The 57,671-nt window shown below is 44.9% G+C and carries 52 protein-coding genes (1 of these 52 running past the window's edge); 36 read left to right on the forward strand and 16 right to left on the reverse strand.

Annotated elements, in window-relative coordinates; all coding sequences use genetic code 11:
* The first annotated feature begins 209 nt into the window (after positions 1 to 209).
* From RH86_RS08500 to RH86_RS08515, 4 genes are all read left to right on the forward strand, one after another.
* Positions 210 to 428, forward strand: coding sequence for a hypothetical protein (locus RH86_RS08500; protein WP_009385938.1), 219 nt, complete (start codon positions 210 to 212; stop codon positions 426 to 428).
* Positions 429 to 765: 337 nt separating this feature from the next.
* Positions 766 to 975 carry a hypothetical protein gene (locus tag RH86_RS08505; RefSeq protein ID WP_009385939.1) on the forward strand — a complete coding sequence of 70 codons (210 nt, stop codon included), beginning with the start codon at positions 766 to 768 and terminating at the stop codon, positions 973 to 975.
* Between the two features lie 70 nt (positions 976 to 1,045).
* A complete protein-coding gene (locus RH86_RS08510) occupies positions 1,046 to 1,264 on the forward strand; it encodes a hypothetical protein (RefSeq protein WP_009385940.1) in 219 nt (72 codons plus the stop codon).
* Between the two features lie 220 nt (positions 1,265 to 1,484).
* Complete coding sequence (locus tag RH86_RS08515; protein WP_009385941.1) at positions 1,485 to 3,095, forward strand: BCCT family transporter; 1,611 nt, start codon at positions 1,485 to 1,487, stop codon at positions 3,093 to 3,095.
* A 268-nt stretch (positions 3,096 to 3,363) separates the two neighbouring features.
* Here the strand turns inward: RH86_RS08515 and RH86_RS08520 are convergent, their stop codons facing one another.
* From RH86_RS08520 to RH86_RS08540, 5 genes are all read right to left on the reverse strand, one after another.
* Positions 3,364 to 3,984 (reverse strand): YitT family protein, encoded by a 621-nt coding sequence (locus RH86_RS08520; protein ID WP_009385942.1) that lies wholly within the window; start codon positions 3,982 to 3,984, stop codon positions 3,364 to 3,366.
* Positions 3,985 to 4,118: 134 nt separating this feature from the next.
* Positions 4,119 to 5,033: a L,D-transpeptidase family protein gene (locus tag RH86_RS08525; RefSeq protein ID WP_009385943.1), complete on the reverse strand. Its 915-nt coding sequence runs from the start codon at positions 5,031 to 5,033 to the stop codon at positions 4,119 to 4,121.
* Positions 5,033 to 6,484 carry a deoxyribodipyrimidine photo-lyase gene (phrB, locus tag RH86_RS08530; RefSeq protein WP_009385944.1) on the reverse strand — a complete coding sequence of 484 codons (1,452 nt, stop codon included), beginning with the start codon at positions 6,482 to 6,484 and terminating at the stop codon, positions 5,033 to 5,035. The genes RH86_RS08525 and phrB overlap by 1 nt, the downstream gene beginning before the upstream one ends.
* Positions 6,485 to 6,561: 77 nt before the next feature.
* A complete protein-coding gene (locus RH86_RS08535) occupies positions 6,562 to 7,362 on the reverse strand; it encodes a MerR family transcriptional regulator (protein WP_009385945.1) in 801 nt (266 codons plus the stop codon).
* Positions 7,352 to 8,302: a YbgA family protein gene (locus tag RH86_RS08540; RefSeq protein WP_009385946.1), complete on the reverse strand. Its 951-nt coding sequence runs from the start codon at positions 8,300 to 8,302 to the stop codon at positions 7,352 to 7,354. Before RH86_RS08540 ends, RH86_RS08535 begins: the two co-directional genes overlap by 11 nt.
* A gap of 390 nt (positions 8,303 to 8,692) precedes the next feature.
* On the opposite strand from RH86_RS08540, the gene deoD reads away from it, so the two are divergent.
* The 9 genes from deoD (at position 8,693) to RH86_RS08585 (ending at position 19,476) form a co-directional block, all read left to right on the forward strand.
* Complete coding sequence (deoD, locus tag RH86_RS08545) at positions 8,693 to 9,403, forward strand: purine-nucleoside phosphorylase (protein WP_005593468.1); 711 nt, start codon at positions 8,693 to 8,695, stop codon at positions 9,401 to 9,403.
* Between the two features lie 283 nt (positions 9,404 to 9,686).
* Positions 9,687 to 11,159, forward strand: a complete 1,473-nt coding sequence (locus RH86_RS08550) for a lactate dehydrogenase (protein ID WP_038219490.1) — start codon at positions 9,687 to 9,689, stop codon at positions 11,157 to 11,159.
* A 123-nt stretch (positions 11,160 to 11,282) separates the two neighbouring features.
* Positions 11,283 to 12,752 carry a tetratricopeptide repeat protein gene (locus RH86_RS08555; RefSeq protein ID WP_009385948.1) on the forward strand — a complete coding sequence of 490 codons (1,470 nt, stop codon included), beginning with the start codon at positions 11,283 to 11,285 and terminating at the stop codon, positions 12,750 to 12,752.
* Positions 12,752 to 14,332, forward strand: a complete 1,581-nt coding sequence (locus RH86_RS08560; RefSeq protein ID WP_009385950.1) for a GGDEF domain-containing protein — start codon at positions 12,752 to 12,754, stop codon at positions 14,330 to 14,332. Before RH86_RS08555 ends, RH86_RS08560 begins: the two co-directional genes overlap by 1 nt.
* Positions 14,333 to 14,425: 93 nt before the next feature.
* Positions 14,426 to 14,842: a DUF3302 domain-containing protein gene (locus tag RH86_RS08565; protein ID WP_009385951.1), complete on the forward strand. Its 417-nt coding sequence runs from the start codon at positions 14,426 to 14,428 to the stop codon at positions 14,840 to 14,842.
* Positions 14,843 to 14,844: 2 nt separating this feature from the next.
* Positions 14,845 to 15,975: an HlyD family secretion protein gene (locus RH86_RS08570; RefSeq protein WP_009385952.1), complete on the forward strand. Its 1,131-nt coding sequence runs from the start codon at positions 14,845 to 14,847 to the stop codon at positions 15,973 to 15,975.
* 418 nt (positions 15,976 to 16,393) lie between these two features.
* The gene (locus RH86_RS08575) at positions 16,394 to 16,942 is read left to right on the forward strand and encodes an ECF-type riboflavin transporter substrate-binding protein (RefSeq protein WP_009385953.1); all 549 of its coding nucleotides are present in this window, start codon (positions 16,394 to 16,396) and stop codon (positions 16,940 to 16,942) included.
* A gap of 6 nt (positions 16,943 to 16,948) precedes the next feature.
* Positions 16,949 to 18,643, forward strand: a complete 1,695-nt coding sequence (locus RH86_RS08580; RefSeq protein ID WP_009385954.1) for an ABC transporter ATP-binding protein — start codon at positions 16,949 to 16,951, stop codon at positions 18,641 to 18,643.
* Positions 18,640 to 19,476 carry an energy-coupling factor transporter transmembrane component T family protein gene (locus tag RH86_RS08585; RefSeq protein WP_009385955.1) on the forward strand — a complete coding sequence of 279 codons (837 nt, stop codon included), beginning with the start codon at positions 18,640 to 18,642 and terminating at the stop codon, positions 19,474 to 19,476. The genes RH86_RS08580 and RH86_RS08585 overlap by 4 nt, the downstream gene beginning before the upstream one ends.
* 86 nt (positions 19,477 to 19,562) lie before the next feature.
* On the opposite strand, the gene RH86_RS08590 is transcribed toward RH86_RS08585, so the two are convergent.
* Positions 19,563 to 20,741, reverse strand: coding sequence for an MFS transporter (locus RH86_RS08590; RefSeq protein ID WP_009385956.1), 1,179 nt, complete (start codon positions 20,739 to 20,741; stop codon positions 19,563 to 19,565).
* A 130-nt stretch (positions 20,742 to 20,871) separates the two neighbouring features.
* Here RH86_RS08590 and RH86_RS08595 point away from each other — a divergent pair, with 130 nt between their 5' ends.
* From RH86_RS08595 to RH86_RS08615, 5 genes are all read left to right on the forward strand, one after another.
* Positions 20,872 to 21,363 carry a GNAT family N-acetyltransferase gene (locus RH86_RS08595; RefSeq protein WP_009385957.1) on the forward strand — a complete coding sequence of 164 codons (492 nt, stop codon included), beginning with the start codon at positions 20,872 to 20,874 and terminating at the stop codon, positions 21,361 to 21,363.
* Between the two features lie 604 nt (positions 21,364 to 21,967).
* Positions 21,968 to 22,705: a flagellar brake protein gene (locus RH86_RS08600; RefSeq protein ID WP_009385958.1), complete on the forward strand. Its 738-nt coding sequence runs from the start codon at positions 21,968 to 21,970 to the stop codon at positions 22,703 to 22,705.
* Between the two features lie 111 nt (positions 22,706 to 22,816).
* Entirely contained in the window at positions 22,817 to 23,737 is a 921-nt protein-coding gene (locus RH86_RS08605) for a DUF368 domain-containing protein (RefSeq protein ID WP_038219467.1), read from the forward strand.
* A 245-nt stretch (positions 23,738 to 23,982) separates the two neighbouring features.
* On the forward strand, positions 23,983 to 25,839 hold the full coding sequence (locus tag RH86_RS08610; RefSeq protein WP_005593454.1) for an ABC transporter ATP-binding protein: 1,857 nt from the start codon (positions 23,983 to 23,985) through the stop codon (positions 25,837 to 25,839).
* Positions 25,840 to 26,068: 229 nt separating this feature from the next.
* Entirely contained in the window at positions 26,069 to 26,773 is a 705-nt protein-coding gene (locus RH86_RS08615; protein ID WP_009385960.1) for a DUF445 domain-containing protein, read from the forward strand.
* A gap of 72 nt (positions 26,774 to 26,845) precedes the next feature.
* Here the strand turns inward: RH86_RS08615 and RH86_RS08620 are convergent, their stop codons facing one another.
* From RH86_RS08620 to RH86_RS08645, 5 genes are all read right to left on the reverse strand, one after another.
* On the reverse strand, positions 26,846 to 27,313 hold the full coding sequence (locus RH86_RS08620; protein WP_009385961.1) for an Lrp/AsnC family transcriptional regulator: 468 nt from the start codon (positions 27,311 to 27,313) through the stop codon (positions 26,846 to 26,848).
* Positions 27,314 to 27,815: 502 nt separating this feature from the next.
* Positions 27,816 to 29,306 (reverse strand): sodium/proline symporter PutP, encoded by a 1,491-nt coding sequence (gene putP / locus RH86_RS08630; protein WP_009385963.1) that lies wholly within the window; start codon positions 29,304 to 29,306, stop codon positions 27,816 to 27,818.
* A 94-nt stretch (positions 29,307 to 29,400) separates the two neighbouring features.
* A complete protein-coding gene (locus RH86_RS08635) occupies positions 29,401 to 30,093 on the reverse strand; it encodes a 1-pyrroline-5-carboxylate dehydrogenase (RefSeq protein WP_009385964.1) in 693 nt (230 codons plus the stop codon).
* 14 nt (positions 30,094 to 30,107) lie between these two features.
* Entirely contained in the window at positions 30,108 to 33,236 is a 3,129-nt protein-coding gene (putA, locus tag RH86_RS08640; RefSeq protein WP_009385965.1) for a bifunctional proline dehydrogenase/L-glutamate gamma-semialdehyde dehydrogenase PutA, read from the reverse strand.
* Positions 33,237 to 33,422: 186 nt separating this feature from the next.
* Entirely contained in the window at positions 33,423 to 34,238 is an 816-nt protein-coding gene (locus tag RH86_RS08645; RefSeq protein ID WP_005593446.1) for a helix-turn-helix transcriptional regulator, read from the reverse strand.
* A 439-nt stretch (positions 34,239 to 34,677) separates the two neighbouring features.
* Between RH86_RS08645 and RH86_RS08650 the strand changes: the two genes are divergently transcribed.
* From RH86_RS08650 to RH86_RS08660, 3 genes are all read left to right on the forward strand, one after another.
* Positions 34,678 to 35,778, forward strand: a complete 1,101-nt coding sequence (locus tag RH86_RS08650) for a PEGA domain-containing protein (RefSeq protein WP_005593445.1) — start codon at positions 34,678 to 34,680, stop codon at positions 35,776 to 35,778.
* Between the two features lie 152 nt (positions 35,779 to 35,930).
* Positions 35,931 to 37,757 carry an SUMF1/EgtB/PvdO family nonheme iron enzyme gene (locus RH86_RS08655; protein WP_009385967.1) on the forward strand — a complete coding sequence of 609 codons (1,827 nt, stop codon included), beginning with the start codon at positions 35,931 to 35,933 and terminating at the stop codon, positions 37,755 to 37,757.
* A gap of 295 nt (positions 37,758 to 38,052) precedes the next feature.
* On the forward strand, positions 38,053 to 38,772 hold the full coding sequence (locus RH86_RS08660) for a helix-turn-helix transcriptional regulator (protein WP_009385968.1): 720 nt from the start codon (positions 38,053 to 38,055) through the stop codon (positions 38,770 to 38,772).
* Between the two features lie 66 nt (positions 38,773 to 38,838).
* Here RH86_RS08660 and pdxH read toward each other — a convergent pair whose 3' ends face one another.
* Complete coding sequence (pdxH, locus tag RH86_RS08665; protein ID WP_009385969.1) at positions 38,839 to 39,474, reverse strand: pyridoxamine 5'-phosphate oxidase; 636 nt, start codon at positions 39,472 to 39,474, stop codon at positions 38,839 to 38,841.
* Between the two features lie 226 nt (positions 39,475 to 39,700).
* On the opposite strand from pdxH, the gene RH86_RS08670 reads away from it, so the two are divergent.
* The 11 genes from RH86_RS08670 (at position 39,701) to sstT (ending at position 51,656) form a co-directional block, all read left to right on the forward strand.
* A complete protein-coding gene (locus tag RH86_RS08670) occupies positions 39,701 to 41,092 on the forward strand; it encodes an HlyD family type I secretion periplasmic adaptor subunit (RefSeq protein WP_009385970.1) in 1,392 nt (463 codons plus the stop codon).
* The gene (locus RH86_RS08675; RefSeq protein WP_009385971.1) at positions 41,076 to 41,840 is read left to right on the forward strand and encodes a transglutaminase-like cysteine peptidase; all 765 of its coding nucleotides are present in this window, start codon (positions 41,076 to 41,078) and stop codon (positions 41,838 to 41,840) included. Before RH86_RS08670 ends, RH86_RS08675 begins: the two co-directional genes overlap by 17 nt.
* A gap of 5 nt (positions 41,841 to 41,845) precedes the next feature.
* Positions 41,846 to 43,756, forward strand: coding sequence for an EAL domain-containing protein (locus tag RH86_RS08680; protein WP_009385972.1), 1,911 nt, complete (start codon positions 41,846 to 41,848; stop codon positions 43,754 to 43,756).
* A gap of 20 nt (positions 43,757 to 43,776) precedes the next feature.
* On the forward strand, positions 43,777 to 45,894 hold the full coding sequence (locus RH86_RS08685) for a type I secretion system permease/ATPase (protein ID WP_009385973.1): 2,118 nt from the start codon (positions 43,777 to 43,779) through the stop codon (positions 45,892 to 45,894).
* Positions 45,895 to 46,128: 234 nt separating this feature from the next.
* On the forward strand, positions 46,129 to 46,767 hold the full coding sequence (locus RH86_RS08690; protein ID WP_009385974.1) for a DUF2057 family protein: 639 nt from the start codon (positions 46,129 to 46,131) through the stop codon (positions 46,765 to 46,767).
* Positions 46,768 to 46,843: 76 nt separating this feature from the next.
* Complete coding sequence (locus RH86_RS08695) at positions 46,844 to 47,377, forward strand: GNAT family N-acetyltransferase (protein ID WP_009385976.1); 534 nt, start codon at positions 46,844 to 46,846, stop codon at positions 47,375 to 47,377.
* A 143-nt stretch (positions 47,378 to 47,520) separates the two neighbouring features.
* A complete protein-coding gene (locus RH86_RS08700; protein WP_009385977.1) occupies positions 47,521 to 47,946 on the forward strand; it encodes a hypothetical protein in 426 nt (141 codons plus the stop codon).
* Entirely contained in the window at positions 47,943 to 48,533 is a 591-nt protein-coding gene (locus RH86_RS08705) for an SCO family protein (protein ID WP_009385978.1), read from the forward strand. The genes RH86_RS08700 and RH86_RS08705 overlap by 4 nt, the downstream gene beginning before the upstream one ends.
* 12 nt (positions 48,534 to 48,545) lie before the next feature.
* Positions 48,546 to 48,992 (forward strand): copper chaperone PCu(A)C, encoded by a 447-nt coding sequence (locus RH86_RS08710; RefSeq protein ID WP_009385979.1) that lies wholly within the window; start codon positions 48,546 to 48,548, stop codon positions 48,990 to 48,992.
* A gap of 120 nt (positions 48,993 to 49,112) precedes the next feature.
* Positions 49,113 to 50,165, forward strand: a complete 1,053-nt coding sequence (gene rsgA, locus RH86_RS08715; protein WP_009385980.1) for a ribosome small subunit-dependent GTPase A — start codon at positions 49,113 to 49,115, stop codon at positions 50,163 to 50,165.
* 267 nt (positions 50,166 to 50,432) lie between these two features.
* Positions 50,433 to 51,656 (forward strand): serine/threonine transporter SstT, encoded by a 1,224-nt coding sequence (gene sstT, locus RH86_RS08720; RefSeq protein WP_009385981.1) that lies wholly within the window; start codon positions 50,433 to 50,435, stop codon positions 51,654 to 51,656.
* 129 nt (positions 51,657 to 51,785) lie between these two features.
* Here sstT and RH86_RS08725 read toward each other — a convergent pair whose 3' ends face one another.
* Complete coding sequence (locus RH86_RS08725; RefSeq protein ID WP_038219470.1) at positions 51,786 to 53,015, reverse strand: tetratricopeptide repeat protein; 1,230 nt, start codon at positions 53,013 to 53,015, stop codon at positions 51,786 to 51,788.
* 508 nt (positions 53,016 to 53,523) lie between these two features.
* Here RH86_RS08725 and nagB point away from each other — a divergent pair.
* A complete protein-coding gene (gene nagB / locus RH86_RS08730) occupies positions 53,524 to 54,324 on the forward strand; it encodes a glucosamine-6-phosphate deaminase (RefSeq protein ID WP_009385983.1) in 801 nt (266 codons plus the stop codon).
* Between the two features lie 60 nt (positions 54,325 to 54,384).
* Here nagB and RH86_RS08735 read toward each other — a convergent pair whose 3' ends face one another.
* Positions 54,385 to 54,717: a GlpM family protein gene (locus tag RH86_RS08735; RefSeq protein WP_009385984.1), complete on the reverse strand. Its 333-nt coding sequence runs from the start codon at positions 54,715 to 54,717 to the stop codon at positions 54,385 to 54,387.
* A gap of 12 nt (positions 54,718 to 54,729) precedes the next feature.
* Positions 54,730 to 55,086, reverse strand: coding sequence for a hypothetical protein (locus tag RH86_RS08740; protein ID WP_005593427.1), 357 nt, complete (start codon positions 55,084 to 55,086; stop codon positions 54,730 to 54,732).
* 235 nt (positions 55,087 to 55,321) lie between these two features.
* On the opposite strand from RH86_RS08740, the gene RH86_RS20555 reads away from it, so the two are divergent.
* Entirely contained in the window at positions 55,322 to 55,648 is a 327-nt protein-coding gene (locus tag RH86_RS20555; RefSeq protein WP_009385985.1) for a hypothetical protein, read from the forward strand.
* A 153-nt stretch (positions 55,649 to 55,801) separates the two neighbouring features.
* Here the strand turns inward: RH86_RS20555 and RH86_RS08750 are convergent, their stop codons facing one another.
* On the reverse strand, positions 55,802 to 56,566 hold the full coding sequence (locus RH86_RS08750) for a ferredoxin--NADP reductase (RefSeq protein ID WP_009385987.1): 765 nt from the start codon (positions 56,564 to 56,566) through the stop codon (positions 55,802 to 55,804).
* A 159-nt stretch (positions 56,567 to 56,725) separates the two neighbouring features.
* On the opposite strand from RH86_RS08750, the gene RH86_RS20125 reads away from it, so the two are divergent.
* Both RH86_RS20125 and RH86_RS08755 read left to right on the forward strand, forming a co-directional pair.
* Positions 56,726 to 56,914 carry a hypothetical protein gene (locus tag RH86_RS20125; RefSeq protein WP_223296333.1) on the forward strand — a complete coding sequence of 63 codons (189 nt, stop codon included), beginning with the start codon at positions 56,726 to 56,728 and terminating at the stop codon, positions 56,912 to 56,914.
* 207 nt (positions 56,915 to 57,121) lie between these two features.
* Positions 57,122 to 57,671: the beginning of an alpha/beta fold hydrolase gene (locus RH86_RS08755; protein ID WP_009385989.1), read on the forward strand. It continues 749 nt past the right edge of the window; the window shows 550 of its 1,299 coding nt (coding positions 1-550); it begins with the start codon at positions 57,122 to 57,124; the stop codon falls past the right edge of the window.

Raw genomic sequence — 57,671 nt, forward strand, 5'->3', positions numbered from 1 at the left:
CGGCGCAGCTTCTAACAACGGCTTAAATGGCGACTTAATTCAACAAGCAACCGCGGCGGGGCTTTCTACTGAACAAGCCACGCAAGGTGTCGCAACCGGTCATATCACTACTGGTATGAGCGCTGAGTAACTTTGTAGAGAAATAGCTCAACGCAAACTACACACACTAGCGTCATACTCGGTGACCCAATAGACAAAAGGTAAATATTATGAAAAACGCACTCATCATCGCTCTATCAGTATTCTCTGTTTCAGCTTTCGCAGCTAGCGGCGCAGTTTCTAACAACGGCTTAAATGGCGACTTGATTCAACAAGCAACAGCGGCAGGCCTTTCTACTGAACAAGCTACGCAAGGTGTCGCAAATGGTCATATCGGTGCAGGTATGAGCGCTGAGCAAATGCTTGAAGCGACTCAAGCCGTTAAGTAATTCGCAGCGCTCATGGACGAGCTCGCTTTCGCTCTAAACAATCTTCTGATCTGCCGCTTCAATTTATTCTTCTGCTTGATACCTCCATTTATCTTTCGTGCTTCGATCATCACTCAACGACGCACAGTCACTTCAAACTGTCACCAACCGTAAACCTCTTCTCCACTGTCATCATGACGCATGGGATAACCGAACAACAAAAAAACGAGATGCGCATCACAAAGATTTCCAAAATGGAAACCCTGGATTTCCTGTAAGTGCGACCAATATCACATTAATATAAATTTTGTACACGGGGTTGCCCGTAAATTACAGTTCAACAATAAGGTCACACATCATGAAAAACGTACTTGTTATTGCTCTATCAGTATTTTCTGTTTCTGCTTTCGCTGCTAGCGGCGCTGGTTCTAACAATGGTTTAAACGGTGATTTGATCCAACAAGCAACCGCTGCTGGCCTGTCAACTCAACAAGCGGTGCAAGGTGTTGCAACTGGCCACATCACAACCGGTATGAGCGCAGAGCAGATGGTTAACTCCGTTCGTTAATTCATCGTCAACCAAAAAATCAAATAGACCAACAAAAATAAAACACAATAAACAGTCAAAGGTAAATATGATGAAAAACGCACTTATTATCGCTCTATCAGTATTCTCTGTTTCTGCTTTCGCTGCTGGCGGCGCTGGTTCTAACAATGGTTTAAACGGTGATTTGATCCAACAAGCAACCGCAGCTGGCTTATCGACTCAACAAGCCGTTCAAGGTGTCGCAACTGGCCATATCACAACCGGCATGAGTGCAGATCAAATGCTTGAAGTTGCTGCTAAAATGAAATAATTCACTATGCTCAGGGATGAGCAACGTTTTTCCTATCGTTTACCTCGATTTTCCTCCTACCTTCAAATGTGTTAATATATCGCCCCTTTCACAGCCTCAACCTTTGCTAGGTCACAAAATGACCCTGCAATAGACGAGGAAAATTCACCGATCAGCTCAACAATATGTCGCACAACACAGACTGAATTAAACGGCTGACGACGATAAAAGCGAACACTCAATGTCGAATTTGACACAATCTGTTGCTCGTAAATCAGCAGATGAAAATTACCTTGCTTCTCATCCCCCCGAACAAAGTGATGCATCAAACACGGTAAACGCCTTCTCCAGTCCAGTACTCTGGTTAAGTGGCGGCTTTCTCGTTCTCTTCGTACTGCTTGCTGTTTTCGATACCCCTACTCTATCCAGCGTAATTCAAGTTGGATTCTCTAAAGTGACTCAATGGTTTGGCCCATTTTGGCAAATACTTTTGCTGGCCAACTTTATTATTGGTCTCTATCTTGCCTTCGCTCGCACAGGCGACGTTAAACTCGGTAATCTTAAAACCCCAGAGCTCGACACCTTCAAATGGTTGGCGATTGTTCTTTGCACCTTACTTGCTGGCGGTGGGGTTTTTTGGGCTGCTGCTGAGCCGATTGCTCACTTTGTCTCTTCACCTCCTTTTTATGGTGAAGCAGAAGGTCGTACCCTGGCACTCAATGCCTTGTCACAGTCATTCCTGCACTGGGGATTCCTTGCTTGGGCGATTCTGGGAAGCTTAGCGGCAATTGTCCTAATGCACCTGCATTACGATAAAGGTTTGCCATTACAGCCTCGTACTTTGCTGTACCCTATTTTTGGTGATAAGGCGATCAACGGCTGGATTGGCACCCTTGCGGATACTTTCTGTATTATCGCGGTTGCGGCTGGCACCATTGGACCGATTGGTTTTCTTGGCCTGCAAATTAGCTACGCACTTAACTCTCTATTTGGCGTGCAAGATACATTAATCACGCAAAGTTTGGTGGTACTGTTTGCCATCGCGATGTATACCTTATCCGCTCTTAGCGGTCTGAGCCGTGGTATTCAACTCATCAGCCGCTATAACATTATTCTTTCCGCGGCACTGATCATCTTCATCCTGCTATTTGGCCCAACAAGCTTCATTATTGATGGCTATATGCAAGGCGTGGCGAAAATGGTCAACAACTTCGTACCTATGGCGCTCTATCGCGGCGATACTGATTGGCTTAGTTGGTGGACGGTATTTTTCTGGGGTTGGTTTATTGGTTACGGCCCAATGATGGCGATCTTTATTGCGCGAATATCTCGTGGTCGTACTATTCGCCAATTGATTCTTTCTATCTCCATCATTGCACCACTGATCACTTGCTTCTGGTTTAGCATTGTCGGTGGTTCAGGGCTTGCTTATGAGTTGGCCGAACCTGGTATTATTTCAACGGCATTCGAAGGATTTAACCTACCGGGAGTCCTGCTAGCAATTACCAATCAACTACCGATGCCATCGGTCATCGCGGTGTTGTTTTTGATTCTCACTACCACCTTCATCGTCACGACCGGTGATTCAATGACTTACACCATCAGTGTGGTGGTAACAGGATCAACGCAACCAAGCGGTGCAATGCGTGCCTTTTGGGGTATTTTGATGGGTCTGGTTGCGATTGCTCTGATTTCGATGGGTTCCGGCGGTATATCTGCCTTGCAGTCATTCATTGTCATCACCGCAGTGCCAGTGTCGTTTGTATTATTGCCTTCGTTATGGCAAGCGCCACAAATTGCCAAAGCAATGGCGCAACAGCAATTTGGTGAAGCTTCATCAACGAAAGCATAACCTATGCCTAAGCGAACGTGCTCAACGTTGAGCACGTTCCTCTATTCTCTACGCCTCTGTAGCACGTCGCTTGCAATAATGAAAATTATCTTTGTGATTTTAAGGATTAATAAATCGTAATGATAATGTTAAGTTACGCATCGTTGGTTACGCTGCTACAAAGTCATTCTAAAGATCGCGAATACTTTATAACAGTTTGAATAAGGATGTTGCCAACATCTCCAATTAACAATGTCAAATTGTTGCCCTTTTTCGCCCATACGATTGCTTATCGTGTGGGCGCTTTTTTATTCGCGCGTGGTTGATATCGTCCTGGTTTATGATTCATCGCAACAATAAGATTGGTCATAATCGCAGCTAATATTGATAAACCGATAAGCCGCCAATCGACAATAAATATCGACATCACGACGATGCTACAATCTAATGCCATCTGAACTTTACCTGCCCGAATGCCAAATCGATCCTGAAGATATAACGCCAGAATGCTGAACCCACCAAGACTCATTCGGTGGCGAAAAATAACCAACATCCCCGTTCCAATTAGACCGCCACCGATCAATGCCGCATATAAAGGCATAATGTGTTTCAGTTCAATAACATGGTAGAGATGGTCAACCGCAAGTGACACTAGACTGATCGCAGCAAACGTATTTAGGGTAAAACGCCAGCCCATGCGTGTCACAGAGAGCAGATAGAAAGGGAGATTGATAAGGAAAAAAACTTGGCCAAAACTTAAGGTGCTAACTTTGGTGATGAAAATAGCTAATCCAGCCGTTCCACCAGTTAATAGACCTACATGATTAAAGAAGATAACACCTAAAGAAACTAAAGCACTGCCCAGCAGCAGTGCCAAAATGTTTTCACGTAATGTATGTTCACTATCCACAATTCCCGCCTAAATCACCATTGCACGTTATCACTTTACGATGGTGATTTAGAAAGGATATGTCGAGTTTTGTTCACAATTTAATTACAAACACCCTGTAGTAACCGCTTTACAGTCAGAGCGTAATCTTGCTATTACAGAGGAGACTCTAGTTCTTGAGGCGCCACAATCTCTACTGGCACACCATTTTGCGCCAAGATCACCGCACGAGCTTTCGCTTCAGGCTGATCCATTGCTTGCAACCACCATGTTAGCTCTTGTGGTATGCCTAGCACGGTTTTACTGCCATCGCTACGCGTTAACGGTTCGTGAGCCTCAATATAGACACTTCGGTCAGGCTCTAAACTAATTTTCACCGGCGCATTAATTACGGTAACTTTCTCCCCCAAATCAACCTGCCCAAAAAGCCATTCAATATCTTGTGGTGACATTCGAATACAGCCCGCGCTCACTCGCATCCCAATGCCGAAATCTTTGTTGGTACCGTGAATTAAATAGTCCCCTGCACCGTGAGCTAAGCGCAGTGCGTATTCACCCAACGGATTGTCAGGCCCAGCGGGTACAACCGCAGGTAGAGTTACCCCTTTTGCTAAATATTCTTTACGAATCGAGTTCGGTGGTGTCCAAGTTGGATTAGGCCTTTTTTGGCTAATTTTAGTCACCATTTCTGGCGTATCACGTCCGATGCGTCCAATTCCGACCGGAAAGATGTGCACCACGTTTTGCTCAGGAACAAAATAGTACAAGCGCAACTCGGCAAGGTTAATCACCACACCTTCACGTTTCACATCCGGCAAGATCACTTGCGTTGGGATGGTCAAGACGTAGTCAACCGGCGGCAAGAAAGGATCCACACCTTGGTTAGCCGCCATCAACGCTAAGAAACCTACGTCGTATTGCTTAGCAATATCAGCCATACTTTCACCTGTTTTGATTTGGTGAAATTGAGTTCGACCGACAATCTTGCTGTCTTGAGGGGGAAGCTCATAGCTCCGTGCAAAAACCGTGGAGCTGACACAGCAGCATAATATGAGCAGCTTACGCAGCATCATTGGAAATCCTTAGCATCTTGAAAGAGCCGTAAGGTTATCTCTCTTTCGCTTTTGTGATCAACCATTGGTTTAGGATATGACAAGCTAATGACATTTTCCCACCGCCAAGGTTGGTGAATGTATTTGTTAGGTACTGCGCTTAACTCCGAGATCCAATGGCGAACAAAATCACCGTCTGAATCAAACCTCTCACCTTGCGCCGTCGGATTAAAGATACGAAAATAAGGCTGAGCATCGCACCCCGTCGAAGCACTCCACTGCCACCCTCCATTGTTGGCCGCATAGTCCCCATCCACCAGCTTCTGCATAAAATAACGTTCACCGTGATGCCAATGAACGTGCAAATCCTTAGTCAAGAAACTCGCCACGACCATTCTCAAGCGATTGTGCATCCAGCCAGTTTGATTAAGTTGACGCATAGCGGCATCAACAATCGGATAACCTGTCATCCCTTTTTGCCAGGCCGCTAAATGTTGTTTACTCCCCGGCCAATGCATTTTTTCTGTCCACGTAACGAAATGGCGACCTTTACAGAGCTTTGGTTCAAAGTGTAGTAAATGTTGATAAAAATCTCGCCACACCAATTCACTGATCCAAGTGTGGATGCCTTCCCCCAAGAGGGGGCTGGTTATCTGATGAGCTTGGGCAGAGTAGAGAACCCGAGCCACGCATTGTCGAACCGACAAAGCGCCAATGGCAAGATAAGGTGAAAGCATGCTTGTCGCGTTTAGCGCTGGTTTGTCACGATCGTTGTGATAGTTATCGACCCGCTCGTGGCAAAACTCACATAACAATTGACGAATCGCTTTGCTGTTAACCACATATCGCTCACTCGATTCGCGTGGATACGAGAAAACACTTTGCGTCGATAAAAGTGCTGGATACGACTCTTTCTGCTCCGCCTTAATATCCAATATGTTTGTCGAATCGTCTCGTACTGCGGTGGTTTTTACCACTGGTGGTAGATTTTCAGTTAAACCAGCTAAATAGGCACGTTTAAACGGGGTAAAAACTTTAAAGTACTGACCTTGTTTGTTGAGTACGGAGCCAGGAGGGAGCAAACACTTATCATCAAAACCCTGAATTTCAATCTCGCTATGACTCTGTAGTAAATCATCACGATCTTGTTCATTAACCTCATACTCGCGATTAAATACCACACGCTCTGCACCATAGCGCAGAGCACAATCACTCACCTGCTGAACACATTGCTGATAGTTTTCAACTTCCATGTATAGCAAGGGAATATTGAGTTGTGCTAAGTCTTGCTGTAACTCAAATAGACGACGATAAATCAAATCCGCTTGAATTGGACTAAGATGATGGTTTCGCCAACTATCAGGCGTGGCAATGTAAATCGCAATTACGGCTTGCTGCGTATTAATCGCGCTTTGCAAAGCCGTATTATCTTCAACGCGTAGATCACGGCGAAACCACATGAGTTGCATAACAACACTCCTTAATCAACAGCCATTGCCCGTTGGATGTTCGTTCAATCCGCTTACATCAACCTAAAAAATCAACCTTACGCACTCATTAGCGTGGTGATTAATGGGCTAGTGGTAAACTGACTGCCTAATACGTTGGCAAGCGCTTGTATTGGCGTGAGCTGTGCTTGAGCAGGCGCTTGTGAAGCAAACACAGCAACCATTGCATAGTTCTCAAGGCCTGTATTAGATTGCAACCCACTGATATCGTCAACGCCTTCGATAAAGCTAATGCTGTAACCTCGATCGACTAACTTTAACGCCCATAACCTCATAGCTGTCGAGCCTATAGCATCATAACTAACCACCAAGCCTTTACCATTGCGAGCCGCCTTGTTTTCAGCGTCTAAAATTGACGTTAACCGTGCTAACAAAATCGATTGAAACAGACCTGATTGCAATGTTTGCTGACTTTTTTTCACCTGTGCTATCGCGGCAACGATGGGTTGAATATACCGAGTGGTAATGATCTCTAATGGATACTCTTTAATCACCAACGATAACGTTGCTTCTGCTTTATGGCGATTTAGTTGAGCTAGTGCGCTTAAGGTCGTTTCCACTTCTTCTAGCACTACATCCGCGTCACTTGTCGGAAATTCAGGAGTTTGCCCGCTATCAAGTAACGCTTTTACCTTACCAATCGCAACGCCTTTTTCTAGCCACCCTTGTATGATTCGGATCTTCTCAATATGTTCATAGGTATATAAACGATGCCCCTTCTCAGTGCGCTGCGGTTGAATAATATTGTAGCGTCGCTGCCATGCGCGCAATGTCACCGGTTTAATCCCAGTTAACTCTGATACTTCACGAATTGCGTACAGTTTATTTTCACAGCCCATAGCGTAAACGTAACTCCTGTGGGTAAGGGTTTAAAAATTTCTGACTTTGTAAATATTCATCAGGGAAGCGCTGCATATGGTGCTTCAATAGCGTTAGCGGTGCCAGCAGAGGAAGAACCCCCAGACGATAATCGTCAATCACCTGACAAAGCTCAGCTTTCTCACTTTTTTCTAGTGCTTTTTTGAAATAGCCCTGAATATGCATTAAGACATTAGTGTTATTTTTTCGACTGGCGCGATTTGCCATTGCGGTCATCAAACCAACACGGTAGAGCTGATAAAACTCTTCAATAGCATAATTTGCAACTTGTGCGACGAGCTTTCCCAGTTCTTTATAAGAGGCCGGATGGTGCGCCATTAATGTCAGTTTGTAACGAGAATGAAACGCCACAATTTTACCTGCACTTGGCTTCCCATCCATCGAATGATAAAAGTCGTGTAAGCAGAACACCCGAGTCACAAAGTTTTCTTTTAATATCGGATCATTAAGTCGGCCATCTTCTTCGATTGGCAACCAAGGCATACGTGTCATGAGCTCTTTGGTGTACAAACCAATACCGCTCTTTTCAGCACTATTACTGCCATACACTTTTACTCGTTCCATGCCACATGTCGGAGATTTGGCGCACACCACGTAGCCGCATAAATCTTCGTTTTGTAATCGTTCTATACGACGACGAGAAAATGCCAACATGCTGTCAGTATGATCCTTGCTTGCATCTCTTGTTTCCACCAAGGCAATACGTTCTTTATCTGAAATCAGACGAATCGTCGGCCTTGGTACTGGCATACCAGATTCAACTTCAGGGCAAACGGGAACGAATCTAAAATGATTACCCAATTCCTTGGTAACAAATCGACTCGATTTATGTCCACCGTCAAAACGAACGGTTTCACCGAGTACACAGGCACTAACACCGATTTTGATTTCCTGTTCCATACCCTTTCCCTCTTTAAATAATCGCCCTTTACATCTCAAAGGTCACCAAATAAGTTATGCACACAAGCAGAGTATACAAAATTATTTCACGTATAAGTATTAGCACAAAAACGATTGTTGTACAAAATTTAAATTCGTACAGAAATATCATACTATCGATAAATAAATAAGGAATCGAATGACGCAATCGTTCGGCAAAACGATTGCCTTACCAGTTTCAACATAATTAGTTATCAACAGGAAAATTAATCCGATTAGCACGACTTTTTGTGACATACTTCTCAAGGAGTCTTACTGCATCTAGCTAGTATTGCCTCAACAGATTTATTGAGGTTCAACACTTTTAGTAATTACTAGGTTGAACTTTCCTAAAATATCGGAGTAACGACTATGGCAACCCCACACATTAATGCTCAACCTGGTGATTTCGCTGAAACTGTTTTGATGCCAGGCGATCCTCTTCGCGCTAAATATATTGCGGAAACGTTCCTTGATGACGTCAAACAAGTGTGTGATGTGCGAAATATGTTTGGTTACACCGGCACATACAAAGGCAAGCCTGTTTCTGTGATGGGACACGGTATGGGTATCCCATCTTGCTGCATCTACGTACACGAGTTGATCGCAGAATACGGTGTGAAAAATGTGATTCGAGTAGGCAGCTGTGGTGCGGTGCGCGATGATGTAAACCTAATGGATGTGGTTATCGGTATGGGCGCATCAACCGATTCAAAAGTAAACCGCATTCGTTTTAACAACCACGATTTCGCTGCGATCGCCGATTATGGTCTACTTGAAGAGGCGGTAAACCAAGCGCGCGCGCAAAATGTTCCAGTGAAAGTGGGTAACGTATTCTCAGCGGATCTTTTCTACACGCCTGAAGCCGATATTTTCGCCAAAATGGAAAAACTAGGCATTCTAGGTGTTGATATGGAAGCGGCAGGTATTTACGGCGTCGCGGCGGATCTTGGTGCAAAAGCACTGACGATTCTAACGGTTTCAGACCATATCATTCGCGGCGAGAAACTAAGCGCGGAAGAACGTCAAAAATCGTTCAATGACATGATGAAAGTTGCACTCGAAACGGCAATTTCTATCTAAATTTGTTTTACAGCCAGTGCCTGACTGGCTGCTTTAATCACCCGAGGGGGGATTGTGGCATCTAGCAACTGACCCAACGAGGCATAGCACCGACTGTTCACTTGATTAATTTAAGTTGAAAATGTCGTTGTAGTACATCCTACTTCATTGATTACATTGGCGTGTTATAAAGTGTGAAGGGTGTCATTTACTTGATTAGGTTTGGTCGTGGATAAAGCCTTGCCCCCTTAATTTTAGGTATTACGTGATAAAACCAACATCGCATCCACACAAAGGTTCTGAATTGCCCGAAGCTGTCACAGACGAGCATGGCAACACCTTATGTCAACTGAACTTCTGTAAAACACTGGCCTGCGATAATTTTGGATTAAGCGACGCACACCGTTATGTTGTCCAACATGCTAACCCTAAGCGTCCAGCGATGGTTTGCCGTGAATGTGGTGCCTTCCCTCCGCTACTCAACAATCAAGATGTGCTTGATGAATTACACCGTTTAAGACAATTACATTGTGAAGGACTGCCCGCTTGTCGCAATAAAGATTGCGAGCATTTCGGATTATCCATCCATAGTCATAAACAGCTCTACCATGCCTTTGGTTATAGCGGTGATCGTCAACGTTATCGCTGCAAAGTATGTCAATCGACTTTTGTCGACAAATGGTCCGGTGCCAACCATAAACTCAACTTTCAAGAGAACCTATTGGGGTTGCTCTTTATGGGTTATTCCGTCCGTGAAATTTGCCGCAAGCTGACTATCAACCCAAAAACCTTCTATGATCATATCGATCATATTGCCAGCCGTTGCCGGCGTAAATTGGCGATGTTTGACGCACGTTGGGTTAACCACGCAGAACAATACGAGCTCGCATCCCACTACATGCCTTTGCAGAGCAAAAGCAACAATGGTGTCTATTGGATTGCGACCGGCGAAGCACATTCTGGCTACATTCTCAGTCAGCACGTGAACTATTCTGCTCAAGAAGAACCTACTGGCAGCTGCGATCACGACCCTTTTTCTAGTCCTGCTCGTTTCGTCTCTCGAGATCACACTTCAGAGTCAAATAATCTAAATACGACTTCAGCCCGAAATCTGCGTGAGCGAATCGATCAACAATATCAGACGATTCTTGCCCGTGGTAATGTAGAAGACCCGATGGGGAACTTAACCGCTTTTCATTACCCATCGAAAGGCGCGCTAATTCGTCCACCATACACCTCGTATGCGCATTTTCTGCATGTTTTAAGTCTGTGTAACGACCAAAGAAAAGTGGCGATTTACTTACCGCAAGATCCATTACTGAGGTCAGCAGCATTGAGTGTTAGCCTACCACGTATTCACGCGGCAACGATCGACTTGATGTACGTTGATGAAGATGGTCAGTGGGGCAACAATTTTCCGCTCGATAAAATTGATATCGTGCATATGGGTTGGTGGCGAGATCGCTGGGCAATTGTTCATGCTGGAGACATGGCAAAAGGGATTTGCTATTTAGCGGGAAGCCACAATAAGCCAAAATATTGGCTCCGCCGAGCCTCTATTCGCCAAACCGCTTTTTACCAACAACGGTTTCAACTTTTGTTTGACAGTTTTATTAATGAGCCACGTCGCAAACTGCGCCCTGGAGGACTACTTCCTGTGTTGGATATATTCAGGGCATGGCATAATTTGTGCTATCAAAATAAAGATGGCATAACGGCAGCGCAGGCTTTAGGTATTAATCAGTCACCCATGACACTGCGAGAACTTCTCTCATAATTGCATTACTGTGAAGTCCGCCATTAAACCGTCGCTCGAATAGCTCTTTTTCTAGCACACGAAAGGCGGCTATTTTTATAATACTAAGGTATGAATTCAGTTAGCGGTTAAGGGATTAATTCATTGGATAAGAGTCAGCATTTGCTAGAAGTTGAGCTTGGACAGCTCAAATCACGCATTGAAAGCGAACCTGAACAGGTGTTACTTGCAGCGGAGCAATGCGCGACAAGAGCAAATCAGATCCTGTTTCCTCGAGGTGTTGTCCAAAGTCTCGTCATTATCTCCCGTTGCTATTGGGCGCTTATGGATTACCGTAAAGGCCTAAAAACTATCCGCGAAGCCTACACTAAACTGAGCCAAGTCGATAACGATGACGACTTACCAGAAATACTTCACCTCCATGCTCTGCACTTTTGGGGGCAAGCCAAATACTACTCAGCCCAGCAATATTGGATTCAATCCCTCGAACAATCGGCATTAGTTGACCAAGTTGAGATACAAATTGAATCGCTTATCGGCCTTGGCAATGTGTGGCGCGTATTGGGAGAGTATGAATTAGCGTTATCCACCCATGAACTCTCGGTCAAAGTGGCCAATAACATGCGCATCTATTGGCTTGAAGGCAAAGCCCGTATCTTATTGGCATGGGATCACTATCTCATCGGTCATTATATTGACATGCTTTCTATTCTCGACAGCGCCGAAGAAGCTTTACTACATCATGATGACCGCACATGGCAGGCTGAAATTTGGGATTTCCGTGGTCTAGCTTTGCTCGGTTTAGAACGAATCGATGATGCCGAAAAAGCCACGCAAAAAGCACAACAGTTGGTTGAACAGAACAACCTAACTTGGATGAAAGCGCACGCTTACATTAGCCAAGCACGTTTAGAGCTGATGCGTAAAGAACCTTCAGAAGCTTCCCAACTTCTTATTGCCGCAGAAAGAACAGCCAACGGCTTTGATAATGGCGAGCTGCTATCACAAATCTATTTTCAGCAATCACGCGTTGCTGAAGAAGTTGGCGATTTTGTGATTGCGCTGCAAGCCTTTAAAAAATATCGAACCCATTCCACCGAAATGTTACGCGAGCAGACAGTACGTGAAGGCAGCGACAAGGCTCGCGCGTCGAAACGAACGCTTGAACAGCGCGCAAAAAAATTAATTAAACGTATCCGTGCCCAGCATGAATACGACCCTGATAAACATATGAGCCAAATGGTCTCAGAGACGTTTTGGTGGGAACAGATGATGCTGTTTAAAACTGAGTTGAAACGCGCCAATCATGTGGCCATCATTATCCATCATCCAAACAATAAGTGCTTAGACATCTGTGCTGAGCTGACTCACTCATTCTGTAACCATCAAGATCTACTTTCACGTTTAAGTACCGACAAACTCGGTCTGCTCTTGGCTGAAAAAGGCGATGATGCGCATCGTATTTTCCAAGTATTGACGCAAATGTTTGAAATGTATCCGTGGAAACGTCGTGGTATCAAACAGGGCATGCCACAACTCTCCTTTTACGACATCCTGACCTTTCCGTTCACACTGGAACAGTTAGAGCAAGAACCGGTGGTGACAGAATTATGATGGAAGCATTGTTAAACAAAATTTCAGATGCTGGTTTAGATGCGTCTTCCGTTACGGGTGAGGAAGCGCTCGTTTTCTGGAATCACATCCGTCAACATGTCGCGACCACACCACAAGAAAAAGCACAATCTTATGTGATCAGAGCAGAGTTTCGAACCTCGCTTAAACAATTCCAAGAAGGCATTGATGAACTGCGTGCCGGGTTAGATTTACTCTGTTTGCCACAAGATGCTCAGTTGATCCTTGAAGTGCGGGGCTATTTAGCCGATCGCTTAGTCGATCATGGTGATTTTAACGCCGCCCTTAACGAATATATCGCTTCATCAACCATTGCCGTCGAAAATGGCTTCATCGACTCGTACGTGAAAGCCGTATTAGGCATGGGTAACTTATGTGATGCTTATGGCGATCACGTCCGCGCCCTACGCTATTATCAAAAAATCGACAGTCTCGACCATGCCATCAGCAGTCGTTCTTTGCGTCTACGCTATAAGCTCTATATGTTGGCCTGCTACATTGATCTTAAACGTATCAATGCCGCCAAGGAACTCATCAAAGAGTGTGAGGAACTGAGTATCCTTGTGAGTGATAAAGTACTCGCAGGGCAAATTTTGCTTTATCAAGCACGTTTACTTAGACAACAAGCCCTCCTTGATGATGCGATGCGCTGCCTCGGCCACGTGCAATACGCTGCCGGCAATATCAATTCGAACTGGTTGTCGAATATGATGCGCATGGAGCTGGGCTATTGCCTTAACGATGCAGGAAAGATCCATCTAGCCAATTGGATCTTGGAACGTGCCCACTCCCGAATTCAAAAAGAAGGTTCGCCTATTTTGAATTTAAGACTGTGTGATGCGCTCGCCTCAGTATGTGAGAAACAGCACAACTTTAAGCGAGCACTTGAATATCAGCACTGTGCGTACCGCATTGAAAGCGATTTGATGAAAAAAATCCCAATATGTGAGTTAGGTGCAAGTCAATTACGCCGTCTTGCGCGCTTTGAGTTACAGCTCAAGTTGATCCTATCAGAGTTAGAAAATCGCGAGCTAAAAGAGACCACGGAGCACCAAAAACATGCTGTAGCGCAATTGCAACAAGATGTCTTCACCGATCCATTGACCGGGCTACACAACCGACGCTGGTTGGATGCAAAACTAAAAGACCTGTTACTGCATGACACCCCTTTTGCTTTGTTAGTGGTTGATATTGATCATTTTAAATCCATCAATGATGAGTTGAGCCATTTGGTAGGCGATAAAGCCATCGTTAGCGTTTCATCGGAACTTGCTGGCTATTTTAAATTCCGCGGCGCCTCTTGTGTGCGATTTGGTGGTGAGGAGTTTTTGATTATTCTTGAGCGCCACACGCTGGAGCAAGCTACTATGCATGCCGAGAACTATCGCGAACGTATTTTCCAGTTTGGTTGGGGTGACATATTAGGCGAACGGGGCTTAACCGTTAGTATCGGGATTACTTTACATCGTGAAGGCGAGAATACTCAACGCACCTTCTATCGTGCAGACAAAGCGCTCTATCGAGCCAAAGCCAATGGCCGCAACCAAGTGTGCTATGAATAAAATCTCCAAAGTTACAAAACTGCAACAAAATACCGTTAATTGTATGATTTAATTGTTATACTTAAAGCATATAATTATACAAGGACGGTTATTATGTTTCTCGATTACTTCGCTCTGGGCTTACTCGTTTTCGTGGCCCTCGTGCTGTTTTATGGCATTATCGCCATTCATGACATTCCCTATGAAATCGCCAAAAGTCGCGAACATCCTCATCAAGATGCCATTCACTATGCTGGCTGGGTTAGCCTATTTACCTTACACGTACTTTGGCCGTTTTTATGGATTTGGGCCACGCTATGGCGCAAGGAACGTGGCTGGGGTTTTCATAAACTCGAAGAAGAGCAACATGACCTGCATCATCGTCTTGAGCATTTAATTGATCAAGTCGAAGCTCTACAACATGAAATGACAACGCTAAAAGAAACACAATCGAAACAATTAAACACACCCCAGCAATCCGTCGAACAGCCAAACAGTGTTGAACAACCAACCAATAAAGAGGAGCAGTAAACATGGATCTATTACTGATACTCACTTATGCCGCTCTCTGTATTGCTGTTTTCAAAGTCTTCCGCATCCCACTCAATAAGTGGACAGTCCCTACCGCCGTGCTCGGTGGTGTCGTACTGATTGGCACCTTAATTCTCTTGATGAACTTTAACCACCCTTACACTCAAATTGGTAACCAGGTGTTTTCAACCACACCAATAGTGTCTGGTGTTCGAGGCCGAGTAATTGAAGTTCCCGTCGAAGCTAACCAGCCACTTAAAGAAGGGGATGTGCTATTTAAGATCGATCCCGTTCCTTATATGGCTGAAGTCGACAAACTCAAAGCTCAAGTCAAAGAAGCTAGTCAAGGCGCTTTGGGGCTCGAGGCTACCGTACAAGAGAAAGAAGCCGCATTAACCAAAGCGATTGCTGAACGTGATAAAGCACAACGTGAATTCAATCGTTATCAACGGGGTTACGATAAAGGCGCATTCACCGCGCAACAACTCGATACGCGTCGTCAAGCCTTTAAAGCGGCTCAAGCAACAGTGGAAGTTGCATCAACCAATATCGACAAAGCCGAGATTGCATTGAACTCTGAAATCGGCGGAGAAAATACCACTGTAGCCCGTTTACTCGCCGATCTACGTAAAGCTGAATTTAACCTTGAGCAAACCACCGTCTATGCGCCAACCGATGGCTTTGCCACTCAACTAGCACTACGTCCGGGAGTGATGGCTGTGCCGCTACCACTCGCTCCAGTGATGACATTTGTTCATAGCGAAGAGCTGGTTTACACCGCAGCCTTTCGCCAAAACTCTCTTCAACGCTTAAAACCAGGCTTTGAAGCTGAATTTATTTTTAGAGCTTTGCCAGGAAAAGTATTTAAGGGGGAAATCATTGATATCTTGCCTGCCATCGGCGAAAGCCAATTTCAAGCACGCGGCACGCTCGTCGGTACTGACGCTCTGAGAACCAATGGTCGAGTACTAGTCACGCTCAAGGTGAATGATGATTTAACAGCATACGCGTTGCCAATGGGGACCGCCGTTGAAGTGGCGGTCTACTCCGATAGCTTTAGTCACGTGTCCATCATGCGTAAGGTGTTGATTCGCATGAAGAGCTGGCAAAACTATCTCTACCTTGACCACTAACTTAAGACGCATCTCACCGATGTTCAACAAATCAACGCTCTCTAATACAAAGAGCAACGGAAGCTATCTTTATAGTCTTCTATAAAAGCATAAATACTGAGGCTCCAATCGGGGCCTCGGTAACCAATCTCTCAACATCCGATGCCGCGATGTCCTAGTCACTATATCCCCACCAGTATCGCTGCGCAGTATAAATATTCACCACACCAATAAAGCCAAATGGACAAACCGCTACATTTATTTGCTGTACATCACACTTTACGACCATCAGTTTCGCATCTAGACGTCTAGATAGTTAGCTTTCCATCGCTCACAATGTTCTGTATAATCCGCTCCCCTACGCGTCCATGAGTAAAAATCGAATCAATATTCGCTCATTTGGATCACTTATTTTATTTCGCTAGAACACAGGTTAACTATGAATCTTTCTGCCAAAACCGTCGTGGTTATTGCAATCGGCGCTGCACTTTATGGTATCGGCGGCCTGCCTATGTTTGGTATCCCAGTTTTTGCTAATACCACCCTAAAACCAGCCATGGCGGTACTGGCTCTATTCTCAGTACTGTTTGGTCCACTGGTTGGCTTTTTAGTTGGCTTTATTGGCCACTGGGTTACCGATCTCTTTGCAGGCTGGGGCGTGTGGTTAACATGGGTTCTAGGTTCTGGAATTGTTGGTCTCACCATGGGTTTTTACTCAAGTATGACCAAGAACAATCTTAAAAAAGGCATCTTCAACAAAACCGATTTTGCCCTGTTTGTGCTATTAGCTTTTGTTGGCAACGTGGTGGGCTATGGTACTTCTGCGTTTCTCGATACCATCTTGTACGCGGAACCGTTCACCAAAGTCTTTACCCAGTTAACTATTATCGCGGCAGGCAACTCACTGTTGATCGCGATTGTTGGTTTCTTCATTCTTAAAAACGTCGCCAAACGCAACGCGATGAGCCGCAATTTAACTGAGGCCTAATCGGCAATGACCATTGAATTTTCTAACTTCTCTTTTAGATATCAGTCGCTGGATAAACCGACACTAAAAAATATCAATCTAAGGATAGAGCAAGGAGAGAAAATCGTCATCATCGGTCCAAGCGGTAGCGGCAAATCTACCCTTGGTCAGTGCTTAAACGGCCTTATTCCTCACGCGATTTCAGGTGAGATTTCCGGTCACTTAACAATTAATGGTCAAGTGACTTCGGCGCTGGATCTGCACGCTTTTACCGAACAAGTTGGAACCGTACTACAAGATACTGATAGCCAGTTTGTTGGCCTAAGCATTGGTGAAGATATTGCCTTTGCTCTGGAAAACCAATGCATGTCGAATATCGAGATGTACCCACTGGTAAAAGCAACAGCAAAAATGGTCGATCTTGCAGATATGCTCGAGCGTTCACCACACGACTTATCCGGTGGTCAAAAGCAGCGAGTATCACTGGCTGGCATCCTTGTAGATGATGTCGACATTCTTTTGTTTGATGAGCCTCTGGCTGCACTCGATCCAAAAACAGGTCGCAAAACCATCGAAATCATCGATGAGCTGCACCAAAAAACCAACAAAACGATTGTGATGATTGAACACCGTCTTGAGGATGTTCTGCATCGCAATGTTGATCGCGTTATTTTGATGGAGCAAGGTGAAATCGTTGCAGACATGACGCCAGATGCACTGTTGGCTTCAGATTTATTGGCGCAACACGGTATCCGTGAGCCTCTCTATCTTTCTGCTCTCAAAGCCGCTCATTGCCCTCTTGCTAGCACTGATAAGCTATCTTCACTCGACAATATCGGCGTTGAGCAGTACCAGTCAGCCTTTACGCAATGGCAAATCGATACCCCTCTTGCCGCTAGCGCTGAAGTTGCGCCTGCTCTACTGCAAATTCGCGACCTGACTTACTCTTATGATGGTGAGAAGAACGCCCTCGAAAACGTGTCATTTGACGTGAAACGTGGTGAGTTTGTCTCGATCTTAGGCAAAAACGGTTCAGGCAAATCAACCATTACTAAGTTGATCATGGGCGTTGTTGAACCCGATGCTGGCAATATCGACTTTGATGGTCAAGACATTGCTAACCTCAACATTTTTGAGCGCAGTCAGAAGATCGGTGTGGTGATGCAAAACCCAAATCATATGATTTCTCATCATATGATCTTCGATGAAGTTGCCTTCGGTCTACGTAATAAAGGGCTTGAAGAAAGCGTTATCGAACAAAAAGTCGAAGACGTACTCGCATTATGTGGCTTGGCGAAATATCGCCATTGGCCAATTGAAGCGCTGAGTTATGGTCAGAAAAAGCGCGTGACCATCGCCTCGATTTTGGTGATGGAACCACAACTGTTGATTTTGGACGAACCAACGGCAGGGCAAGACTACCGCAACTACACGTCAATGCTGAGCTTTGTGCAAAAACTCAACCGTGAGATGGGCATTACTGTGGTGATCATTTCTCATGATATGCACCTGGTTTTGGAGTACTCAACTCGTTCGATTGTGATTGCCGATAGTCTGTTGATCGCCGACCAGCCTATGACGCAAGTATTCAGTCAACCAGACTTGCTTGAGCAAGCCAACCTGACGACCACCAGCTTGTACGACTTAGCCGAACGATTGAATATCGACGACAAAATTCGCTTTATGCAAACCTTTATTGAACGTGAGAAACCGGCAGCATGAATGCTTCAAAAATGAAATTTGGTATCAGCTATGTTGATACAAAATCCCCTTTGCATGCACTGAACGGAATCACTAAGTTTGCTCTTTTTATGGCGTGGGTAACCGTGGTATTAACTACGTTTGACTTACGTCTAATCAGTGTATTGATTATTGCTGGTCTTAGCCTGCTAAAAATGACTCGCGTGCCTCTATCAGTCTACAAACCATTGTTGATTGGTACGGCAAGTGTATTGATGATGAACGCGCTATTTATGTTCTTGTTGGCTCCACAACAAGGTACGGAATACATGGGTTCAACCACCGTATTATTGCCACTTGGTCATTACTCGGTAACGCAAGAAACCTTGTTTTATCTGCTGACGGTAACGCTAAAATACTTCAGCATGTTCCCAATCGCATTGGTGTTTGTTTTTACCACGCACCCAACCGAGTTTGCGGCGAGCTTGAATCGTATTGGTGTACCTTACAAAATCGCCTACGCGGTAAGTTTAACCTTGCGTTATTTGCCAGAAGTGAAAAAAGACTTCGTCAATATCATGCATGCCCAACAAGCCCGTGGCCTTGATTTGTCCAAGAACACACCACTATTCTTACGTCTGCAAAACGTCTCGAAAATCCTTGGACCATTGATTTTCTCGAGTTTAGATCGTGCTGACCAAATCTCAAACGCGATGACATTGCGTGGTTTTGGCCGTCATAATCGTCGTACTTGGTACAGCAGCAGAGCATTGAACAGCATTGATAAATGGACGTTGTTCGGAATTGTCATTGTGGTTGCGGCAGCGATTACCAAACGCATGATGGATAGCCAATTATTTTGGTATCCGTTCTAAGTAAAAAAATAGGCGCCTTGTAGGCGCCTATTTTGATTCCAGTATCCATTTACTTGTTAGTTACTTGTCAGCAATAGCGATAACGTTTAGCGCCACTTCAACACACGAACTTCGTTGCCCTCTTCTGGCTTAGCGGGGATATTGAGCGACAGTAGCAAAGACACACCAGCCATCGCTGCGCCAATAAAGAACACCGCTGAAGGTGATACCAACCAAATGAGACCAAACGTCACCGGAATCACCACCGCGGCAATGTGATTGATCGTGAATGACACCCCTGCAGTCGAGGCCATGTCAGCCGGATCGGCAATCTTTTGCAAGTAGGTCTTAATCGCCAGCGCTAAAGCAAAGAAGAGATGATCCACAATATACAACGCCGCCGCCCATTCCGCCGTTTCAACAAAGGCATAACCAACAAATACCCCAATCAAGCCAATGTATTCAAACATCAAGGCTTTGCGCTCACCGACTCGACCAATAAAACGACCAATTCTCTTTGCAAATAAGAAATTAAAGAAGTAGTTAGCCACGAAGAGTAACGTGATATCGGCCGCTGAATAGCCAAAACGCTCAACCATCAAAAAGCCGGCAAATACGGTAAAGATCTGACGACGAGCACCACTCATGAAGGTTAAAGCATAGTAGAGCCAATAACGCTTACGCAGCACCAATTTCTTATTCTGTACCACTTTGGTTTCAAACTGAGGAAAAGCAAACGCAACCACAACCACCAAAGCAAAGCCAATCCCGCCGAAAATCAAATAGATCCACTTAAATTCAAGCAGGAAGACTTCCAAGCAAACCCATAATGCCGCGTAAGTAAGTAGAGAGGCGAGTGCACCAACAGAAATGTATTTACCCAGCGTCTCAGGCGCTTCCTCTTTTGTCAGCCACTGCAGTGCGAGTGACTGCTTTAAGGTTTCAAAATAGTGAAAGCCGGTAGACAGCAGTAAGGTGGTGAGTAGCAAACCTGTTACTGACGGGAAAAAACCTGTCATCGCGCTGCCAATGGCAAGCATCGCTAACGACACAATCATAAATCGTTGCTCGCGAATAAACATCAGCACAAAAATCACCGTAAAAGCCAAAAAGCCTGGTATTTCGCGCACACTTTGCAGTAATCCAATATCAGCACCATCGAAATTCGCTTTTTCAATAACAAAGTTATTCAACAAAGCCATCCAACTTGAAAAGGCAATTGGCACGATAATAGAGATGATTAGTAAAAAGTTTTGTGGGGTTTTCCACCCAGAAGATTGATTCATCAAACGGTTCCTTATAAAACGCCTCGCAAGATTACCGAGGGAACCCTTCACACTCAATCATATTTACTTTTTATACAGAACCATAAATATGTTATACCAAAGCATGAACCGATAAGCGGATGAGAAAGATATGGATATTAAGATTCGCCCAACCCTAGTGTCAGATGCTGCAGCTATAGCTGAGATCTATTCACAACCCAAGGCACAAAGTGAAACATTGCAACTCCCTTTACCAAGCAGCGCGCTGTGGCAACATCGTTTAGAAAACATTCCTGACCACATCTATAGTTTCGTTGCCGAAGTCGAGGGAGTGGTCGTAGGTAATATCGGATTTGAACATCTGCGCAGCCCTCGCCTGATTCATTGTGGAACGTTTGGTATTGGTGTTCACGACAACTACCATGGTTTAGGTATTGCCAGTCGTTTAATCGAAACCGTTCTTGATCTCGCCGATAATTGGCTGCAGATCAAACGTATCCAGATTGATGTGAATAGTGACAATCAGACCGCCATCGCTTGCTATAAAAAATTTGGTTTTGAGATCGAAGGGGAAGCGAAATGCTCGGTATTTCGTCGTGGCGAATATATTAGTACCTATTATATGGCGAGAATAAAAACCTAATCTTCATGCTCTGCTCACCAATACCAATACGGTCTCGATAGTCAAATTTTGATTCGTTATCGATACCGTATTAGCCTTGTATCGAATAATTCACTAAGCCCTTTAGTGGCCTTCATTGCGGCTTGAATTCAAGTAAAAAGAGTGACAGATAGGTCACCACTGCACAACATGCTGCGGCTATACTCCCATGATGCGAATCGGTCTTCACGACTATCGCTTTAATGACCAACTTTCCATACTCTAGCCTCTAAAAGAGAGAGTGCCACCCAGGTCAAAGTGAAGGTGACAACATCATCATTGTATCTAAACAGCATGAAATAGAACAAATCTCACTCAACAGAATCCTGAAAATGCTGTTCTTCTTGGTCCAATGTGACTACATGCATATAATTGACGTCAAAAATGATAACTAGCTCATACTTATAACCTATATTGATGTTTGAACTCGAAGCAAACCCTCAATAGAATTTACTGCGTATTCCCAATAGGCAAATAAGTTGAACTTAACCGTGTCTATACACAAGTAACGTCAAACAATAGGATTCAGAGTGAGATCAGCACGCTCAATTCAAAATAAATACGCTAACGGGATAATGGTGGTGGAATGAATACTCAGTCACAGACAACCACTGAAGCTAAAGCTCAGCCAAACACGATGAACTCACGCGCCGCAACCGTTGTTAATAGCGTCGATGCCCTCCCGATGATCGATCATGGCCGCGAACTCAGCATTGGTATCGTCACCCCCGTCGGTACCAGTTTTCGAATCAAAAGTAACTTTATTGGCACTCACTCTAGCCATATGATTTTGGTCGAATTGCCTAAACTGTCAGATGAAAACATCAACGACTTCTTCCAAGAAGGATTTTGGGCCACATTACGCGCTATTGCACCGCGTGGAGAAGGGGCGGTATTTAGTTTCCGCAGCCAAATTTTGCACATCATCAAAGCGCCAATCGCGATGGTTGCGATGTCGATTCCACAAACCGTGCACTCCACACCATTGCGTAATGAACCTCGTTATGAAGTCAATTTACGTGCTAAAGCTCACAGCACCAATCATCGTATCGAATGTGTGATGCGAGACTTATCGAAAAGTGGCTGCTTATATATTACCCCTTCCCTTACACGCCCGTTCGCATCAGGGGAAAAAGTTGAACTGTTGATATCAATGCCAGGGAAATCGACATCATTTGATTCACTCAGCGGCACAATTTGTAACGTCAAGCAATCTTCGCAGAAAAGAAGCTACGGTGTTAAGTTTGACGATCGTGGTAAGGAAAATGCGAAAACTTTACTGGCGCACCTCAAGTTTGATGGTAATCGCCTCTCTCTGCGTTAACCTCAGCCAATATCCAATCTTATTTTTAGGGCGATTTTACGCCCTATTTTCATACTTTTTTGACACCTTTATCGGTATACTTTCGCCATCTCAACCTGATTACTGTATTGAATGAACTACTTAACGACGTTTTTTAAAGGTCTCGCCATGGGCGCGGCCGATGTTGTACCTGGCGTATCTGGCGGTACTATCGCATTTATCACCGGCATCTATGACACGCTTTTAGAAAGTATTCGCCGTATCAACCCTACTGTGCTTGGCATTTGGAAACGAGAAGGCTTTAAGGCCGCGTTCAGTCATATTAATGGTCTATTCTTGATCGCGCTATTTGGTGGGGTTTTCACCAGCATTGCGACCTTGGCTAAACTAATCTCTTGGTTATTGGTCACTCACCCTATTCCACTTTGGTCATTCTTTTTCGGCCTCATTTTGGTGTCGGTGTATCACATCCTCAAACAAGTGGAACAACGCACCATAAGCCGTGCCATATTCCTGCTGCTGGGGGTAGCTTTTGCATACTGCATTACCATACTCAATCCACTGCAAATGGAACCGACCAGCATCAACATCGTCTTTGCTGGCGCCATCGCGATCTGTGCCATGATCCTTCCGGGCATCTCGGGCAGCTTTATTCTGCTACTTATCGGCATGTACGCTCCGGTTTTAGGTGCGGTAAAATCATTTGATTTCACTATCCTGTCGCTCTTTTTAACTGGTTGTGTGGTTGGCCTACTGAGCTTCTCTCATGTTCTATCATGGTTACTAAAACGCTTTAGAGATGCCACCTTGGTTTTCCTAACGGGTTTGATGATCGGCACGTTGCCAAAGATCTGGCCATGGAAAGAGACCATCTCATGGCGCACCAACTCAAAGGGAGAAGAAGTGCCATTGATTCAACACAACTTAACCCCATTTGAATTTGAGAACGTGATGAATCAACCGGCCCACTTAGGTATGGCTGTAGTGATGATGATTGCGGCAATCGCCCTTGTGATTGGTTTAGAAAAATTTGCAGAGCGCTCGCAACACTAAGCGCATAAGCATCAATTTCCATCGAATTAGGTCAGCATTGCTGGCCTTTTTATTGCTCCCTCTTCTACCGTATAGAACTTTGACCGTTATTTCTCTGACTAAATCGACGCCTGCCACATAAACGCACGATCATGAGCCGCTCTCTAGTTACATTTCTGCTGGCAAAACGATAACATACAACACTTAACACAGCGCGCAGCCCTATCGTCATAATATCTTTTTCTTGCCGCGCTTTAGGATGATGTATGTTCAAGAAATTTGAGAGCTTCACAAAGCCATTTCCCGATCAAGAGCCAGAACAGCCGCCACAAGGCATTTTTGCTTTTTGTCGTTACTATACGCGTGGATTTGAAGTGCCATTGGTTATCATGTCAATCATGGCCACCATTGTTGCGATCGTCGAAGTCGCCCTGTTTGGCGCGATGGGTAACTTGGTTGACTGGCTGTCCAACAGTAATCCTGAAACTTTCTGGCAAGACAATCAGGCTGACCTGATCTTTTATGGTGCCCTGCTATTGGTCGTAATGCCCATCATGGTCGTCGGCTACTCATTACTTGTGCACCAAACATTGCTCGGCAACTATCCGATGTCGATCCGCTGGCTGGCGCATCGCTACTTACTCAAGCAAAGTGTCAATTTCTATCAAGATGACTTTGCCGGTCGTGTTGCGACAAAAGTGATGCAAACCTCACTTGCGGTGCGTGAAACCGTGATGAAAAGTATGGATGTTTTTGTCTATGTGTCGGTCTACTTCACCAGCATGATCGTTCTGCTCGCGCAAGCCGATTGGCGCTTAGCCATTCCAATGCTATTTTGGCTTGTCGCTTATATCTGCATCCAGATCTATTTCGTGCCAAAACTGAAACAAGTCGCAACCGAACAAGCTGACGCACGTTCATTGATGACGGGCCGCATCGTCGATAGCTATACCAATATCTCTACGGTTAAGCTGTTCTCACATAGCCACCGTGAAACAGAATATGCCGAAGAAGGCATGCAAGGCTTTCTACAAACCGTTTACCGCCAAATGCGCCTTGTTACGGGCTTTGACGTTGCGGTAGAAGTGACCAACTACATCCTGGTTTTTTCTATTGCCACGCTATCGATCGTACTGTGGATGGACAGTGCGATCAGTATTGGAGCGATTGCTATTGCCATCAGTCTAGCTCTGCGCATCAACGGTATGTCAATGTGGATCATGTGGGAAGTGGGTGCTCTATTTGAAAATATGGGCACCGTTGTTGATGGCATGAAAACCTTATCAAAACCGATCGATATCGAAGACAAAACCGATGCAAAACCGCTTAACGTCACCCAAGGTGGTATCGAATTTAACGATGTCAGCTTCCACTATGGTGACAAAAACAAAGGGGTGATCAGCAACATGAATTTGACGATCAAACCGGGCGAAAAAGTGGGCTTAGTTGGTCGTTCTGGTGCAGGTAAGTCAACCTTAGTGAACTTACTGCTGCGCTTTCATGATGTGGAACAAGGCCAAATCAAAATTGATGGTCAGGTGATCTCAGATGTCACTCAAGAATCTCTGCGCAGTAATATCGGTATGGTGACACAAGACACATCACTGTTACACCGTTCTATCCGCGACAACATCTTGTATGGCAAACCTGATGCCAGTGACGAAGAGTTACTAAAAGCGACAAAACAGGCACACGCACACGACTTTATCCAAACTCTTAACGACCCATTTGGCAATGAGGGCTACGATGCTCAAGTTGGTGAGCGTGGCGTGAAACTGTCAGGTGGACAACGTCAACGCGTGGCAATTTCACGAGTGCTACTGAAAGACGCTCCGCTGCTTGTGTTAGACGAAGCCACCTCAGCACTCGATTCTGAAGTAGAAGCGGCAATCCAAGAAAGCTTATATGAGTTGATGGAGGGTAAAACCGTTATCGCGATTGCGCACCGCTTATCCACCATCGCTGCGATGGATCGCTTGATTGTTCTCGACCAAGGCCAGATCGTAGAACAAGGCTCGCATCAAGAATTGCTGCAGAACAATGGTATTTATGCACAACTTTGGGCGCACCAGACAGGCGGTTTCCTTGGCGAAAAAGATCAAGACCAAGCTCAGCAAGACTAAACAATAGAAGCTAAGTGCTAAGTGATAGAACCTAAGCAATAGAAACTAAGTGATAGAAACCAAGCACAATTGTGAGCGCTAGAGCCCCCTCAACCCGCTTGGTATCGCCAACTTGTCGTAAGATGATGAGCTCGAAATAAAAAATCAAAAGCCCTCTATAGAGGGCTTTTTGCTAACCTTCGACTCCGTTATACTCGTCACACTTTTTTAAACCACGAGTCTTCCGTTAATGAACAAAAGTTTACTCACGAATGTCATTGCCCTTGCGCTACTCGCAGGTGGTCATGTTTTTGCTAATCAACTGGCCTTTTATGCTGGCCTATTTGCTTTCTCTGGGGCAATTACCAACTGGTTAGCCATTCATATGTTGTTTGAAAAAGTACCCGGTTTGTATGGCTCAGGTGTTATTCCTGCACGCTTTGAAGAGTTTAAACTGGCCATCAAGCAACTGATGATGGAGCAGTTTTTCACCGCCAGCAACATTGATAAGTTTCTAAATCAAGAAATGAATAGCAGCAAAACGCTCAACCTTGAGCCCGTCATTGCAAAAATCGACCTTAACCCTACCTTTGATTCGCTCGTAGAGGTCATTGCGCAATCTTCTTTTGGCGGCATGCTAGCGATGTTTGGCGGAACTGAAGCTCTACAACCGTTAAAACAGCCGTTTGTTGAAAAGATGCAGCAATCAATGGTGGAAATTAGCCAAAGTGATTCGGTTAAGCTCGCACTAAAAGAGCAGATGGAGTCTCCAGCGATGATGGAGGAAATCAAAACCAATATTGAAAACATCATCGATCAGCGTTTAAACGAACTGACGCCTAAATTGGTTAAAGAGATGGTGCAAAAGATGATTAAAGAACATCTTGGCTGGTTAGTTGTTTGGGGTGGCGTGTTCGGCGGCCTAATTGGGGTTATTTCTTCTTTTATCGCTTAATTAGCGCCACAAACACCACTCTGGCGGTGAGCCTTAACAGGTTCACCGTTTTTGTATCTGTTCACTATAAACTTAAATCTGGGCAGCGTTTAATCCATTACTGGTCTTATGCTCTTCAATCACCACTTCGCTTCTTGATTGAATAACCCCGGGCAAGGTAACAAACTTAGTCGCCATAAAGTTCTGATACGCTTTCATGCACTTTACGCGCACTTTGATCATCGTATCAAAGCCACCAGATAGCGTGTAGCACTCTTCAATTTCAGGATGTTTAGCAACTTCAGCAGCAAATGATTCAAACGGTGAGTGCCCCGTTTGATCTAAACGTATATGGATGAAGACCTGTACAGCAAAACCAAGCTTGTCTGGGTTAAGATCAGCATAGTAACCACTAATAAAGCCCTCTTTTTCGAGACGCTTAACACGATCAGAACAAGGCGATGTGGTGAGATTAATACGCTTTGCGAGCTCAACGATAGGCAAGCGCCCTTGAGCATTTAAAATACGTAAGATTTCACGATCAATTCGATCCAACTCCACAATACATCCCCCCGATGATTCATCATTCAAACAACACTATTTAAACAATCTAATCACAGGCTGAATACGATATAAATGGAAGTAACGTAAGAAATTGTTAGACCGCGTTGGCATTTGTTAATGATGAGGCCACCGCCGAGCAGTGGTGATTGCAACTACGACAGTAGTATTGCTGTTCCATTTTGACATAGTGATCACCTTGCAGCACAGTGACAAAAAAGCTAGCAAAAGAGCGAAGAAATGAGCTGCGCTGGTTATCACAACGCTCCATGACAACTTTATGTGGAGTGTGTTTGTGGCAACATTCGCAGTATATCTGTGGCATGACTCTTCTCTCCCTTACGTTTTAGTCAATTAGGTTGACTCTGTTATAGTCCTTTGGTTCCAGATATTTTGCGACCAAACGCCGTTTTGTGAGCTAAAGCAAACAAATAGTAAGCAAAAAAGTACAGCCCTGCTATAAGGGCTGTACTGGTTCACATTTTATCTGATATTCAAAAGCTTATTCTAGCTCTTGCAGTTGTTTCTCAAACTTCGCATGTTGCGCCTTAACCACCTCATCTGGTTCGCCAGTCATCAAGCTAACCACAACAATCGCAATGGTTGAGAAAATGATACCCGGTACGATTTCATATACATCAAACACACCGCCAGTTAGTTGCTTCCATATGACAATCGTCACACCACCAACAATGATGCCCGCTAGCGCGCCATTACGGTTCATACGTGACCAATAAAGACTCAACACCATCGCAGGACCAAATGCCGCGCCAAAGCCCGCCCAAGCATAAGAAACCAAGGTCAATACTGAGCTATCTGGTGACATAGCAAGAATCAAAGCAATAATGGAAATACCCACCACGGCGATACGGCCAACCATAACAATTTCGTCAGAGCTGGCGTCTTGCTTAAACACTTGCTTGTAAAAATCTTCCGCCAGCGCCGATGATGACACTAACAATTGAGAGTCAGCAGTACTCATTACCGCGGCAAGGATCGCTGCTAATAGAATACCCGCAACTACTGGATGGAACATCGAGTTCACCAATAGCATGAATATTTTTTCACCATCATCCAGCGAGACGCTGCCAGTATTGGTCACGTAGACCAAGCCAACGACGCCCACCATCAATGCACCAATCATCGATAAACCCGTCCATACAACGGCAATGCGACGCGCCGTTGTCAGATCTTTGTTGCTACGAGTCGCTTTAAAACGCGCCAAAATATGCGGTTGACCAAAGTAACCCAAGCCCCAAGCAACTAAAGAGATAATTGCGATTGCCGACAACGGTTCACCTTTCGAATCATTCCATAAGGTTAAAAGCTCTGGATTGATCGCATCTAACTGATGCGTTAAGTCGCTGAAGCTACCTTGCATGGTTGCCACTGGTACAATAATCAGCGCCGCAGCCATCAATAAACCTTGCACTAAATCCGTCCAAGACACGGCTAGAAAACCGCCAAATAAGGTATAAGACACAACACAAAGCGTGCCGATAACCACTGCAATGCTGTAATCTAAACCGAATACGGTTTCAAACAACTTGCCGCCTGCAACCAAACCAGAACTGGTATAGAAAAGGAAGAACAAAAGGATAAAGAACGCAGAAATGGTTTGAATAAGTTTAGAGTTATCATTAAATCGACGCGCGAAAAACTCCGGAATCGTCAGTGAGTCCGTCGTAATACTATAAGTACGTAAGCGCTTAGCGTTGATCAGCCAGTTCGCCCAAGTGCCAAGTAACAAGCCACCTGCTAACCAAAATGCTTCAACACCCGCAGCATACGCGTAGCCCGGAAGGCCAAGCAGCAACCAACCACTCATATCTGATGCACCCGCAGATAAAGCGGCAGGCCAAGGGCCTAAAGTACGTCCACCTAGAAAATAATCGGTGGAGTTTTTCGTTCGTAAATAAGCAAAAACGCCAATTGCTAACATTAAAACTAAGTAAGCAATGAACGTCGTTGTAATAGCAAAGCTATTTTCCATGTGGTATTTCCTCTTCTTTAAAATGTCCCCTTAAACAGCAATGTCCTCCATGGCATTGCTATTAAGGAGTTCGTGAGTTTATCCCTGACATCACTCAGAGATTGGCTGCGCCCAATAACGTCGCATTGCCACCCACTGCTGTTATATTTATTGTTCTGGTTCGCTCGGTGATAAACCGCAACGATAAATGGGGATCATGAGCCACAGATAAACTGACTAAATCCGTCTCCGACACTAAGCTCACTATCGCGCCTGTGCGATTGGCAAGTTGTCGATTGAGATTTAGTTCCCCACTGGCTGAACCAACAAAGCCCACCACTCGCACATCTGATTCCAGCACCTGCGGTGCAGCATCAAGTGCAGCAAATTGAATGAGATTTATCGGCAGAGATGACTGTTGATAAGCCGCCTCTAATTCGGTGACAAAAGTGACATCATCACTGCATAGCACGACACTATTGCCCGCGACTAATGCAGCAATAAGCTGAGCAATGACGGCCTGTCTTGCCGCGGCTCCATCGGCCTCCATAATGAGTAAACTCACGCCCCGCCCTGCGGTATACAACTCATTGCTTTCACCTGTCGGCCCGACTAACTGATGTTCAAAGCCTATCAACGTTGCCGCTTGTTCAATGTGAAAACCAATGACTTCCGCCCACTCAGGCTGGTTATGCTCAACCCCCTGTTTAAGCTCAAGTATCCCCTCGATTTTGGAATCAAAATCGGTCAGATTCCAATTTTCCCAAGCAGAGAAGGCATCTGAAAATCCAATGACTTGATGAACCATGATTTATCTCCTTCTCATCCGTGAACTTGGTTGCTGAACTGAGTAAAACGATACAGGTAGTGTGGACCACCCGCTTTGGGGCCTGTACCCGATAGGCCTTGACCGCCAAACGGCTGTACGCCAACAACCGCCCCCACTTGATCGCGGTTAATATAGCTATTGCCCACTCGGGTATGTTTTTCTATCCAGCGATAAGTCGTTTCGTTCCGGCTATGGATCCCCAAGGTCAAACCAAATCCCGTTGCATTAATATTGGCCACCACTTGAGCGACTTGATTCGCCTTAAAGCGAACCACATGCAAAATTGGCCCAAATTGCTCCTCTTTAAGCACGCTGATATAATCAATTTCAAAAGCGCAAGGGGCGACAAAGTCACCATGTTGACACGTGTCATCTAAGTTCAGTTGCGCAATCGTCTTGTGCTGAGAGGCCATTTGATCAATATGAGCAAGCAGTTTTTGTTTCGCACGGGCATCGATAACGGGCCCAACATCTGTTGAATGCAACTTAGGATCGCCCACTGACAGTTCATTCATTGCTCCTTGAATAAGGGCAATAATACGATCAGCAATGTCCTCCTGGACAAACAGCACGCGCAGTGCACTACAACGTTGCCCTGCTGAAGCGAATGCTGAACGAATCACATCACGCACCACCTGCTCTGGTAGCGCGGTACTGTCGACAATCATCGCATTCTGCCCACCGGTTTCCGCAATCAAAGGGACTGGTGGGCAATCACGACTGGCTAAGGTTTGATTGATACGTTGCGCCGTTTGCGTTGAACCAGTAAAGGCCACGCCAGCAATCGCCGCATGAGAAGTGAGCGCATGACCAACATCACCACCTCTGCCTGGCAGTAGTTGAATAACACTAGGCGGAAAACCCGCCTGCAACATCAGCTCGACGGCACGCGCAGCTATCAAGCTGGTTTGCTCTGCCGGTTTTGCTACAACGGTATTCCCTGCAACCAACGCGGCAGAAATTTGACCTAAGAAAATCGCCAACGGGAAATTCCACGGACTAATACAGACAAAGACACCACGCCCCTGACGTTCGATGGTTCGTGTTTGACCATCAAATCCCTTAATGGTAAAAGCGCTCAGTTCATCCACTTGTTGGGCGTAGTAACGACAAAAATCGACCGCTTCGCGTACTTCATCAATCGCGTCATGAATGGTTTTCCCCGCCTCTTGATGACATAGGGCCACCAATTCAGCCAAATTGAGCTCCAACAAGTCTGCTAATCGATCTAATGGCGCCGCTCGCTCGCTCGATGGCGTCGCTTGCCAAGCATTAAATCCCTGCTGGGCAACATCAATCGCTGGGGAAACATGATCAAGGTGTGCAAATACAACTTGTCCAACATCAATACGTCTATCGTAAGGCGCGGTGGTGGTCTCCGCTTCATTTCCTTCCTTGATCATGCTTTCGAAAAATGGCACACCATTTACTATCGGTGATGCTTGCCACTGATGCGTTAACCAAGTTTCAACCTGCGCTTCGAACTCTTGCGCTTCGCTTTCAATATCAACATTAATACCAAGCGAGTTTCGACGTTGCGGAAAAATACTTGGTGGTAGCGGAATGTTGGGATTGTCCAAACGATCAAACGCTTGCAAGCTATCAACCGGATGCTGAGTCAAACTTTCAATCGGGCAGCGCGCATCAACTAAACGATGAACAAAAGAGCTATTAGCGCCATTTTCAAGTAAACGGCGCACAAGATAGGGCAATAGATCTTTATGGCTTCCTACAGGAGCATAAATGCGAATCGGTTGTTGATACATCGCCATTACATGGTTATAGAGCGACTCACCCATACCGTGCAGACGCTGAAATTCATAGTCATTGTGTTCAGCCATCACTGCGATGGCCGTGACGGTATGAGCATTGTGGCTGGCAAACTGAGGGAAAATATTGCCACGTACACCCGCACTCAGCAGGAAGCGAGCACAAGCAAGGTAGGCAACATCCGTCGATTCTTTACGAGTATAAACGGGGTAATTACGATAGCCCGCTTGTTGCGACCACTTGATTTCGCTGTCCCAATAAGCCCCTTTTACTAAACGTAATGGGATCACATCGCCTTGCTGTTTAGCCAGTCGATTAAGCCACACTAATACTGGCAAAGCCCGTTTTGAATATGTTTGAATTACCAAACCAAATTTGCCCCACCCTTGCACCACCTCACTGCGATACAGCTTGGCAAACAGCTTGAGCGACAACTCCAGTCGGTCTGCTTCTTCAGCATCAATGGTAATGGCAACATCCAACTCAACGGCACGACGTAACAGCTCTAACACGGTTTGGTAGAGCTCGCTTGTTACACGTGATTGATTAGCCACTTCATAACGAGGATGCAATGCGGATAATTTGATCGAAACGGAAGGGGCCGAATGGGTTTTCGCCGTCATCATTTCACGGCCAACCGCTTCAATCGCCATCAAATAATCTTTAAAATACTTGTTGGCATCCGCGGAAGTTAAAGCCGCCTCTCCCAGCATATCAAACGAATAGGTAAAGCCTTTCTGGTATGACGCTGCACCATTTTTTTGCGCCTCACCAATACTGCGCCCGAGCACAAATTGATGGCCCATGATTTTCATTGCTTGATGCATAGCTTGGCGAATCACTGGCTCAGAGAGCTTATTGACTAAGCGATTAAGTGTCTGAGTTGGACTAGGAGTTTTCGGCGCGGATAATCCAACCACCTTACCGGTAAACATCAATCCCCACGTTGAAGCATTCACGAACACCGAATCGGAGTTTTTGAGATGAGATTTCCAGTCCGCTACGCTTAATTTGTCGCGAATAAGGGCATCAGCGGTTGCTGCGTCAGGAATACGCATCAATGCTTCGGCCAAACACATCAATAAGATCCCTTCTTGGGTATCGAGGCTGTATTCAAGTAACAAAGCATCAATCATTTGGATCGATTTTTTATCTGCCCGTATTGCTTGAATCAGTTGAGTCGTTTGATGTTCTATTTGTTGTTTTTCAGCCGAACGGGGCTCAGCCAAAGGGAGCAGCTGTGATAGCCATTGTGATTCATCCACCATATATAGCGGAGAGATCAACGCCCAGAGATCATCAAGCGGCTGCTCAATAAACTCAGCATTCAACACATCGGTTGCTGTAAACATGCGTTTTCCTCAATCTCACACCTGCAAATGTGCAGGTTTCCTACAATGGCTTGCAGTGTATTTTGAGCTTGAGTTGGATACTTGTCAAAAACTCCGGATTATTTGCTAAAAACTTCGTTATTTAACAAAGTTAAAACACGATCACATCACATTTAGCAAAATAACTCACCAGATCTTTCTCCCAATTTAACCAATTTGTTTCTTATACTGTGATGGAGAGATACCTTGTAGACGAGAAAAAGCATGGGCAAAGGTACTTTGTCCGGAGAATCCCGATAACTCAGCCACTTGACCTAAGGTTAGATGACCTTTTTCAATCAGCTGCTTGGCCATATCGATGCGTTTGCTTAATAGGTACTGATGAGGAGTGATGCCCAATTGCTCTTTAAATAACGAATGGAATTGGCTTTCACCGAGGAAGACGCTGCCTGCCAACTGCGCGACTGTGATCTTGTAGCTAATGTGGCGCTCTATGTAGCGATCAATCGCTTCTAGGTCAAAACGCGACTCTTTACGATTGACTTGTAACGAAGAAATATGGCGATGCAGTAAAGCCATTACCGTGTCGTTACACGCTCGACTAAGTAATAAATCTTCAGGGCTTGCATGCATCTCTGCTACCAACATTTGAATCAACTTTTGAATCTGACCATCGAGCTGAAAATAGACATCGGCTTGGTTCAGTTCATTGAGCTTTTGCAACATCAAAGGGTCTTGGTGACTAGCGGACGGCATGTTCAGCACCAAAATATCCGATTGACCAATTACGCCACCAAAGGCATGGCCTGAACCAGAAGTGACGACGCAACCTTGGCCCGGTCCGACCAAATTCCCATAACCATTCACTTCAAACTCTGCTTGTCCCTTCAAACCAATCACGATCTGCGTATAACTATGATCATGGCAATCCATATAAGAAGGTAATGTCACCAACTCAGCAGGTCGGGGAGACAATATTTTGTCGCTATTTAGCTTCAATTGCGCAGTTTTGTCGTTGCTCATTGGCATCTAATTTCAGGCGGTTTTTACTGAGTTCGATGGTATAACAAATGGCAGCTTATCTCGATAAAATCCTCTACGACATGGTGAGCGAAAGAAAAGAAAGGCAGATTGAGCCAAAATCCGCTTTTAAACTGCTCAAAATGTGAAGGATAATCTTTCGGAAGAATGATCAAGTGCACATAAATTACGGTCTGTGTCACTTCTACTTACAGCAAGTTGACTGAAACTGTAATATTTTCTTGCTTATTTCCGTGAACTACCCAAAATAATCGTTAGCACTTTAGGTTTATTTTTATAAACTTATGATAGTCTTAGAGTTCAAAGTGCTAATAAGGGTATCTAAGACTGCTCAATACGACAGGATCTCAAGGGACTGTCAAAACTTTGTCTTAAATATTTTTATATTTAGTGAATTAAAACAAAATTGTTGTAGAGACTTATGATCACACGTCGCATCCCAGCGCTTTTGCTCGCGCTAAGCCCTTTTTGGGTATCGACCACGGTAAGTGCAGAAGAAGCTTCCGCTGATCCTGTTGCTGCCATCGATATCAAATTGAGTAACAAGCAATCCGAAATGAGCACTATTGCTACAGAGTACGACTCTGAAGCTCAACGCTTTCAACAACTGCAAAACGAAAACGCTAAGTTCAAGCGTGACGAGCAGGAGCTAAATGCTAAGCGTAACCGTGCGAAATCGGCTCTGGACAAACAGTATAGCCGTCTTCTTGAAGATCCAGAGATCGATTTATTAAGCTTTCAACAAGCGTACCAAAATGCTTGGGCATCAGTAAAAGAGAACCAAACTATTCTGCTAGAGAGCCAACAAGCTATCACAGAGAGTGAAATTCGCCTTTCTCAAATCAAGCAAAAGCAGGCTCGTCTAAGTTCCGAGTTCTCTTACCTTGAAGAACAGAAAGTTGAGGCGCGCGTTAAACGTCTTGGTGCTGAACTACGTGAAAGCGACGTAATGCAGACCAGTTTTAAAACCACCTGTTCTGCGACCATGACTCTCGGTGAATGTACTAGCCAAGGCCAGTACCTAACCAAGCAGAAAGCGGTAAAAGCGTTCAAAAATGAATTAATGGACAGCTTGACCGAGTCAACTCTGGCAAAACAAAATGCTAAAGGCGTTCAATTGAACGTTCACGTGCAAGACAGCCAGATTGTTCGTGCCGGATTTGAAGGAAACAACAGTTACTTCACTGAGATGCAAGCGCAACTGCAAGCAAAACCAGAAGCGACAGCAGCCTGTAAGCTACTTAATGTTTCTAGCCGTTACTGCTTGAAAGATGACTCTAGTACCCACGCGAAAAAGCAAGACAAAAACTGGGTTAGCGTGACGGTTCGCTCTGACCAATACAACGATGATGTAGTAATCAACGGTGTTGATTACGGCAGCACGCCAGTAGAAGTTTTGTTGCCACGTGGCCTGCACAAAGTGACGGTTTCAAAAAACGGTTACCAAACCTATAACCGCGAAGTGACCATCAGCCAAAATGATACCGTTTGGGTGAAATTGCGCTCTAAAGACGATAGCTAATCTAGGCTTCTCTTTATAATAAAAACGAGCCAATTCACAAAGATGAAGGAAAGCGCCATTTTGCTTCTAAGTTATCTAACGATAATTTAAGACAAAATGGCGTTTTCGTTTAGAATAAGCTAATTAATTTAATTGAAGATAGACATACCACGATGCGAACAAGTTTACCGACTCTTTTGCTGGCATTATCTCCATGCCTTATAAGCACTGGCGCATTGGCAGACACTACAGCAACCACTGTTGTTTCCATTGATGACCAACTATTTTCCAAGCATGCAGAGCTAGAGAGCGCACTTAAAGTACGCAAAGAGCAACAGGCTAGCGTAGCCCAGCAGCAAAAGATGTTGCTTCAAGCCAAGAAAAACAATCAAGCACTGACGGATAAATTTGCCGCGGCGAAAGTTCAGCTAGAAGCTGACTATAAAGCGATGATTGATGATCCTAGCGTTGATCTCGCCAGCTCGCAAAACGCTTACCAAGATGCATGGAAAGACCTCAAGCAGAATCAGCAAGACAAATTAAACGTCGAGCAACAGCTTGAAGACGCCAAGCTGCTGTTAGCCCAGCAAGATGCAAAAATTCAAACCATTGAACAAGCAATCGCTGACTTTGATGGCGCTAAAATTCGCGCGCGTGTCGAACGCCTAGAAACTGAACTCTCGCCGAGCCATCAAGTTAACGTCAGCTTTACTAATCGCTGTCAGTCAAATATGACCTTGGCTCAGTGTGATAACCAAACTCGTGAACTGGCACTTCAAAAAGCCGTCAAACAATTCCAAACTGAGTTGATTGATCAAACCACTGAAGCGCAGTTAGTCAAAGCGAATGCGAGTAAAGCATCGTTCAATATCCATGTTATGCGCCACAAAGTCACCAGTTCGGGCTTCTACGACGGTGAACGCTATCGCACGATTATGGACGTCGATCTTGAATCTCGTCTCGATAACACCACCGCCTGTACCCTGCTTGATGTTGATAAACAATACTGTTTTGAACCGGGCTACACTTCTGCGGACCAGTTTAGTAATGAGAAAGAAGTCGCATGGGTAACACTTTCGATTCGCTCAAACCAATTTGATGACCAAGTTTTTGTTGATGGTGTTTCATACGGCAATACGCCAGTAGAGATTATGCTGCCCGTTGGCCCACATCACATTGTGGTGAAGAAAGATGGCTTCCAAACTTTCGATCAAAACTTAAGCATTAAATCCGATCACCAACTACGTGCGAATTTAAAGCAAAAAGCAAATAGTCTCAGCGCTGGCGATAAGTTCGCAGACCTAATCAAAGGTGGGATTACCGCGCCGCAACTTGTGGCCATCGTACCCGGCGAATATATGCTGGGTGAGAACGCATCCAATCAAGTTTACCTTGATCATGCTTTCGGTATCGGCGCCCTTCCGGTCACGGTTGGTCAGTTTGATAACTTCGTTCGTCAAACGGATTACCAAACAGATGCGGAACTTAAAAATACCTGCACTGCCATTGTGGAAGGGGACGTCACCGCGATTGAGAAAAGCTATTGGCGTAATCCAGGCTTCAAACAAGCGAGCGATTCACCGGTGGTTTGTATCAGCAAAAATGATGCAAAAGCGTACGTAAAATGGCTGAGCCAACAAACGGGTTACCACTACCGTTTACCAAGTGAAGATGAATGGGAAATTGCCTCACGCGCTGGCAGTCAGAGCGACTACTGGTGGGGGAATGACTTCATTACTGGCGAAGCGAATACAGGTTGGAGTAGCTCACCGTGGGCTAACACTAGCACTTCTCCAGTAAAGTCTTTTAAAGCTAACCCTCTTGGCCTTTACGATACCGTTGGTAACGTATGGCAGTGGACTAACAGCGCACAAGGCATTGCAAAAGGCGGCGCATGGAACTTTTCTCCAGCGAAAGCGGTTGCTTACGAGCGTCTCTATCTTTCTCCAACCAGTGCTGCGAACTATGTGGGTTTCCGTGTTGTTCGTGAAATCAAATAGATAGATATCACAATAGTGAAAAAGAGGGGGGATTTCCCCCCTTTTTTGTTTTTGTCGCACGGGATACAGTCACTTCAAGCTTTGGCACTCAGTGTCATCGTCGGCATCAATAGTCGTATATTGATGCCTCTATCACTCAGCAGACCCTCGTTGAGTCATAGAACCTCTTCTACACGTCGACAAGAATTATTCTTGTATTTGCCAGATATTGATGAGATATCTGGCTTTTTTTATATCTTCACTAAGCAGAATCTCTTACCATATGCGTATCTAGTATCATATATGAGATTGCACCATGAGTTTGGTGGATAGTACGTTTGATTCGTTGGTCAACCAACTACCAGGCTACTGGGGCTGTAAAGATTTAGACTCGGTATTCGTTTATGTAAATCAAGCATACGCGCAATTAATTGGCTTCCAATCTAGCGAACAAATTACCGGCTTAACAGACCATGATATGCCTTGCAAAACCGTCAATTGCGCCGATGATTTCCGTCAACAAGATCGCCATGTAATCCAAACGCAATGCTCACTGAAAATTTTGGATATTCATCCCTACCCTGATGGCAGCTGGCGTGCTCATATCTTCACCAAGAAACCTTGGTATGACGATGTTGGTCAGGTTCGTGGCACCGTTTTTTTTGGTCAAGATCTCACTGAGACCGCCATCCTTGAAGTGGGGCATTGGATCTGCAGAGCCACCGGGCTGAGCAGTGGTTTAAAAGTCCCAAAGGTCGATGATTTTAAGTCGACTAAAGAAAAGCTGACAGCTCGGGAGGAAGAAGTGCTGTTTCTGCTGCTCTACGGCAAAAAGCCCACGTTCATTGCCGATACAATGAACATCTCAATTAAAACGTTTGAAGGCTATGTGGCGCGACTGCGAGCTAAATTTTGTGCACACAGCAAAGCCCATTTAATTGATCTCGCCCTTGACCGTGGCTACGGTTCGCATATTCCTCAAACTCTGCTGCGCACGCAACTCTCAGTCGTACTCAATAATGAAAACGCCACATAAATGTGGCGTCTTTTACGTAAGATCAGTTAGCTTATCGGGCTTTGGGCATTAAAAATCATAGAACCACTATGGTGCGAGACGATCGATATCCCAACGCCCCTCATCTTGCGAATACAAGAATCGGTCATGAAGACGATTTTCTCCGCCTTGCCAAAATTCAATGCTCGTTGGCTTAATGCGGTAGCCCCCCCAGAACGAAGGCACTGGAATTTCACCTTGAGCGAACTTCTGTTTTAACTCAAGAAATTTACCTTCCAATATTCCTCTTGCAGATATACGACTGCTCTGTTTGCTGGCGATGGCAGCAAGTTGGCTCTCTTTGGGTCTTGAGGTGAAATACTTAAAATTCTCTGCGGCAGTCAGTTTTTCAGCCACGCCCAGCACGTTTACTTGTCTTTCAAGATTATGCCAAGGGAAATGCAAACTCACTTTCGCATTGCCTTCAATATGCTGTGCTTTACGGCTACCCAAATTGGTATAAAAGACAAAACCATCTTGATCGCAATGTTTAAGCAAAACGATACGTTGGTATGGTTGTCCTGAATCATCCACGGTGGCGACAGTCATTGCCGTCGGATCAAGCAATTTAGCCTCAATCGCTTGTTGAAGCCAAAAATTAAACTGCTCAATGGGGTCACCACGCAAATCTTTACGACGTAAACCCCCTTTGCTGTACTCGCGGCGAATATCTTCCAGTTCCATTTCATCTCCTTGGCATTTTTTGGTGATTGTGCGCCCATATTATTGATAACTCAAGACCTATCCAGATTTTGCGTCTAGACTTATATGAGTACTTTGCATTCAAAATCACCCATTAGATTTAGATATTCTCACTATTTATACTGAACTTTAATATCAAGTTCTTAACATTTTAGTGCAAAGGTAATAAAATCAATTAAATAACGTAAGTAAACGCTAGGGAAATTCAATGACCAAACGCAGTTACAATCGTCTTAATTCTGACGAATTGGACTATGTCGATGACAAGACTGCCGCCCTTCTGCTTAATACCCCTAATAGCGCTCGTATTATGCTTTGGCTGATGCTGTTATTTTTTATTATCGCTGTTGCATGGGCATCGTGGGCTGAAATAGATAAGGTTACCGTTGGCCAAGGTAAGGTTGTGCCTTCTTCACAAATCCAAGTCATTCAAAACTTAGAGGGTGGCTTGGTCAAGGAGATCTTAGTTCGTGAAGGGCAAATGGTCGAAAAAGGCCAACAACTGCTGCTTATCGACGACACTCGTTTTCGTTCCGACTTCCGTGAGCGAGAACAGCAAGTTGCCAACCTAACCGCGAGCGTAATTCAGCTATCAGCCTCTCTCGCCAGTGTCTCAATTGCCGAAGAGTTTGATAGTTCCAACTGGCAAAAGAACGTCACCATTGATTACAGTAAACTCGAATTCCCTGACGGTTTTGAAGAACAACGCCCTCAGTTAGCCTCTCGTCAACAAGCAGAATACCGACAAGATCTTAACGAACTACGCAACCAAATCTCACTTATCGACCAACAAGTAAAACAGAAGCAACAAGATTTGGTTGAGATTGAAGCGCGTGTACGCAACTTACGTGAAAGCTACAACTTTGCGCGTAAGGAACTCGAAATCACCAAACCACTGGCGGATGAAGGCGTTGTGCCACGCATCGAACTACTCAAACTGCAGCGCCAAGTGAACGATACTCGTCGTGAAATGACCTCTAGCAAATTAAAAGTACCAGTGCTGAAATCAGCCATTCGTGAAGCAATGCTGAGCCGAATTGATGCTGGGCAAAAATTCCGCTCAGAGCAGCAAGAGAAACTCAATCAGGCGGAAGACAAACTCTCGGCAATGACTGAATCCACCGTAGGACTTGAAGACCGAGTAAATCGTACCGTGGTTGTTTCGCCTGTGACTGGTACTGTCAAAACGTTGAACATCAATACTGTGGGTGGTGTGATTCAACCCGGTATGGATATTGTCGAGATCGTACCAAGCGAAGATACACTGCTGGTTGAGGCAAAAATCGCCCCACAAGATATCGCTTTCTTGCACCCTCAATTGCACGCCATTGTTAAATTTAGTGCGTATGACTTTACTAAATACGGTGGATTAGATGGTACGTTGGAACACATTAGTGCCGATACGACCACGGATGAAGAAGGCAATAGTTTTTATCTTGTGCGCGTGCGTACTACCGAAACGAGTTTAAACAAAAATGAATCATTGCCTATTATTCCCGGCATGACCGCATCAGTCGATATCATTACTGGCAAGCGTACCGTGATGGAATACTTGCTAAAACCGATTTTGAACGCGCAGACCAATGCACTTAAAGAGTAAACCGGTTGGTACGTCAAATGCGCAGAAGCTTAATGAGCTCAAAGTGGGTTCATTAAAGCGCTTACGTAATAAAAGCGCACAAAGAATAAAGTTCACGCTACTCGCCTCACTGCTTGTGTTTGGCTCAAGCGCGTCACAAGCACTGAACAGTAAAGAACAGCGCTTAGTGGAAACGGTGACACGAATTTACGGTGACCGAGCGGGTTTGAGGGTCACCACATGGCGCAAAGAAATGGCGGTGTATCATGGTCTGCCTGAACATAAGCAGCTGGCTCATGTGAATCAGTTTTTCAATCAACTTAACTTTGTTAATGATGACAAATTATGGGGAAAAAATGACTATTGGGCGACACCACTGGAGTTTCTCGGTAGTAACGCTGGCGATTGTGAAGACTTCACCATCGCTAAGTATTTCTCCTTACTGGAACTCGGCGTCTCAGATAAAAAATTGCGTCTGGTGTATGTTAAAGCCATCACTTTGAATCAATTTCATATGGTCTTAGCTTATTACTCCAGTCCAAGCGCAGAACCTTTGATTCTCGATAACATTAATCCAGAGATCATGACCGCATCAAAACGTCGAGATCTATTACCGATCTACAGTTTTAACGGTAAAAATCTGTGGTTAATGAAATCACAAAATGGACAGTTGGCAGGGAAGTCATCGCGATTAAGTCTATGGAATGACCTTCGTGCTCGCGAGAAATCGCTCCAACTAAGAAAACCAATTGTAAATTACGATGAGTAGGCACTATGACTCTTTATAAACAACTTGTCGCAGGGATGATCGCGGTGTTTATCCTCTTAATGGTTTCGGTGTTTCTCATCGAATTCAATACGACTCGTAACAACCTTGAGCAGCAACAACGTTCCGAGGTCAATAACACCATCAATACAGTTGGGTTAGCGCTCGCGCCTTACCTGCAAGAGAAAGACCCAGTCGCGGTCGAGTCAGTAATCAACGCCCTGTTTGATGGTAGTAGCTACTCGGTAGTACGTTTGATTTTCCTTGATAGCGGCGAAGAGATTGTCCGTACTTATCCAGTGCAACCGAGCAATGTTCCTGACTGGTTTATCAAGCTAGGATTGTTTGACAAAATCCATGACAGCCGTGTTGTAACAAGTGGTTGGATGCAGCTCGCGGAAGTCGAAATCGTCAGCCATCCCGGCGATGCGTACGCTCAGTTATGGAAAGCGTTTGAAGAATTGGTGATTGTTTTCTGTATTGTGCTCTTGATTGGCCTACTCGCCATCTCATTTATTTTGCAACGCGCGTTAAAGCCACTACGAATGATCGTAGAGAAGATGGAACAAGTAGCGCGTAACCATTTTGGTGAGCCACTGCCCCGTCCTGCCACGGTCGACTTAATCAGCGTGGTTGATGGCATTAACAGCATGTCTGCCCAGCTAGAGCTTTCCTTTAAAGCACAAGCAAAAGAAGCGCAGCAGCTTCGCCAACGTGCCTACATCGATCCGGTATCAAACCTCGGTAACCGCGCTTATTACATGAGTCAGCTTAACTCTTGGTTAGGTGAAGGCGGCTACGGTGGTGTGGCTTTACTCGAAGCACGCTTTATCAAAGAGCTTTACGATGAAAAAGGCTACGAAGTGGGTGACAACATGGTCAGAGAACTGGCCGAACACTTAAAAGTGTCGCTTACTACCAATGGCATTGTTATCGCTCGTATCTCTTCAGACGAATTTGGCTTTATCATTCCAAACATTGACGATGATGAATTGAAGCTATTAGCACAAAGCATTGTCACCTATGTACAGAATCTAAACGCTGACCCTACCGGCATGGCACAAGCGAAAGCATCCCTTGGGGTAGTCCACAACACCACCAGCTGTTCAGCCTCGGAAATTTTGACCATGCTGGATAACTCGTTGGCGCAAGCATCATCTAATCCAGAATTGAGCTTTGGTTACACCACCAGTGATGACTCACGCACACTGATGGGTAAACAGCAGTGGAAACTGTTGGTGGAAGAGGCAATCAGCAATGATTGGTTTAGCTTCCGTATGCAGCCGGCGAACAGCAGCAGTGGCCAAACCTATCACTACGAAGTATTTAGTGCGATTGAGCATGACGATAAACGCTATAGTGCACCGCAATACTTGTTTGCCTTAGAGCAACTAAATGTCAGCCACATTTTAGATCAATATGTGATTAGCGCGATGCTCGATAAAATTCGCCACGACAACTTAACCTCACCGGTCGCGATTAACATCGCTCAAGGCAGCATTTCTCAACCAAGCTTTATTCGCTGGGTGAGCCAGAAACTCAATAAGAATAAGGATATTGCTCAACTTATTCACTTTGAGATTCCTGAAGATTGCTTTGTCATCTCTCCACACCATTGTGCGTTGTTCTGTAATGCGGTTCGATCTGCAGGCGCTGATTTTGGTGTTGATAACTATGGTCGAAATTTCCAATCTCTCGATTACATCAATGAGTTCCGCCCAGCGTACGTCAAGCTCGATTATCTCTACACTCACCATTTAGAAGATGAAAAACAAAAATTCACGTTAACGTCGATCTCTCGAACAGCAAACAATTTGGGGATTAAGACCATTGCTTCGCGAGTCGAAACTCAAACGCAATTAGACTTCTTGTCTGAACACTTTATTGAAGTTTTCCAAGGCTTCATCGTTGATAAATAGCAGTAGGAAAGGCTGATTGTATGCAGGATCCGTTACTCAGTTCACTCATTTACGTTAGTCGGTATTATGGGTTAGCGAATTCACCTGAGGCCCTGATCAATGGTTTACCATTATCAGATGGCAAACTTACGCCATTTCTCTTCCCCCGCTCAGCCGAGCGTGCTGGATTGGTGGCCAAAGAAAATCGTTCTGATCTGACTGCAATCTCAGATCTTGTGTTGCCCGTCGTGTTACTGCTCAAAGGCGGTGATGCCTGCGTGCTAAACGCCTTCAACCACGAAGACAACGCCGCGGAGATCGTCACCGGTGAATCAGGCCTTGTCCCTGTTTCGGTACCTATTGAAGATCTCAAGCAGCAATATATCGGTCGCTACTTTCTGGTTAAGAAACAATTTCGCTATGACGAACGTTCTCCAGAGGTTTTGGATACCAAAAAAGGCCACTGGTTTTGGAGCACGATTTGGCAATCGAAAAACATCTACCGTGATGTATTAATCGCTTCAATATTGATCAATCTCTTCGCGGTTGCCGCACCGATGTTTACGCGGATTGTTTACGATAAAGTGGTGCCTAATCTCGCTTTCGAAACCTTGTGGGTGCTGGCCAGTGGTATTTTTGTCATCTTTTTATTCGATCTGGTGCTCAAGCTCATGCGCAGCTACTTCATCGACGTGGCAGGCAAAAAATCCGATATTCTGATTTCATCGAAACTGTTTAGCAAAGTGCTGGGTATTCGCATGGAGGCAAGACCGCCTTCGGTCGGTGCTTTTGCTCGACATTTGCAAGAGTTCGAATCCATTCGTGAGTTTTTCACTTCAGCGACGATTGGATCCTTGATCGATTTACCTTTTGCCATTTTATTCTTGTTCCTCATCTGGCTAATGGCGGGGAATTTGGTGCTGGTGCCTATCGCAGGGGTGTTGATATTGATTATCTACTCTCTGCTAATCCAAGGGCCATTGCGCCGAGCGATTGAAGAAGGCTCTCGTTTAGCCTCACAAAAATACGCCAACCTGATTGAGAGCCTTTCAGGGCTCGAGACAGTGAAACTGTTCGGTGCACAAAGCCAATTCCAATTCCGCTGGGAAGAAGCGGTTGCCCACATGGCAAACTGGAACATCAAAAGTCGCCGTATCACGGATGGCATTCAAAATACTGCCAGCTTCGTTCAGCAAGCTTCCAACGTGGGGATGATTATTTTTGGGGTTTACCTCATCGCTGAGGGCGACTTGACGATGGGTGGGCTTATTGCGGCGACAATGCTCAGTGGCCGTGCAATAGGACCAATGGTTCAGCTCTCTTTACTCTCGACACGTTATAATCAAGCGAAATCCTCCATGACCATCATTGAGCAAGTGATGAGCATGCCGGATGAGCAAGAAGAAGGTAAACGTTACATTCATCGCCCAATCATCCACGGTAAAATTGAACTTGATAATGTGACCTTCCACTACCCAGATTCACCGATGGCTTCGATTCGCAATCTAAGCTTGACCATCAACCCGGGTGAAAAGGTGGCGATTATTGGCCGTATTGGTTCAGGTAAAACCACATTAGAGCGTTTGATCCTTGGTTTATACAAACCAACAGAAGGTCATGTACGTATTGATGATACCGATATTGAACAACTCCATCATATCGATATCCGTCGTAATATTGGCTGTGTACCACAAGATAACCACCTGTTCTATGGTTCAATACGTGACAACATCACGCTGGGCCGACCTCTGGCCGATGATCGTGATGTGATGGATGCGGCCAATCGTGCTGGAGTGACAGTGTTTACCCAACAAGATCCTGCTGGTTTGGAACGTCAAGTGGGTGAAGGCGGTCAATTGCTTTCTGGTGGTCAACGTCAAGCGGTTTCTATCGCTCGTGCCATTCTAGGACGCCCGCCAGTGCTATTGATGGATGAGCCAACCAGCGCGATGGATAACCGCTCTGAAATGCACATCAAGCAGCAGTTAGCGCAATTAAACAAGCATGAAACGCTGATCTTGATTACTCATAAAACCTCAATGCTTGACGTTGCAGAACGCGTTATTGTGATGGAAAAAGGTTCCATTATCGCGGATGGTCCAAAAGCAGAAGTATTGCAGAATTTAATGCAAGGTAAGGTTAGAGCCGTTAGCTCCTAACTTATTGCGGTTCCATTACCCCCTTTACTAATGCCAGCAACTTGCTGGCATTAGTATTTTTACAACAAGTCTCCTCACTTTTCAGATTGTTAGCGCTACACTTAACAACAACACTCGCAATCGATACGAAATGACATTTGTGTGAATTTTCCAACATCTAACATTGCACCCCTTGCAATCCCCACCATCAGTGGGCAAGCTCATCCTTTACGCTGCAATATCTAGGAATACATAATGAAAACAATGACAACCCTACTGGCTAGCCTCCTATTCACTGGTGTAGCCCACGCGGATATCACTTTAAACCTGCCAGACAACATTGACCTATTGGTGGTTAACCAAGCGAAGCCTGACGTTAATGGCGGCTTATTCAGTTCAGCCAAAAGCGTGACGTTGCCGGATGGTGAAAATCAAATTGTACTGCGCTACCAGCCCTACTTCACCAAAGGTAACGACCGTCACATCGTTGAAGGTGAAGCCATCATCGCCAATTTTTCAGCAGAAAATACCACTCTTGATTTCGTACTACCGGAATACCGTAATGAGCGTGATGCGGAAAACAATATTAAAAAACTTGAGTTAGGCCTGGTCAACCAGCAAGGGCAATCGATTGAAATAGTCCAAGATGTTCTACAGAAAGATGGTCTACAACTTGGTCGTGACTATGTCATCGAAAGCAAACTCTATAACGAAAGTGCGGGGGTTGCGGCCTTATCGAGCAGCGTTGCTGCCGTCGCCATGACAAACTCTACTGCCAATACCAAGGCCGTAAAAGTTAACGCCAACACCGCTGAAGAGATGCTGCATTTTTGGTATCAAAAAGCCGATGATAAAACCAAAGCGAAATTTAAGCAGTTCGTTAACCAACAATAATCGATACATTGATCCTTAAGCCGCAATGCATAAAATGAGTTACTGCGGTTTAAGGATGATTATCTAGGAGGCGGTGATGTTTACTGTTCATATTGATAACGATATTGAATTGGCTCTAATAGAAGAATCTCTCGCGGCTCAATACTGTGCGCTTGTCAGCGAACAAATCGATTACCTTTCGCAGTGGTTGGCTTGGCCTGCCTTTTGTCAGAGTGAACAAGATTTTCGTCACTTCATCCAACGTTCATTGCACGATTATGCCGAAGGGCAATCTCTCACTTGCGCGATACTCTATCAAGGAAAACTGGTTGGCAATTGCAGTTTAAATAGCATTGATCATGATCTCAGTCGGGCAAAAATTGGCTATTGGCTTGCTCAAAATCACACCGGAAAAGGCATCATAACCCGCTCGGTGCTTAAACTCATCGACCTCGCCTTTAATCACTATCAGATCCATAAAGTAGAGTTGGCCGCTGCGGTCGATAACCTCCCTAGCCGCAAGGTTGCAGAACGTACCGGGATGAAACTCGAAGGCATTATTACCAACAGTGAAAAAGTAGGTGATCGTATTCTCGATCACGCAATTTATGCCATACATAAGTCCGTTTAGCGTCACTATCTGTTATTGAGTGGTCATTTTGTAGGGCAGAGACCCAAGCGTAACTTGATACTCGGCACAAAATTGTTACACAATACAAAACTATTGTTAGTGAAGTGATAGCATATCGTTTCAATAAATCATTTTGTTTGCCCATGCCCACTTTACTTAAACTCATTTTCATCGCTATTGCGCTGGTCACTGGCTATTTCGCTCAAGATATCTCCTCGTGGTTCAGTAACGACAAACAAAGCCAACTGGCGCAATACTGTCAGTTATCGACTCGTGGTTGTGAGCAAGAATCCATCACGGTAAAACTTGATCGCGATATCGCCCAGCCTTTAATGCCTGTGCAGATTTCTGCTACTTGGCCAAACAGCCAATCACCTTCGCTACGGCTAACGCTTAACGGGCACGAAATGGATATGGGCACGGCATTGTTTGAACTCCAAGCCACCGGCAATGGTCTCTATCAAGCTGAAGTGCTGCTGCCCGCCTGTACGATGGAAAACATGACTTGGGTTGGTCAATTATCCGATGGTCAACAATCAATCGCCCTCGCGATAAGGATGGCACGATGAGTAAAAATTGGTCTCTAATTTTAGTCGCCGCCTTTGCTCTGGGGTATGGCGTAAAGGTTTTTATTGATAGCAAACCGACTCCTACCGTTAATGAAGCAGATAGTGCTAAAGTGATATTTCAGGGCGAAAACAACAACGCTATCGATCTTTTCGATAACCAAGATGATCGTGTGCGGATAATTTATTTCGGTTTTACTCATTGTCCAGATGTTTGTCCCACATCTCTTGCCATGTTAGCGGGCGCACTCAATCAACTCGACGACACGACCAAATCAACCATTCGTCCGATATTCATTTCTCTCGATCCTGAGCGAGATGATGCCAATACAGCACATACTTATGCTCAGTATTTTCATCCTCTGATTGAAGGGCTATCAGCGCCAATCGACGTGACTCAGCCTCTCGCCACCAAATATGGCGTGGTATTTAAAAGAACCGAACTCGAAGAGTCTGAGCTGAAATATACGCTCGACCACAACTCTTATTTTTACTTTATTCACCCCGATGGTAGCTTGATCACTAAGGTGCCTCATACGCTCACGCCGGCACCTTTAGTTGCCGCAATCAAAAGTCTCAACCAACAATAACAAGGACTGACCATGAAACTCAACGCTTTGCTCTTAGCCGCCTTAGCGCTCAGCCCGATTGCTCATGCCAATATGGATATAATGACGCACCATCCATACGCCCGTGCGACACCACCTAACGCAGCAACCAGCGCGGTATTCGTCGAATTAATGAATCACACTGAACAAGATCGCGCCATCGTTGCGGCATCAACACCAGCAGCAGGCAACGTTGAGCTACATGACGTGATCCATGACGGCGATGTTATGCAAATGCGCCAAGTAGAACAAATTGAAATTCCAGCTCAAGGCCATGTCTCGTTAAAACCCGGCAGTTTGCACATCATGCTATTTGAGTTGACTAAACCTCTGGTTGAAGGTGAAAGCATTGACGTTGAACTCACTTTTGCCAATGGCGAAAAACAAACTTTCAATGCCCCTATCAAAGCAGTGATGAAAGGAATGAAACATCATCATTAATTATTACTAAGTGGGAAAGGGGCTGAGCATAACTCAGCCCCTTTTGTTATGCTTCTCGCAATCAATAGACCTGATGCCGCATCGCTCACAGCAGGCATCACATGCTTGAGGTAGTCATATATGAACAGCACTGTTCATCCCGTAACACTCTCTCAACTGGGTTGGAACCATTTATTTCAAACTCAGCTAACGCTCGATGAGCTTGAATCCAATACCATCGCTCGAATTAGTGAACATCACCGTAGTGGTTACACGCTCGTCAGTGAGCAGGGAGAAATGGCTCTCGCTATACACAAGTCGCTACCCGACATGACGGTTGGCGACTGGATCGTACTTGATCGTCATGGTCAATTTGTCCGATTGCTTGAGCGCCAATCTCTATTTAGCCGCAAAGCTGCGGGTAGCAAAGTGGCAGAACAGCTCATCACCTCAAATATCACTACTTTATTTATTGTTTGCTCGCTCAACGATGACTTCAACTTAAATCGGATCGAACGCTATCTTGCCATCGCGTATGAAGCCGATGTCGAGCCCGTTATTATCTTGACCAAAGCCGACTTGTGTAATGACGCCGAAGAAAAACGCGCACAAGTCCAATCACTCGATACTATGCTGATGATAGAAGTCGTCAATGCGCTTTCAACGGAGCAATGCCAAGCATTATTCGCTTGGTGTAAGAACGGAAAGACCGTCGCCTTTATGGGCTCTTCCGGTGTCGGAAAATCCACCTTAGTGAACAGTTTACTCGGCGAGAGCACTCAATCGACTGGCCATATTCGGGAAAACGATAGCAAAGGTCGCCATACCACCACCAGCCGTTCATTGCACTTATTGCCAAGTGGTGGAGTATTAATCGATACACCGGGAATGCGCGAGCTACAAATTCATGACTGCGCTGATGGTGTTGAACAAACATTTTCTGATATCCAAACGCTGGTTGAACAATGTCGATTTGCCGACTGCCAACATGCCAATGAACCGGGATGTGCGATCAATAAAGCACTAAATGCAGGTCAAATCGACCTACGACGCGTCAACAACTACCTAAAGCTAATGCGTGAACAACAACGAAACAGCGCATCACTGGCTGAACAGCGATCCAAAGATAAGCAATTCACTAAATTTTGCCGTTCAATACAAACAGAGAACCGCTCACGAAAGAAGGGTCTTTAGATAAATTTCGTTTGTCGACAGCATTAGAGGGGCAATTCGCCCCTCTTTTTAAACACTAAGCAAACGTTAAAATGCAACATAAAATTCACAACAAATCACAAATCGCAATCTTTAACCCTAATATCCAATTATTTCTAGACACAATATCTCAAAGCGCTAGTATAAATTATCTCAGTAGCCATTCGCTGAGCGACGCCCAAGACACACCAAAATACTAATTACTTGGGTAATACAATCGAATTACATAAATACTTCGCAGGGATAACTATGCAACACAACTCTCTCTTAGCACGATTTGCACGAGGCAATTTAGTGCTCCAAATCTTAGTCGGTATCATTTTGGGTATCGCACTGGCACTAATTTCACCTGAATCAGCGCAAAGCGCAGGCTTACTTGGTAGCTTATTCGTCGGCGCACTAAAAGCCGTCGCACCGATCTTGGTGTTTATCTTGGTAGCAGCTTCAATTGCCAATCAACGTAAAAACCAGCACACCTACATGCGCCCTATCGTGATCTTGTACCTTTTTGGCACCTTCACCGCAGCCTTAACTGCAGTGAGTATGAGTTTTCTTTTTCCAACCACTCTAACTCTGGTGTCGGGCGCTGAAGGGGCAACCCCACCGCAAGGTATCGCTGAAGTTCTCAATACACTGCTTTTCCAAGTGGTTGATAACCCAGTACATGCGCTAATGAACGCAAACTATATTGGTATTTTAGCGTGGGCGATTGGTTTAGGTCTGGCGCTGCATCATGCATCAGGCACTACGAAAGCGGTTTTTGAAGACTTAAGTAACAGCGTGTCACAAATTGTACGCTTCATTATTCGTCTCGCCCCGTTTGGTATTTTTGGTCTTGTTTCATCAACCATCGCCACCACGGGCTTTTCTGCACTCGCAAGCTACGGTCACTTATTAGCGGTACTACTTGGCGCAATGGCCATCATTGCTCTTGTGGTAAACCCATTGATTGTACTTTTTAAAACCAGAGAAAACCCATACCCGCTGATTTTCCAATGCTTACGTGAAAGTGGTGTTACGGCATTCTTCACTCGTTCAAGTGCGGCGAACATTCCAGTGAACATGGCGTTGTGTGAAAAGCTAAATCTGGATGAAGATACGTACTCTGTATCGATTCCACTGGGTGCAACCATCAACATGGCAGGTGCTGCGATTACTATTACGGTATTAACGTTAGCCGCTGCCCATACTCTAGGTATCCAAATTGACCTACTTACTGCGTTGCTACTGAGTATTGTTGCTGCGGTTTCTGCGTGTGGAGCTTCAGGTGTTGCTGGTGGTTCGCTACTACTGATTCCGCTTGCTTGTAGCCTGTTTGGTATTCCAGATGAGATCGCGATGCAGGTGGTTGCCGTTGGCTTCATCATTGGTGTAGTACAAGATTCTGCTGAAACAGCCCTAAACAGCTCAACGGACGTTGTCTTTACCGCTGCAGTTTGTAGACAGAAACAAAAGCAACAACCTCACGGTTAGAGCCGATGATATAAGGTTTAGGCCTAGTGGTTTAAACTACACAACAAGTAAATGCAAAAAAGCCCCGAGAGTGATCTCGGGGCTTTTTAATTTGTTTTTTCTAATCGCGAGATTAACAATCTACCATGCTTAACTGCGCGACCTATCCATGGGTGATTGTGAGAAGTCGAGCGTGGCGGCTGATGTGACACTTACTTGAGGCTGTTGATTGGATGAATCATCAATGGCCTGAAAAGGCACCCCATCAAGCGTTTCTTCTTGCGATAATACCTCGCTGGTCATCTCTTTCTCTACTTGTCCGTTAGACTTAGATTCCGCATCTGCGTCTTTAGTGACCGCTGGCATTGGGTCATATTTGTCTATGTCGATCTCACGCTTATAAAGTTTATTGAAGGCTTTAATCAAGGCGTGCTTACTTACTTTATTGGCTAATATTCGCTTAAGCATTGGTTTGGCGAGCGCTTGCAAACCCACAACAGTATCAACACTCAAGTTAAGCGCGACTTGTTCACGCAAAACACGGGCTTCTTCATGCCCCATCTGTCCTGCTAAAAACAGCCAGATATAGGCAATACTACGGCCACTCACGCCATGCTCAAGCCAAATTTCACCGGCCTTATACATCGCTGGAACATAGCCTTTTTCAGCGGCACGCTCTAACCAATAGCACCCATGAGCAAAATCTTCTTCAACACCAATACCATTCAGATAGTTAAGACCCAGTTTCATGCGACCTTCATTGTTACGTAATAGTGCAACTTTCCGAAACCATTCTGTGGATGCCACAGGGCTTGGGGAAGGGTTGGCATTCGCAATCATCCAATCACCGAGGAACAGCATAGCCGGTGCATATTGTTGTAATGCGGCTTGCTCCATTAATGCAAAACCCTTGTCAAAATTCTGCTCAATACCTCTGCCGTAATAAAGCGCTTCTGCTACTTGGAATTTCGCAGACATATCACCATCACTCGCCGCAATGGCCTTTTTCCAGAATTTTGCCTGTTCTCTTAACACCATGTCATCACGCATTCGCTCACTAATGCGAACAATACCGTACATGCCGGTTACGTTCTCTTGCAATGCGGCTTTATGATACCAATAGAGCGCCTTGCGCAAGTTGGTTCGTTCGGCTTCTTTCGCTAAGTACAAAATCATCGTAAGGTCGCCATTTTCCGCTTTCCTTACGCGCTGCTCTTCTTCTTGCTTTCGATCACGTTCAAGTGCTCTACGGTAGGTGATTTCCCGTTGTTTACGCTCGCGTTCAACACGCTTTTGTCTTAATGACAGCGCCAACATCCAAGCAAATAACAGCAGTAAGAGTAACCCGGTCGCACTAATGGCGATCCCCATCATATTCATTCTTTTTATGCCACACGTTGAGTTAATGGTCGCTAGCTTGCTCTACCCCAACCTTTCTTAGGTTGTTCGGTGAAAAGTCAATTGCAGCCTGTTGCAAGACTCTAGTTCCTGCACCTGAAGTTACTAACCTCTATATCGGCTTTTTGCCGAAAACATTGAGAGATTTCATCACACTTAGAGCGGATTCGCGAACGAAATCGATGGGTAGACGACCAGCTCATCAATTTGTGACTCGCTTATCAATTCACATAATTATGTTATAAATCCGTCAATTACAACCAACCGCTATTGATAGTTCGCTGAATAAAAAATCCTTTTATCCTCCGTATAAAATAGCATACATCTCGGGGAGAACATTGCTCAGCAATCGTATGCGTTATCATTTATCGCATCATTTTAAAAAGAAATGACAAAAATTGACCAAAAACAATAGAACAACCAGATCACTTATTTTATAATGCGAATTAATGTGTACAGCATATTGAATTCCAATAATTAGGGGCAAAAAATGAGACTTATCCCGCTTCAACAAGCAGCACAAGTAGGTAAATGGGCAGCAGCGCATATCGTAAAACGTATTAACGATTTCGCACCAACAGCTGAGCGTCCGTTCGTTCTAGGTCTACCAACCGGTGGTACTCCTCTAGCAACTTACAATGCACTAATTGAATTGCACAAAGCTGGCGAAGTTAGCTTTAAGCACGTAGTTACTTTCAACATGGATGAGTACATTGGTATCCCTGCGGATCACCCAGAATCATACCGTTCTTTCATGTACAACAACTTCTTCAACCACATCGACATTCAGGACGAGAACATCAACCTGCTTGACGGTAACGCGGCTGATAACGAAGTTGAATGCCAACGTTACGAAGACAAAATCAAGTCTTACGGCAAAATCAACCTATTCATGGGCGGCGTAGGTAACGACGGTCATATCGCATTTAACGAGCCAGCATCTTCTCTGTCTTCACGCACTCGTATTAAGACACTAACTGAAGAAACTCGTATCGCGAACTCTCGCTTCTTCGATGGCGACATCAACCAAGTACCTAAGTACGCACTAACGATTGGTGTTGGCACTCTACTAGACGCACAAGAAATCATGATTCTGGTTACAGGCCACAACAAAGCGCTAGCTCTAGAAGCAGCGGTTGAAGGCAGCGTTAACCACCTATGGACTGTATCTGCACTTCAGCTACACCCTAAATCAGTGATCGTATGTGACGAGCCATCAACTCAAGAGCTTAAAGTGAAGACAGTTAAGTACTTCCATGAGCTAGAAGCAGAGAACATCAAAGGTTTCTAATCTTTAGTTCACTCTATTGATGAGAAAGGAGGCAATTGCCTCCTTTTTGTTTATCTTTATTTAACGAGTCCAAAAGAACAATAATACTGCAGCAGCGAATAACCAAATGACTGTGGCTAAAGCTAACGTCGTCGGTAATTGATAGCGATAACTCAGCCAATAAACCGCAAGTAAATACGCAGCATACGGCAGTAAAGAAAACAGCCCAAACAACGCAGTTGCTCGTAGCCCCTCCATCCCTTTCTCTTCACCAACAATATAGTGTGCGATCAAAGCAAAAGTCGGAAACAGCGGTACTAATCCAGCAACAAAAAAGTGTGGTGTGCGAGATAAAAGCGCAATAACCAATACAGCCAAAGCACCCAGCATACTTTTGAGAAACAAAGCCAACATTACAATGCTCTTCTAAGCGAGATTCATCAGCAATTGTTCATCGGTCATATACTTGTGTTTGGCACTCAGATTACGCACATGCATAAACATAAATTCAGGAAAACCAGGGGCAAGTAACGAATTCGGTTCCCAACACACACCACCAATGAAAATGTAACGACCTTGTTTGCTGTCATCATGCAGAGGATTATTGAGTGGTGTCGATAATTCTGCTCGGCATCCTTCAATGACACAGACAATTTGCCCTTTTGCGATGCCCACAACACGGCTAACGACATTGGCCTTTACACCACATTTCCACGCTTGACGCGTTGCCATCTCAAAGCCAACTTTGCGCACACCTTTATGTACATTAACGATCAAATTCATTTTGCTGCCATTATTTTCATCCTTTAACGTTCAGAGTAACGTGGAAAGAAACAACAACACGACAGGTTAATTCCTGCGATTCTCACCAGATGAAAATCACCCAAAAGCCTTTATGTCACCTGAATCACACACCGGATCAGATGGCTTTCTTAAATTTGATACAAAGTTTTGCACCTATTACTTATCCGCCTCCTATACTTAAATCAGCATTTAGGCAGCCTTCGAGGAGCGTATGATGAATAGCATTATTTTCGCAGTACTGCTGCTAACCACTCCAGCCTCAGCCACCGGGCCCAACTCTTTACCTTTAAAATGTGAACTACTAGAAACCGCCGATACCTTTTTATTCTATCCAGAGCAAATGGTGTACCGCAGTGATCAATTTGTTCTTTTTCAAAACTTTAAAGGTCGAGTTATCACTCAGGTCGATGTGAATACTGGCGATCTCATTCGCACTACCTATCTTGGCAAAACCTATGAACCAAGCTACCAAATTTTAAAAGGTCGATGCAAAGAAACGGTCCATATCCTTGATTTTTGGCAACTTGATCAAGCGCCGTAAATGACTGCTGGTATCGGCAATTTATCATCCTAACTCATCGTAGCCGTCGAGTATTATCACCGACAACATTATCACCGACAACAAAAGGGCTGGCGTGGCGTGACTCGCTCGCCCTTACTCACTTAAACACTGCGTTTCGTCATCAGTACGATGTCACCAATAACGCTCGTAGATAATATTACCTGCTTGAGCTGTACGATGCTTAGTAAGCCCCTTCTCGGTTAAGGTAGATATGGTACTTTTGATCATTTCGGGATTGCCACATAACATAACAAAGCTTTGTTCGGCATGAAATTCGGCGTCGGTTGCTTGCATCAATTCACCACTCTCAATGAGAGCTGGGATGCGACCATGTAGCGCCTCTGGCACTTGTTCTCTCGACACGACAGGCTGGTAAATCAGTCGTCCTTGATACTGTTCAACTAACTGATTAATCAGGTAACGGTACACGAGGTCGGATTGGTGTCGAACAGCATGAACCAGTACGATTCGCCGGTTACTAGGCCTAAAATTGAGATCATCAAGCAAAGCAAGAAAAGGCCCAATGCCGGTTCCAGTAGAAAGTAACCATAACGTATCACTTTGCTTTGGAATCGACTCAAACGTTAAGTCACCATTGGCTCTCTGACCAACAAAAATCTCTTGCCCTTCTTTGAGTTGATGTAAGCGCGGACTCAGTTGTCCATTAGGATCAGCAATAATCAAAAACTCCAACATATCACTGCTCGTCAGAGGCGCATTAACCAGCGAGTAAGCCCGGGAGATAGTATTACCTTCATCATCGAGTAATGCCAATTTGGTGAATTGCCCCGCTTTAAAAGAGAGATTGGCGCCACTTAAGCGAAGACTGAATATTTCCTTGGTCCAGTCGGTTCGCTTCGCAACGATCGCCTGAGAATAGCCTGTTATGTCATTCATCTTCACCTCTTGTCTCATCACCAACAGAGTTATTAACAGTTTAAAATATAGACCATTCGCTATTTTTTAAGCGGGTATTTATTACGCTACTAACTCAAGCAGGCGCACAATTGGATATCGAGATTAAGAATTGCTCGATACGAACAACTGGTTCCTCAATTGCACAAGCAACTAGAACAAGCGGTATCAATCTCAGATCCAGAGGTACAAAAACTGGTCAAACAAATTATCGACGTTGCTCCCGTCGGTTACCGAATGACATCGTTTGAACGCCGTTATATGGAAGATAAGGAATCGATGCTTTCACTACCAACAGACGCCTTCATCGTGAGACGGATGTACCATTAATCTTGTGTGCATACAAAGGCATCATCATCTGACCAACACTGAGCATTCCCAAGGGAATGCTCTTTTTAATCAAGTTCCCTTTCATCTGCGCCTTTTGCCTTATAAAGCCAAACGATTTGCACTGTTCGCTTAGGGATAAACAAGTCAGCAAGTCGATGGTAAAATAAACGCTCGAACCGCTGTAAGGCCACATTAGGAATCGTTTCAATGTTACATGCACAAGCTTTTATCCAGCAGGGTGTTCACTACCTACCGCATTACTTTACTGTACCACTCAACTACAACGACGTAGCACAAGGTCAACTGACCCTTTTCGCTCGTGAAGTGCGCTTAGTCGGTGATGAGTTGAGTGATAAACCTTGGCTGGTTTATTTTCAAGGAGGCCCAGGCTTTCCAGCACAACGTCCTAATGGTCACGGCGGTTGGTTGAAACGTGCATTACAAACTTATCGCGTGTTACTGCTTGACCAACGTGGCACCGGCAATAGCTCAGTAATATCGCACCAAACCCTTGCGTCATTCACGCCCGAGCAGCAAGCGGAGTACCTAAGCCATTTTCGTGCAGATAACATCGTTCGCGATGCCGAGACTATTCGTCAACAATTTGGTGTCAAACAGTGGGCGATTCTCGGTCAAAGCTTTGGTGGTTTTTGTTCATTGACGTACCTGTCGCTGTTTCCACACAGCCTATTACGTAGCTACATCACGGGCGGCGTACCTTCAATTTCACGTCCGGCAGATGATGTTTACCGCGCGA

This window comes from Vibrio sp. N418 (assembly GCF_000222565.1).
Lineage (GTDB): Bacteria > Pseudomonadota > Gammaproteobacteria > Enterobacterales > Vibrionaceae > Vibrio > Vibrio scophthalmi.

Bases quoted from the DNA above. Each gene is read 5' to 3' on its own strand.
- pdxH (WP_009385969.1), bottom strand. From the start codon at position 39,474: ATGGAACTGGAAGATATTCGCCGCGAGTACAGCAAAGGGGGTTTACGT.
- RH86_RS08505 (WP_009385939.1), top strand. From the start codon at position 766: ATGAAAAACGTACTTGTTATTGCTCTATCAGTATTTTCTGTTTCTGCT.
- putP (WP_009385963.1), bottom strand. From the start codon at position 29,306: ATGGAAAATAGCTTTGCTATTACAACGACGTTCATTGCTTACTTAGTT.
- RH86_RS08670 (WP_009385970.1), top strand. From the start codon at position 39,701: ATGACCAAACGCAGTTACAATCGTCTTAATTCTGACGAATTGGACTAT.
- RH86_RS08605 (WP_038219467.1), top strand. From the start codon at position 22,817: ATGAACTACTTAACGACGTTTTTTAAAGGTCTCGCCATGGGCGCGGCC.
- RH86_RS08570 (WP_009385952.1), top strand. From the start codon at position 14,845: ATGGATCTATTACTGATACTCACTTATGCCGCTCTCTGTATTGCTGTT.
- RH86_RS08710 (WP_009385979.1), top strand. From the start codon at position 48,546: ATGAAACTCAACGCTTTGCTCTTAGCCGCCTTAGCGCTCAGCCCGATT.
- putA (WP_009385965.1), bottom strand. From the start codon at position 33,236: ATGTTTACAGCAACCGATGTGTTGAATGCTGAGTTTATTGAGCAGCCG.
- RH86_RS08585 (WP_009385955.1), top strand. From the start codon at position 18,640: ATGAATGCTTCAAAAATGAAATTTGGTATCAGCTATGTTGATACAAAA.
- RH86_RS08600 (WP_009385958.1), top strand. From the start codon at position 21,968: ATGAATACTCAGTCACAGACAACCACTGAAGCTAAAGCTCAGCCAAAC.
- nagB (WP_009385983.1), top strand. From the start codon at position 53,524: ATGAGACTTATCCCGCTTCAACAAGCAGCACAAGTAGGTAAATGGGCA.
- RH86_RS08750 (WP_009385987.1), bottom strand. From the start codon at position 56,566: ATGAATGACATAACAGGCTATTCTCAGGCGATCGTTGCGAAGCGAACC.
- RH86_RS08680 (WP_009385972.1), top strand. From the start codon at position 41,846: ATGACTCTTTATAAACAACTTGTCGCAGGGATGATCGCGGTGTTTATC.
- RH86_RS08595 (WP_009385957.1), top strand. From the start codon at position 20,872: ATGGATATTAAGATTCGCCCAACCCTAGTGTCAGATGCTGCAGCTATA.
- phrB (WP_009385944.1), bottom strand. From the start codon at position 6,484: ATGCAACTCATGTGGTTTCGCCGTGATCTACGCGTTGAAGATAATACG.
- RH86_RS08645 (WP_005593446.1), bottom strand. From the start codon at position 34,238: ATGAGCAACGACAAAACTGCGCAATTGAAGCTAAATAGCGACAAAATA.
- RH86_RS08695 (WP_009385976.1), top strand. From the start codon at position 46,844: ATGTTTACTGTTCATATTGATAACGATATTGAATTGGCTCTAATAGAA.
- RH86_RS08705 (WP_009385978.1), top strand. From the start codon at position 47,943: ATGAGTAAAAATTGGTCTCTAATTTTAGTCGCCGCCTTTGCTCTGGGG.
- RH86_RS08685 (WP_009385973.1), top strand. From the start codon at position 43,777: ATGCAGGATCCGTTACTCAGTTCACTCATTTACGTTAGTCGGTATTAT.
- RH86_RS08615 (WP_009385960.1), top strand. From the start codon at position 26,069: ATGAACAAAAGTTTACTCACGAATGTCATTGCCCTTGCGCTACTCGCA.
- sstT (WP_009385981.1), top strand. From the start codon at position 50,433: ATGCAACACAACTCTCTCTTAGCACGATTTGCACGAGGCAATTTAGTG.
- RH86_RS08655 (WP_009385967.1), top strand. From the start codon at position 35,931: ATGCGAACAAGTTTACCGACTCTTTTGCTGGCATTATCTCCATGCCTT.
- RH86_RS08590 (WP_009385956.1), bottom strand. From the start codon at position 20,741: ATGAATCAATCTTCTGGGTGGAAAACCCCACAAAACTTTTTACTAATC.
- RH86_RS08525 (WP_009385943.1), bottom strand. From the start codon at position 5,033: ATGCTGCGTAAGCTGCTCATATTATGCTGCTGTGTCAGCTCCACGGTT.
- RH86_RS08650 (WP_005593445.1), top strand. From the start codon at position 34,678: ATGATCACACGTCGCATCCCAGCGCTTTTGCTCGCGCTAAGCCCTTTT.
- RH86_RS08510 (WP_009385940.1), top strand. From the start codon at position 1,046: ATGAAAAACGCACTTATTATCGCTCTATCAGTATTCTCTGTTTCTGCT.
- RH86_RS08540 (WP_009385946.1), bottom strand. From the start codon at position 8,302: ATGGAACAGGAAATCAAAATCGGTGTTAGTGCCTGTGTACTCGGTGAA.
- RH86_RS08735 (WP_009385984.1), bottom strand. From the start codon at position 54,717: ATGTTGGCTTTGTTTCTCAAAAGTATGCTGGGTGCTTTGGCTGTATTG.
- RH86_RS08580 (WP_009385954.1), top strand. From the start codon at position 16,949: ATGACCATTGAATTTTCTAACTTCTCTTTTAGATATCAGTCGCTGGAT.
- RH86_RS08610 (WP_005593454.1), top strand. From the start codon at position 23,983: ATGTTCAAGAAATTTGAGAGCTTCACAAAGCCATTTCCCGATCAAGAG.
- RH86_RS08515 (WP_009385941.1), top strand. From the start codon at position 1,485: ATGTCGAATTTGACACAATCTGTTGCTCGTAAATCAGCAGATGAAAAT.
- RH86_RS08700 (WP_009385977.1), top strand. From the start codon at position 47,521: ATGCCCACTTTACTTAAACTCATTTTCATCGCTATTGCGCTGGTCACT.
- RH86_RS20555 (WP_009385985.1), top strand. From the start codon at position 55,322: ATGAATAGCATTATTTTCGCAGTACTGCTGCTAACCACTCCAGCCTCA.
- RH86_RS08560 (WP_009385950.1), top strand. From the start codon at position 12,752: ATGGAAGCATTGTTAAACAAAATTTCAGATGCTGGTTTAGATGCGTCT.
- deoD (WP_005593468.1), top strand. From the start codon at position 8,693: ATGGCAACCCCACACATTAATGCTCAACCTGGTGATTTCGCTGAAACT.
- RH86_RS08725 (WP_038219470.1), bottom strand. From the start codon at position 53,015: ATGAATATGATGGGGATCGCCATTAGTGCGACCGGGTTACTCTTACTG.
- RH86_RS08565 (WP_009385951.1), top strand. From the start codon at position 14,426: ATGTTTCTCGATTACTTCGCTCTGGGCTTACTCGTTTTCGTGGCCCTC.
- RH86_RS08575 (WP_009385953.1), top strand. From the start codon at position 16,394: ATGAATCTTTCTGCCAAAACCGTCGTGGTTATTGCAATCGGCGCTGCA.
- RH86_RS08535 (WP_009385945.1), bottom strand. From the start codon at position 7,362: ATGGGCTGTGAAAATAAACTGTACGCAATTCGTGAAGTATCAGAGTTA.
- RH86_RS08690 (WP_009385974.1), top strand. From the start codon at position 46,129: ATGAAAACAATGACAACCCTACTGGCTAGCCTCCTATTCACTGGTGTA.
- RH86_RS08660 (WP_009385968.1), top strand. From the start codon at position 38,053: ATGAGTTTGGTGGATAGTACGTTTGATTCGTTGGTCAACCAACTACCA.
- RH86_RS08500 (WP_009385938.1), top strand. From the start codon at position 210: ATGAAAAACGCACTCATCATCGCTCTATCAGTATTCTCTGTTTCAGCT.
- RH86_RS08740 (WP_005593427.1), bottom strand. From the start codon at position 55,086: ATGAATTTGATCGTTAATGTACATAAAGGTGTGCGCAAAGTTGGCTTT.
- rsgA (WP_009385980.1), top strand. From the start codon at position 49,113: ATGAACAGCACTGTTCATCCCGTAACACTCTCTCAACTGGGTTGGAAC.
- RH86_RS08635 (WP_009385964.1), bottom strand. From the start codon at position 30,093: ATGGTTCATCAAGTCATTGGATTTTCAGATGCCTTCTCTGCTTGGGAA.
- RH86_RS08675 (WP_009385971.1), top strand. From the start codon at position 41,076: ATGCACTTAAAGAGTAAACCGGTTGGTACGTCAAATGCGCAGAAGCTT.